The sequence below is a fragment of the Pseudomonas sp. 67(2021) genome, assembly GCF_017491835.1.
GTDB classification, from domain to species: Bacteria; Pseudomonadota; Gammaproteobacteria; order Pseudomonadales; family Pseudomonadaceae; genus Aquipseudomonas; species Aquipseudomonas atacamensis.
Map to the genome: position 1 here is coordinate 110825 of NZ_JAFGYL010000012.1, position 57671 is coordinate 168495.

A 57671-nucleotide genomic window follows, 5' to 3' on the forward strand; every position below is an offset into this window, starting at 1 on the left:
TAACCCTGTGGGAGCGAGCCTGCTCGCGAAGGCGGTGGGTCAGGCGAGGTTTGCGTATCAGATACACCGCTTTCGCGAGCAGGCTCGCTCCCACAGGGGGATTTGGATGCGCCAGGTTTAACCGCGTAAAAGCCCCTGCTCGGCCTCACACAACCCCACCACATAATCCCAGACCACTCGCAGCCGCACCGATTTATGCAGCTCCCGGCGGGTACTGATCCAGTAGCTGCGCTCGATGCTTTCATCCGGCAACAGTGCCACCAGATCCGGGTCGGACGCGGCCATGTAGCACGGCAGCACGGCGATGCCCAATCCCGAGCGCGCCGCTTCCTGTTGGGCAATGACGCTGGTGCTGTGAAACACCACGCGCGGGCTTCGGCAGAAGCCGTTGAGGAACATCAGTTCCTGACTGAACAGCAGGTCGTCAACGTAACCGATCCACGCATGTCGGCCCAGGTCTTCGCGGCTGTGCAGTGGCGGTGCGTTGTCGAGGTAGGTTTGGCTGGCATACAACGCGAGTCGATAGTCGGTGAGTTTGCGCGTGACCAGCATGTCGGCGGACGGCCGTTCGAGGTGGATGCTGATTTCCGCTTCGCGGTTGAGGATGCTGACAAAGCGCGGCACGGCGACCAGTTCCACTTCCAGCCCGGGGTAGCGCTCGAACAGACCGATCATGCGGCTGGCGAGGAACTTGATGCCGAGGCCTTCGGTGACGCCGACGCGGATCTTGCCCAGCGGCGCGGTGGACTGGGTGATTTCTTCCTGCGCCAGCAACGCGACGTTTTCCATCGCTTCGGCGTGCTTGAGCAGCGCCTCCCCCGCCGGGGTCATTTCGTAGCCTTGGGCGTGCTGGACGAACAGCGCCGTGCCAAGGCTTTTTTCGATCGACTCGATATGCCGCGCCACCGTCGCGTGGGTGGTATTGAGCCGACGCGCGGCGGTGAGCAGGCGGCCGCTGCGTTGCAGCTCGAGAAAAAAGCGCAGGTCGTTCCAGTCGAACATGGCAGGTCCTTGTCAGCTATCGTCACTTCGGGCTGTTTGAAAACGCACAGCGGCTGCGCAAAAACTAACATTCTTTTAACGAAAGCTAACAACTAGAGTGTCCGACAATAAAAACAAAAAGCGAGGTCAGGGCATGCACACGTCCCTGGATGAATTCGACTACATCGTGGTCGGCGCCGGCCCCGCCGGTTGCTTGCTGGCCAACCGGCTCTCAGCGGATCCACAGCAACGGGTGTTGCTGCTCGAAGCCGGCGGACGCGACAACTACGCCTGGATTCATATTCCTGTGGGTTACCTGTTCTGCATCGGTAACCCGCGCACCGACTGGTGCTTCAAAACCGAACAACAACCCGGCCTCAATGGCCGCGCGCTGAGTTATCCGCGGGGCAAGGTGCTGGGCGGCTGTTCGTCGATCAACGGCATGATCTACATGCGCGGCCAGGCCGGCGACTATGACGGCTGGGCGGCGGCGGGCAATCCGGGCTGGGCCTGGAAAGACGTGCTGCCGCTGTTCAAACAGAGCGAAAACCACTTTGCCGGCGGCGCTGAATTTCATGGCGATCAGGGTGAATGGCGGGTCGAACAGCAGCGCCTGTCGTGGCCGATTCTGGATGCCTTTCGCAGCGCCGCCGAGCAAAGCGGCATCGCCAGCATCAATGACTTCAACCAGGGCGACAACGAGGGCTGCGGCTACTTTCAGGTCAACCAGAAAGCCGGGGTGCGCTGGAACGCGGCCAAGGCCTTTTTGAAACCGCTGCGCAGCCGGGCGAACCTGACCGTGCTGACCGGCGTCGAGGTTGATCGTGTCTTGCTGGAGAATGGCCGCGCGGCGAAAGTCAGCGCGCAGCATGAAGGCCAGACCAGACAGTTCAAGGCGCGCAAGGAGATTGTCTTGTGCGCCGGCTCGGTCGGCTCGCCGAGCATTCTGCAGCGCTCCGGGATCGGTCCGCGGCCGCTGCTCGAACGCTTAGGGATAGGCGTGATTCATGAGCTGCCGGGGGTCGGCGGCAACCTGCAGGATCACCTGCAACTGCGCCTGATCTACAAGCTGGAAAACGCCCGTACCCTGAACCAGATCGCCGGCAGCGTGTGGGGCAAGATGGGCATGGGCCTGCGTTATCTGTACGATCGCAGCGGGCCGTTGTCGATGGCGCCGAGTCAGTTGGGCGCGTTTGCCCGCTCCGGCCCCGAGCAAACCTCGGCGAACCTGCAATATCACGTGCAGCCGCTGTCGCTGGAGCGCTTTGGCGAGCCGTTGCACAGCTTCCCGGCGTTCACCGCCTCGGTGTGCGACCTGCGCCCGCAGAGCCGTGGGCGCATCGAGATTCGCTCGGCCGATCCGCAAGCGGCGCCGCTGATCCAGCCCAATTATCTTAGCCATCCAGAAGATCTGCGCGTCGCCGCCGATGCGATTCGCCTGACTCGGCGCATCGTCAGCGCCCCTGCCCTGCAAGCGTTCAAACCGGTCGAATACCTGCCCGGCGACAGCTTGCAAAGCGAAGAACAATTGCATGAAGCGGCGGCGAAAATCGGCACGACGATTTTCCATCCGGTCGGCACCTGTCGCATGGGCAACGACGGTGACGCGGTGGTCGATGCGCAATTGCGCGTGCATGGCGTGCCGGGTCTGCGCGTTGCCGATGCGTCGATCATGCCAAGAATTACCTCGGGCAATACCTGTTCGCCTACGCTGATGATTGCCGAGAAGGCGGCACAACTGATTTTGTCCAGATCCGCAGATATATCCCCTGTGGGAGCGAGCCTGCTCGCGAATGCGGTAGCTCACTCAGCCTAGAAGTTGACTGACAAAAAGCTTTCGCGAGCAGGCTCGCTCCCACAGGAATCATCACCAGACTCAGGCATCGCGCATTACCGGACACGCAACACCAGTGGAACAACAAAAACAATCACTGTGAGGGATACCGATATGTCAGAACACGTTCAGCCGCTGGACGCTGCGGGCAGCGCCGAGACCAGCAACGCCACGCAGAAAGTCATCTTCGCTTCATCACTCGGGACGGTGTTCGAGTGGTATGACTTCTTCCTCTACGGCGCCCTCGCGGCGGTGATCAGCAAGCAGTTTTTTGCCGGGGTCAACGACACCACGGCATTCATCTTCGCGCTCATGGCGTTCGCCGCCGGCTTCATCGTACGGCCGTTCGGCGCGTTGGTGTTCGGCCGCCTGGGCGACATGATCGGGCGCAAATACACCTTTCTGGCGACGATCATTCTGATGGGCGTGGCGACGTTCTGCGTCGGCCTGCTGCCGACCTACGCCAGCATTGGCATCGCCGCGCCGATCATTCTGGTGGTGCTGCGCATGCTTCAGGGCCTGGCGCTCGGTGGCGAATACGGTGGTGCGGCGACCTACGTGGCCGAACATGCGCCGATCGGCAAACGCGGCTTCCACACCAGTTGGATTCAATCCACCGCGACCCTCGGCCTGCTGCTCTCGCTGCTGGTAGTGCTCGGTTGCCGCTACTTCACCGGCGACCAGTTTGAAGTCTGGGGCTGGCGCATTCCGTTCCTGCTGTCGATCGTGCTGCTGGGTATTTCCACCTGGATTCGCCTGAGCCTGCACGAGTCGCCGGCCTACCTGAAAATGAAGGAAGAAGGCAAAACCTCGAAGGCGCCGATCCGCGAATCCTTCGGCAAATGGGAAAACCTCAAAGTCGTGCTGATCGCGCTGTTCAGCATCAACGCCGGGCAAGCGGTGACCTTTTACGCCGCGCAGTTCTACGTGCTGTTCTTCCTCACCCAGTTCCTGAAAATGGACCCGGCGGTGGCCAACAGTCTGCTGATCATCAGCGTGGTGATCGGCGCGCCGTTCTTCATCTTTTTCGGCTGGCTCTCGGACAAGGTCGGACGCAAACCCGTGCTGATGCTCGGTCTGCTGCTGGCGACCGCACTGTACTTCCCGATCTTCAAGTCCTTGGCCCACTACGCCAACCCGGCGATCGATCAGGCCAGCCGTCAGGCGCCGATCACCGTCCTCGCCGACCCCGCCACTTGCACCTTCCAGTTCGATCCGGTGGGCAAGGCTAAATTCGACAGCCCCTGCGACAAGGTCAAGACCTTCCTGGTCAAACAAGGCCTGCCCTACTCCAGCGTCGCAGCACCTGCGGGCAGCGCCGTGCAAGTGAGTGTCGGCGACGTGAAGCTGGATGGTTTCGATGAGGCGGCACTGCGCGGCGCGATTACCCTCGCCGGCTACCCGCAACAAGCCGATATGCAGCAGATCAACAAACCGATGATCGTCGCCCTGATCGTCGCGCTGATCATCATCTCCGCCATGTGCTACGGCCCGCTGGCGGCGCTGATGGTCGAACTGTTCCCGACGCGCATTCGCTACACCTCGATGTCGCTGCCCTATCACATCGGCAACGGCTGGTTTGGCGGCTTCCTGCCCACCGTGTCGTTTGCGCTGGTGGTGTACACCGGGGATATTTTCTACGGGCTGTGGTATCCGGTGCTGATCACCGGGGTGAGCCTGGTGGTGGGGATGATCTGTCTGCGTGAGACGAAGAATATCGATCTCGACAAGAACTGAAAACCCGCTGACACAATGGCGAGGGAAGCGATTCTCTCGCCATTTTTTTGCTCAGGCGTCCGCCTTGATCACTTCGAATGTCACCTGGTCCGGATAAAAGGCCACGTAGTCGCGGATCGGTGCGACGGAGACCTTCGGGTTTTCGTACGTCCACACCGCGTTGGCACCCTCATGTCCGGGCACTTGCAGGCTGAAATAGTTGGCGTCGCCCTTGTACGGGCAATAGCTGGTGTGGTCGGTGCGGGCGAAGTATTTTTCGTCGATGTCTTCGCGCGGGATGTAGTACACCGGCGGATAGTTGGCTTCGTTGAGGATCAGCGCGTGGGAGGACGCGGCGACCTGGATGCCGTGGAATTTCACCAGCAGGCAGCCGCTGAGTTGTTCAACGCTGATCACGGGGCTGGGGCTTTTCATGGGGTTCTCCTGAAGACGGCGAAGAGACCGGTTCAGGTATAGCTGATGGGCTCGGGTCTGGTTGAGATTGCAGCCGAACGGCGAAAATCTTTGGCAATCGTTTTATCTGTATATCCATACAGATAAAAGTTGCTCGCGCCGCAGACTCCAGCCATCCTGTGCGCTCCCACAAACCAACCAGCGATGGTAGCTATGCGGCTGTACCTCTGTGAAAAACCTTCCCAGGCCAAAGACATTGCGGCCGTGCTCGGCGCCAGGCGTCGCGGCGACGGCTGCTGGTTGGGGACGGACGTCACAGTGACCTGGTGCATTGGCCACTTGCTCGAAACAGCGCCGCCGGATGCCTACGACGCGCGCTACAAGCGCTGGGTGCTGGCCGATCTGCCGATCATTCCCGACAAATGGAAAATGACCGTCAAGCCGCGCACCGCCAGCCAGTACAAAGCAGTGAAGCGTCTGCTTGGCGAGGCCAGCGAACTGATCATCGCCACCGACGCCGACCGTGAGGGCGAGATGATCGCCCGGGAACTGGTCGAGCACTGCCGCTATCGCGGGCCGATCCGCCGCTTGTGGCTGTCGGCGCTGGACGAGGCATCGATTCGCAAGGCCTTGGCCGCGCTGAAACCGGGAGCCGAAACCTTCAGCCTGTATCACTCGGCGCTGGGCCGTTCGCGGGCGGACTGGCTGATCGGCATGAACATGAGCCGGTTGTTCACCTTGCTGGGCCGTCAATCGGGTTATCAGGGCGTGTTGCCGGTAGGACGAGTACAGACGCCGACCCTGCGATTGGTGGTCGACCGCGACCGCAGCATCGCCGATTTCGTCCCCGTACCGTTCTGGGCAATCGACGTGGATTTGCTGCACAACGGCACGGCGTTTACCGCGCAATGGCGCGCACCAGCGGACGCTTGTGATGATCAGGATCGCTGCCTGAATCAGGCGTTGGCGCAACAAACAGCGGCGGCGATCAGCAGTGCAGACAGCGCACGGGTGATCAAGCTGAAAACCGAGCGCATGCGCGAAGTGGCGCCCCTGCCCTTTGATCTCGGCACCTTGCAGGAAGTCTGCTCGAAAAAGCTTGGCCTTGGCGCGCAGGAGACCCTCGACATCGCACAGGCCCTTTACGAAACCTACAAAGTCATCACCTATCCGCGCAGTGATTGCGGCTTTCTGCCGTTGAGCCAACACAGTGAGGCGCCATCGATCCTCACCGCATTGCGTCAGGCCGATCCGAGCCTTGAAGTGTTGCAGGGTTTTCTCGAACCGCAGCGGCGCTCGCGAGCCTGGAATGACGCCAAGGTCAGCGCTCACCACGGCATCATTCCCACCATCGCCGCGAAGAATCTTGAACGCCTGACCGGCAAACATCGCGCGGTGTACACGTTGATTCGCGCGCGCTACCTGGCGCAGTTCCTGCCCAATCACGAATATGATCGCACCCAGGCCGATTTCGATTGCAACGGGCAGGCGTTGCGCGCGGTCGGCAAGCAGATCATCGAAGCGGGCTGGAAGCGCGCATTGCCCGAAGCACTGGCACCGGCCAAGGGCCGCGAAGCCCCCGCGCCGCAAACCTTGCCGACCCTCAGCCAGGGCGTCGAATGCGCTGTGGCGAAGGTGAATCTCAAGGACCTTTGGACGCAGCCGCCAAAACCCTACACCGAAGGCGATCTGATCAAGGCGATGAAGAACGTCGCCAAACTGGTCGAGGATCCGCTGCTCAAACAGAAACTCAAGGACACCACCGGCATCGGCACGGAAGCTACCCGCGCATCGATCATCCAAGGGCTGCTGGATCGTGGTTATCTGGTGAAGAACGGCAAGGCGCTGGCGGCGACACCTGCGGCATTCAGCCTGATCGATGCAGTGCCGCGGGCGATCGCCGATCCTGGCACTACGGCGATCTGGGAACAGGCGCTGGACATGGTGCAGAGCGGCGAGATGAGTCTGGAAGAATTCGTCACCAAACAGGCTGCGTGGATGAGCAAGCAGGTCAGCCGCTGCTCAGCTCTCAGCCTGACCATCAGCGGCCCGCCGCCAGCCGGCAAAGCCGCAGCGCCGTGGAAGAAAAAGCGCAAGTCGACGGCCAGCAAAACCGCCGGTACACGCAAACGCACGGCGCGACCGGCGACTCGATGAATCCCTTGAGGTTCCCTTCTCTACGTTGCTGAAACGGATCTTTTCTCATTCCAAAACAGCTTTGTCCGACAATATGTAGTGCTTGAAAATAATCACTACAAAAACCGTTGACGGCATCGTTTTGCTTTTGCATGATGAAGACGTTCCCCGATCGGGAGCACTGGTAACACGCTTGAGCAAACTCGTCTGACCGCCGAGTTGTTTTTTCCGGATACACGCTGCCCACAAGGCAGATTGAAGAAGCTGACCTGGCCTGAACGTCCAGTACAAGGACGAGAAGCGCTGGCGAAAATTCTCAAGACGCTTGTGGCCGACACTGGATTGTCGTCAAGGAGCCTCCCGGTTTTCGCTGCTTCTCCTCGTTGTGACGCTATTGCGTAGCAGTTATTCAACACGACTACATGCAACAGATGCATGACCCCGTACTTCATACGGGCGAGTGCTGACGTCCTGGTTTCGGTGCCAGGGATCAACTAACCGATGGGCTACCTGTATTAGCGAATCAACTTTGAAAGATCACCAGACTGGTCAAGGGGCATAACAATGAATCTGAACAATCAACCCACCATCGAAGAACTGGCTCGTATGTTCGCGGCGCAGAAAGACAGCCACGACAGCCATATTCTCTGGATCAGCAAGTCGGGCCAGGTACACATCGACTGCCTGTCGCCCCATGCTGGCGAGGAAGAGTTCGACCGCAACCACCAGAACCTGCTGGCCCGCCTGAAGATGTACCGCCGCGGCCACGGTTATGTCGGCAAGAAGGCTGCGGCCGACAAGGACTTCATTAGAAGTGTGCTGCAGACGCTGAAACAGGCGTGGGATTCGATGCAGAATCAGAATGAAGTTCGGGTGATTGATCGGTTGTATTGAATAACGCTTCAAAAAAAAGGGCCTGCTTCGATAAGACGCAGGCCCTTTTTACATCCAGAACACACCCTGCAACTTTGTGAGAGCGAGCCTGCTTGCGAATGCAGTCTTCAGGCGCAAACATCAGTGTCTGACATGCCACATTCGCGAGCAGGCTCGCTCCCACAGGTCTTGTTCATGTCATATGCGTTTGCAGAACAAGATCAACAAACGCCAACGCCGCCGCACTGTGATAATTATTTCTGCGCCGCAACAACGCCGCGCCACGCTGTGGCGCCTCCCCTTCGACCCGCAAGCGGCGCAATGCGCGGTCTTCGCTGGCAATCGCCTCGGGCAGCATGGTCGCCAGCGGCGCATGCCGCACCACTTCCAGCAACGTACTCACCGAATTCACTTCAATCCGCACCTGCGGCGTAATCCCGTGCTCACGGAAATACTCATCCACCAATAACCGCGTAATGAAGCCCGGCGCCAGCAAGGCGAAATCCATTGAAGCCAATTCCGTCGGCGTCAACACCGAAGGGCTGTCATAGAGCGGATGCCCAGGCCCGACCATGATCCCCAGCGTCTCGGTAAACGCCGGTATGCATTCGATATCGGCATTGCGCACCGGCGTAAACGCGATCGCGACATCCAGCGAGTCATCCGCCAGCCCTGCCTCGATGTCGTCCATCGACAGTTCGAACACTTCCAGATGAATCCCGGGAAACAGTGCCCCATAGTCGCGCACCAGTGGCCCGACCAGATACGCCATGAACGTCGGCGTCATCGCCAGGCGCAGCGTGCCGCGGGACAAGTCCTTCACGTCGTGCAAGGCGCGCTGCCCGGCTTCCAGCTCCACCAGCACGCGCCGCGCGCACTCGATGTAAGCCACGCCGGCATCCGTCGGCTTCACCGTGCGTGAGGTGCGATCGAACAGGCTCACGCCGAGGGTCTCCTCCAGTTGCCGGATCTGTTGCGACAGGGTCGGCTGCGACACGTGCAGCGCTTCGGCGGCGCGGGTGAAGCCACCGTGATCGGCAACGGCGAGCAAATAACGCAAATGTCGCAACAGCATGAGGACACCATCTATAGGCAGGGCTTATGCGAAGCATTGTATATCGGTCTTGGACGCTATGAATCGACCGGCGCAACATTGCTTCCACACACAGCAAGCCAACCCCTGAAAGGAGTGACACCATGCAACAGTCCCACGCCTACAACGACAACAGCCTGGCCCTGACCACCCGAGTTCTCGACGCCAAGGCGAAAAAAGATCTGTCGTGGCAGGATCTTGCTGACGGCACCGGCCTCAGCCTGGCCTACGTCACCGCCGCCCTGCTCGGCCAGCATCCGCTGCCGGAAAACGCTGCTCGAGTGGTCGGCGACAAGCTTGACCTCAACGCCGATGACGTCGCCGCTCTGCAGATCATTCCTTTGCGTGGCAGCCTCAGCGGCGTGCCGACCGATCCGACCATCTACCGTTTTTACGAAATGATCCAGATCTACGGCACCACGCTGAAAGCGCTGGTTCACGAGCAGTTCGGTGACGGCATCATCAGTGCGATCAACTTCAAACTGGACATCAAAAAAGTCGAAGACCCGGAAGGCGGCTCCCGCGCGGTGGTGACGCTCGACGGCAAGTTCCTGCCGCTGCGCCCGTTCTAATGCGCCCGGCCCGCATCCTGCGTGCGGGCCATCTCATTACTGCCACGAGGACACGCCCATGAAAGCCCTGATCGACGGCTTCCTGAAATTCCAGAACGAAGCCTTCCCGCAACGCAGCGAACTGTTCAAACATCTGGCCACGACTCAGCAACCCGGCACGCTGTTCATCACCTGTTCCGACAGTCGCGTGGTGCCTGAGCTGCTGACCCAGCAAGAGCCCGGCGAACTGTTCGTGATCCGTAACGCCGGCAATATCGTGCCCTCCTACAGCCCTCATCCGGGCGGGGTCTCGGCGACGGTGGAGTATGCGGTGGCGGTATTGGGGGTGACCGATATCGTGATTTGCGGCCACTCCGATTGCGGCGCAATGACGGCGATTGCCCAGTGCAAATGCATGGATCACCTGCCCGCCGTCAGCGGCTGGCTGCAGCATGCCGAGTCGGCGAAGGTGATGAACGAAGCGCGCGTGCATGGCAGCGACGCGGCGAAATTGAGCTCGATGGTGCGCGAGAACGTGATTGCGCAACTGGCAAATATTCAAACTCATCCGAGTGTGCGCCTGGCGCAGGAGCAAGGGCGGCTGAATCTGCATGGCTGGGTGTATGACATCGAGACCGGCTCGATCGACGCGCTGCCGGCCGACCGCCGCACGTTTGTGCCGCTGGTCGAGCAACCTGAGACTTGCGCGATCAGCGCTAAGACTTCCAACGCAGCCTGACGCCCCGGCCGATGATCGTTCCCACGCTCCGCGTGGGAACGCAGCCCGTGACGCTCTGCGTCCCTAGAGGCATTCCCACGCGGAGCGTGGGAACGATCAGATCAAAAGATCGCAGCCTTCGGCAGCTCCTACACGGCGCGGTCCGGGTTTCAAGTCAGCGTTTCACCGTGAGATCAACCTGAGTCATCCGGCTACGCACGGTAAACACGCCATCGCCGGAAAGAATGGCACTGCGCGCAAACAGGCGCCCGCTCTCCCAATTCGAAAGGCCCAGTTCCGGCTTGTTCAACGCGTACTGGCCATCGACCCAACGGGTGATGCCGTTGCCCACGAACGGCGCATTCACCGCGTTGTAGAAGCGTTCCTGAACCGCCGCCGCCTCGCTGATCAACGACACGGTGAATTGCGGGCTGTAACGGTTGAAGAGCGCAATCGCCTGATCCAGATCGTCAACAATCATCAGGCTGACTTCCGGGGTTTCTTCCCATTCCCACTCGCGGCCCAGCTCCGACTCGGGCAAAGACTCGGCCAGCGCTTCGGTCTGGTAACCCTCGGCGCGATAAACCTCGACCGTTGCGTTCTGCCATTCGCTTGGCAGGCAACTTTCACTGCCCGCGACGATGTGCAATTTGCAGCCTTGGCCGCGCGCAGTACCGGCGTCTTTCAAGGCATCGAGGAACAGCGGCACCAGCTCATCGGCGCGTTCGCGCTGAATCAGGCAGACGTTCAGGGTATTGCAGACCTTGCGGTCCAGCGAGTTGCGCACCACTGCCGCGAAGCGAGTGGCGTCGGCGTCACGGTCGGCGATCAGCCACGCGCCGCCGGTACCGTGCAGGCTGACGGCAGTGCCGGCCTGTTGAGCAATGCTGCCCAACTGGCTGACCGCACGGCCCGAACCCCGCGCCACCGCCAGCGACAGACGCCGATCGGCGAACATCGCCCAGCCGGCGGCGTGATTGACGCTTTCGACCAACGACACCGCACCCACCGGCAAACCGGCTTCGGCCAGTGCTGGATTCAGCGCGTGAGTGACGATGGCTTGCGCAGTGCCCAACGCATCGCTGCCGATGCGCAGCACAGCCGTATTACCGGTGCGCAACACCCCGGCGGCGTCGGCAAATACGTTGGGTCGGCCTTCGAAGACAAAGGCTACGATGCCCAGCGGCGAGACCACTTGCTCTACCTTCCAGCCATCGTGCTCAACACTGCTGATCACTTTGCCCCGCGTCGGTGGCGCATCACGCCACGCGCGCAGCCCGGCGATCATGTCGCGGCGCATGCGTTCATCAGCGAGCAAGCGTGTGGTCGAGCGGCCGCGCGCCTTGGCCCGTTCGATGTCGGCGCGGTTGGCGGCTTCGATCTGCGTCCAGCATTCAGGACTTTCCAGGCGCTGAGCAAACAGATCGAAGAACCGGCTGATGGCTTCATCGGACACCGCCGACAACGCTGTGAATGCCGCAGCCGCACGCTCGATTGCCACCGAGGCGGCCTGTTGATCGGCCACGGGGATCAGCAACAACTCGCCACTGACCTGCTCGACCAGCAGATGGTCACCGGGCTGAAACCGCGCGGCCAGTTCGGGGCTGACCACGGTGACGCGGTTACCAGCGAAAGGGATCGGCGTGCCAGCGACTAGACGTTCGAGCGCAAGAGACATGAAGCGGATTCACCATGCAGAGGGCGGCCGGAAAATGTATAGAACACGATCCTGCAAAGCAACACTGCACCCGGTGGGAGCGAGCCTGCTCGCGAAAGCGGCCAGTCAGACGACATCGATGCTGAATGTACCGGCCTCTTCGCGAGCAGGCTCGCTCCCACACTGGAAATCGTGGTGTGTCTTCAGAAGACGGACCAGCCAATCCGCGAGCTCAGCAGTTCCAGCGCCGCCATCCCCGCCAGCGAGTTGCCGGCGGCATTCAACTCCGGCGACCACACGCACACGCTGAACTGCCCCGGCACCACCGCAACGATGCCGCCGCCGACCCCGCTCTTGCCCGGCAGGCCGACGCGATAAGCGAAGTTGCCCGCCTCGTCATACAGACCGCTGGTGGCCATGATCGAGTTGACCTGCTGGGTCTGGCGGCGCGTCAGGATCTGCTCGCCGCTGTGCTTGCAGAACCCGTCATTGGCCAGAAAGCAGAACGCCCGGGCAAGATCGATGCAATTCATCCGCAGCGCGCAATGGCTGAAATAGCTGCGCAACACCGCCTCGACATCGTTGTGAAAGTTGCCGAACGATTGCATCAGATAGGCCATCGCCGCATTGCGCGCGCGGTGCTGGTATTCGGAGTCGGCGACCTTGCCGTCGATCATGATCTGCGGATTGCCCGACAGACGCCGGACGAAGTCGCGCATCGACAGTGTCGGCGCGGCGAAGCGCGACTGGTTGATGTCGCAGATCACCAGCGCCCCGGCGTTGATGAACGGGTTACGCGGGCGGCCGCGCTCGAATTCCAGTTGCACCAGCGAGTTGAACGGCTGGCCAGAAGGCTCGTGGCCAAGCCGTTCCCAGATCGCTTCGCCGGAGTGATCGATGGCCTGCACCAGGCTGAACACCTTGGAAATACTCTGCACCGAGAACGGCGTTTCAGCGTCGCCGGCGCAATACATTTCGCCGTCGTTACTGTACACGGCGATGCCCAACTGGTTGGCCGGCACCGTGCCGAGGGCGGGAATATAGTCAGCAACTTTGCCCTGCCCGATCAGGGGCCGGACCGCGTCAAGGATCTCGTTCAACAGCGCTTGCATGCCGGGTTCCGAAAGTCTCGCCCCATGGGATCGCGGGGACACTGGGGCTAGACGCTGCGCCCGCCGGTCGCATCACACCGGCAAGCATCAGGCAGAATGTTCTAGGCTGAAGCGGACCATTAGACACGGGAGAGCACCATGCACCTCGAAGGCTCCTGCCATTGCGGCGAAGTCACGTTCAGCCTCGACAGCGCCCATCCTTATCCCTATCAACGCTGCTATTGCTCGATCTGCCGCAAGACCCAGGGCGGCGGCGGTTATGCGATCAACCTTGGCGGCGACGCGACCACTCTCAAGGTTCGCGGACGCAAAAACATCAGCATCTATCACGCGAAGATGAAAGCTGAAGGCGATAAACGCGCCCATCGCAGCAGCGCCGAGCGCCACTTCTGCTCACTGTGCGGCAGCGGCCTGTGGCTGTTCAGCCCGGAGTGGCCAGAGCTGATTCATCCATTCGCCTCGGCGATCGATACGCCGCTGCCGGTGCCGCCGGAACGCACGCACCTGATGCTTGGCCCGAAAGCGCCGTGGGTTGAGGTCGAGGCGAAGCCGAAGGATCAGCAGTTTGATGAATATCCCGAAGAATCAATCGCCCAGTGGCATGAGCGACTCGGTGTAACTCGCTGAACACCGCGCCCTTCGCGAGCAGGCTCGCTCCCACCTTTGGATTGCGATCACCTGTGGGAGCGAGCCTGCTCGCGAAGGGGCCGGGTCAGGCAATATCAATCAGTCCAGATGCGCCCAGGTCATCCTGAACAACGCCCCGCCCCACACCGATTCGCCAACCTCAACCTGCCCGCCATGGGACTGCGACACCCGCCGCACCAGCGCCAGGCCCAGTCCGAAACCACCGGTGCGCCGATCCCGGCTGGCATCCAGTCGGGAAAACGGTTCGAAGATTTTCTCCCGTCCCTCCAGCGGCACGCCCGGGCCGTCATCACTCACCCGCACTTCATAGTCATCGCCATTGCGCAGCAGCGACACCTCGACACGCTGTTCGGCATAGCGAATGGCATTGCGCAAAAGGTTGATCACCGCCCGCGCCATGAAGCGCGGTTCGATGCTTACCGTGTCGACCTGGCAACCGGCGATCGACAACTGCACCCCCACTGCTTCGGCTTCAAGCGCCACACTGCCGACGACGCTGTCGAGCCAATCGGCTGCGTGAATATTTTCCCGTTTGATCACCGTCGCGCCATGCTCCAGGCTGGCGTAGGTCAGCAATTCCGAGACCATCTCCTCCAGCTCACCAAGGTCGGCATACATGTCGGCGATCAGCTCGCGATTCTGGCTCGCGTCCGGTTGCTGCTTGAGCTGATCGAGCTCAAACGAAAGCCGCGCAATCGGTGTGCGCAATTCGTGGGACACCGCGTTGGTCAGTTCGCGCTGGTTGGCGATCAAGCCCTCGATGCGCGCCGCCATCAGATTGAAGTGCTCGGCCAGATCGCGGATGTTCGAGCGCCGCGACAACTGGATGCGCACCGACAGATCGTTGTCGCCGAAACGCTCGGCGGCCAGCCGCAGCTTTTCCAGGTCGCGCCAGTGTGGACGCACCCAAAAAAACAGAACGATGCCGATCAACACCGCGAGCATCATGTACGCCGCGGTGATGTAGAACGGCATCAGGCTCGGCTCTGGCGGCAGCTTGATGCTGAGCAACTGCGAGCCACCATCGATGTTGCTGATGAACTGCGTGTAATCGTCGCGGATCACCAACAGGTTTCGCGCGAGCTCGGCTTTTTCCTGCGGTGTCAGGGCCAGTTGATCGGCCTCGACCAGACCCAGCGACAGACCGTAGTGCGCACGCAATGAATCGAGTTTCTGTTCACGCTCGGCGCCCTGGCGGCCTTGCAGATGATCGACCAGCGACCACGCCTGACCACGCACGGCTTCACGGTTGTAATCCTGCGTCTGGCTGTCGAGCAACGCATTGAAGGTGTGCTCGACCGCCTGCAAGGCCAGCACCAGACCCACCGTCATCACCAGAAACAGGCCGAGGAACAAGCGCAGCATCTACAGCTCCCACGCGAACGGATTGAACAGATAGCCCTTGCCCCACACGGTCTTGATGCACACCGGCTCGCGAGGGTTGTCCTTGAGTTTGTTGCGCAATTTGCTGATGTAGACGTCGACGCTACGGTTGAGGCCGTCGAAGGCAATGCCGCGCATGCGATTGAGAATGTCATCGCGGGAAAGAATCTTGCCCGCCGCGCTGGCGAGCAACCAGAGCAATTCGAACTCCATGGTGGTCAGCTCGATCAGCTCACCCGTCAGGCGCACTTCACGGCAACTGCGGTCGATGCTCAATTGCCCGAACTCGAGAAAACTCACCACGCTGCTGTCCGGCGTCTGCCGCCGTTGCAACGCCCGCAGCCGCGCGAGCAATACCGGCGGTTTGATCGGTTTGATCACGTAATCGTCAGCGCCGGACTCCAGACCGAGAATGTGATCAAGATCGTCTTCCTTGGCCGTGAGGATCACGATCGGCGTGTCCGAGACACTGCGAATTTCCCGGCAGACCTGCAAACCGCTCTGCCCCGGCAACATCAGGTCGAGCACCAGCACTTTCGGCTTGAATTCCAGGAACGCAGCCATGGCCAGATCACCGCGATATACCGTGCGCACCTCGTAGCCGTGTTGTTCTAAAAAGTGTGCGATCAATGCGGCGAGACGCTCATCGTCTTCGACCAGCAGAACTTTGCCGAAACCCAGGTTATCCATAACAACCGTTGCCAAGCCAAACGTGGAAGGGCCGATATTATGCTGGCATTCATCGAACAGGCGATGACGGCAGACAGCAAAAACCGGCCACTCGGGCCGGTTTTCGGTGATGTTTCATACTCTTAAGAGTTTTTAACAAATTCAGGCGGGCACACCGCTGTGGAAGCGGAATTCCTCGTCCGGCGATTCGATCAGCTCCTGCTCGGCCGCACGGACGCGCTCGATCACCTGCGCGACATCCTTGGCATCACCATACTGATAGGCCAGTTTCAGATAACCCTGAAAGTGCCGCGCCTCGCTTTTCAGCAAACCGAAATAGAACTTGCCCAGTTCTTCATCCAGATGCGGCACCAATGCTTCAAAGCGTTCGCAACTGCGCGCTTCGATGAAAGCGCCAACCACCAGCGTATCCACCAGTTTCACCGGTTCGTGGCTGCGCACCACCTTGCGCAGGCCCGAGGCGTAGCGGCCGGCGTGCAGCTGACGCAGCTCGATCTTGCGCCGCTTCATGATGCGCATGACTTGCTCGTGGTGCACCAGTTCTTCCCGGGCCAGGCGCGACATCATGTTGATCAGGTCGACGTGGGCGTGGTACTTGGCAATCAGGCTCAGCGCCGTGCTGGCAGCCTTGAACTCGCAGTTCTTGTGGTCGATCAGCAGGGTTTCCTGGTCGGCCAGTGCCGCCTGGACCCAGGCGTCGGGCGTGCGGCAGCCAAGGAATTCGTGGATTTCGGGAAGGATCATGGGGCTCACGGTAAAAGGTGTTCGAGCGAAGGGCGCCGATTATACCGGCCTGCCCGCAGACCACCAGCGGCGGCTGTTGATATGCATCAAGTCGCAGACGTTCGGGTAGCAACTATAGTTGTGCAACGCCGTGCCATTTCTTTGCTGGAGACTCCGCTCATGCAAGCCATTCGCAGCATTCTGGTGGTCATCGAACCTGAACATGCAGAAAGCCTGGCGCTCAAGCGCGCCAAGCTGATCGCCGGTGTCACCCAGGCCCATCTGCATCTGCTGGTGTGTGACAAGAAGCATGACCACGCCGGCCTGCTCAGCGTGCTCAAGGCTGCATTGCTCGCCGAAGGATACAGCGTGACCACCGAACAGGCGTGGAACGAGAGCCTGCACGAAACCATCATCGATGTGCAGCAGGCCGAGGGATGCGGCCTGGTGATCAAACAGCATTTTCCCGACAGCTCGCTGAAAAAGGCCCTGCTGACCCCGGCCGACTGGAAGCTTCTGCGCCACTGCCCTACCCCGGTGCTGCTGGTAAAAACCGCCGGTTCGTGGAAGGACAAAGTGATCCTGGCTGCGGTCGATGTCGGCAATGCCGACGGTGAGCATCGGCATTTGCACAGCACCATCATCGATCACGGCTATGACATCGCCAGTCTGGCCAAAGCGCACCTGCATGTGATTACCGCACATCCGTCGCCGATGCTCTCGGCGGCAGACCCGACGTTTCAGCTGAAATCGACCATAGAAGCCAAATACCGCGAGCAGTGCCGGGCGTTTCAGGCGGAGTTCGATGTCGATGACGAGCACCTGCACGTCGAGGAAGGCCCGGCAGATGTGCTGATCCCGTTCATGGCGCACAAGCTGCAGGCAGCGGTAACGGTAATTGGCACGGTGGCGCGCAGCGGTCTGTCAGGCGCGTTGATCGGCAATACGGCTGAAGCGGTGCTGGATACGCTGGAAAGCGATGTGCTGGTGCTCAAGCCGCAAGAGGTTGAGGATCATCTGGTGGAACTGACGGCAAAACACTGAGGATTGCCATGCCTGACTGGCGCTTTCGCGAGCAGGCTCGCTCCCACATCTGGAATGCATTTCCCTGTGGGAGCGAGCCTGCTCGCGAAGCTTTTGCTGTTCAGGCGCCGAAGGCGTCTTTCAGAAAGCCCGGGGCGATGTAGCGCTGATAATGCGCTTCCGACAGCAGGAAGAATTCCCGATCAATGGCATCGCGCAGTTCCGGCAGGTTCCAGTCGCGGAACTCCGGCAGCAACACCATCCCGTACGCCTCAAGATTAATGATCACCCGCGCGCCCCGGGCAATCAGCTGATAGGCCCAGCAATATTCCGACTGATGCGGTACGAAGCGGATCTTGCGCTGTTCCAGCTGCTCGCGCAGGCGCGCCGGATCGAAGATCTCGACCTTGCTTGCCATCACTTGTGACAGCAATTGCTCCAGACGCAGCCAGACCGCACGCTTTTCCTCCTCGTTGTACCCGTTCCAATGGATCACTTCGTGGTGGAAACGCTTGCAGCCACGGCACACCAGGTCACCGTAAACGGTGGAGCAGAGGCCGACGCAGGGGGTCTTGATGGTCTGATTGGGCATAAATGGGCAGAACACTGAAACGCGGAACAGGCCGGCATGTTAGCCCTTTGTCGGGCATTGATCACCCCTCAAACAGCAAGGTCTCGCCGGCGTCGCAGGTTTGCTCCGGCCGCGCTGATTGCCACGAAAGTCCAATAGAGCGCGACTTACCTTTAAATTTTTTTTGCCGTAGAATCAGCCAGCCTTTTAAGGCGCCAATGTCCGTTAGAAGCTGTTTTCAAAGCGTCACGAGCACAGTCGTTCCTTCAGAGCGGTGTTGGCGAAGGGTTTTTCCAGCGGGGAAAAGCCCAACGCCAACCCTCATCAGCTCCCCGTTCTGCAGGCGTAAAACTTTGAAAGCAGCTTCTGTAAGGAATTGCCGGTAATTCTGGCCGAACGACCCACAACGTCGTGAGGCGCATGAGTACGGCAATTTCGGGATGAGCGTCCCGGACACCCATTTGGGACCACTGATGAGGGTAATAACTGTGCTTGAAGCCTACCGCAAACATATCGAAGAGCGTGCAGCCCTGGGTATCGTTCCCCAGCCGCTTAACGCCGAACAAACAGCAGGCCTGATCGAGCTGCTGAAGAACCCTCCGGCTGGCGAAGAAGCTTTCCTCGTTGACCTGATCACCAATCGCGTACCACCTGGAGTGGACGAAGCCGCTTACGTCAAGGCCGGTTTCCTGTCTGCCCTGGCCAAGGGCGAAGCCACCTCCCCTCTGCTGGACAAGAAACGCGCTGTCGAACTGCTCGGCACCATGCAGGGCGGCTACAACATCGTCACCCTCGTTGAACTGCTGGACGACGCCGAGCTCGCGCCAGTCGCCGCCGAAGAACTCAAGCACACCCTGCTGATGTTCGACGCCTTCCACGACGTCGCTGAAAAAGCCAAGAACGGCAACGTTCACGCCAAGGCCGTGCTGCAATCCTGGGCTGACGGCGAGTGGTTCAAGAAGCGCCCGGTCCTGGCCGACAAGATCAGCCTGCGCGTATTCAAGGTCACCGGCGAAACCAACACCGACGACCTCTCCCCTGCGCCAGACGCCTGGTCGCGTCCTGACATCCCGCTGCACGCCCTGGCCATGCTGAAAATGGCCCGTGACGGCATCGTTCCGGACGAGCAAGGCAAGACCGGCCCGATGAAGCAGATCGAAGAAATGCGCGGCCAGGGCTTCCCGATCGCCTACGTCGGTGACGTGGTCGGTACCGGTTCCTCGCGTAAATCGGCCACCAACTCGGTGCTGTGGTTCTTCGGCGACGACATCCCGTACGTGCCGAACAAGCGCGCTGGCGGTTTCTGCTTCGGCAGCAAGATCGCTCCGATCTTCTACAACACCATGGAAGATGCCGGCGCCCTGCCGATCGAGTTCGACGTGTCGAACATGAACATGGGCGACGTGATCGACCTGTACCCGCACGCTGGCAAAGTCTGCAAGCACGGTACCGACGAAGTCATCACCACTTTCGAAATGAAAACCCCGGTGCTGCTGGACGAAGTCCGTGCCGGCGGTCGTATTCCGCTGATCATCGGCCGTGGTCTGACCGAAAAGGCTCGCGCCGAACTGGGTCTGCCAGCGTTCGATCTGTTCAAGAAGCCGGAAGCTCCGGCTGAAAGCACCAAGGGTTTCACCCTGGCGCAGAAAATGGTCGGCAAGGCCTGCGGTCTGGCAGAAGGCCAGGGCGTGCGTCCTGGCACCTACTGCGAACCGAAGATGACCACCGTGGGTTCTCAGGACACCACCGGTCCAATGACCCGTGACGAACTGAAAGACCTGGCGTGCCTGGGCTTCTCCGCTGATCTGGTGATGCAGTCGTTCTGCCACACCGCGGCCTATCCAAAGCCGATCGACGTGACCACCCACCACACCCTGCCTGACTTCATCATGACCCGCGGCGGCGTCTCCCTGCGTCCGGGCGACGGCATCATCCACTCGTGGCTGAACCGCATGCTGTTGCCGGACACCGTCGGTACCGGTGGTGACTCGCACACCCGTTTCCCGATGGGCATCTCGTTCCCGGCCGGTTCCGGTCTGGTCGCGTTCGCTGCAGCCACTGGTGTAATGCCACTGGACATGCCGGAATCGATCCTGGTGCGCTTCAAGGGCAAGATGAAACCTGGCATCACCCTGCGTGACCTGGTTCATGCCATTCCGTACTTCGCTATCCAGAACGGTCTGCTGACCGTCGAGAAGAAAGGCAAGAAAAACGCCTTCTCCGGCCGCATCCTGGAAATCGAAGGCCTGGAAGGTCTGACCCTGGAGCAGGCGTTCGAACTGTCCGACGCCTCGGCCGAACGTTCGGCTGCCGGTTGCACCATCAAGCTGTCGAAAGAGTCGATCACCGAGTACCTGCAGTCCAACATCACCCTGCTGCGCTGGATGATCGCCGAAGGCTACGGCGATGCGCGTACCCTGGAACGTCGTGCTCAAGCGATGGAAGCCTGGATCGCCAATCCTGAGCTGATGGAAGCCGATGCCGACGCCGAATACGCCGAAGTCATCGAAATCGATCTGGCCGAGATCAACGAGCCTGTGCTCTGCGCGCCGAACGATCCGGACGACGCCCGTCTGCTGTCCAGCGTTGCTGGCGAGAAGATCGACGAAGTGTTCATCGGTTCGTGCATGACCAACATCGGTCACTTCCGCGCTGCCGGTAAACTGCTGGATCAGGTCAAGGGTCAGCTGCCAACCCGTCTGTGGCTGTCGCCGCCGACCAAGATGGACGCTCACCAACTGACCGAAGAAGGCTACTACGGCATCTACGGCAAGGCTGGCGCACGCATGGAAATGCCAGGCTGCTCGCTGTGCATGGGTAACCAGGCACGCGTTGAGCCGAACAGCACCGTGGTCTCCACGTCGACCCGTAACTTCCCGAACCGTCTGGGCGACGGCGCGAACGTCTACCTGGCCTCGGCCGAGCTGGCGTCCGTTGCTTCGATCCTGGGTCGCCTGCCGACCGTCGAGGAGTACATGGAATACGCTGGCAAGATCGACAGCATGGCGGCCGATGTCTACCGCTACCTGTCCTTCGACCAGATCGCCGAGTTCCGTGAAGCTGCTGCGAACGCCAAGATCCCGGTCGTTCAAGCCTAACGCTGCAAGGCAATAAAAAACGCCGCCCATCGTGAGATGAGCGGCGTTTTTTTTGATCGTTCCCACGCTCCGCGTGGGAATGCAGCCCCGGACGCTCTGCGTCCCCAAGCGTGACGCAGAGCGTCACAAGAGGCATTCCCACGCAGAGCGTGGGAACGATCAGTCATTACACAGCCAGCTTGTAAACCAGCGCCGAAATCGCCACCAGCCCGACTGCCGTAACAAATACGTTCGACGCCTGACCGCGATAGCGCGCCATCGCTGGCACTTTGCGAATCGCGTACATCGGCATCAGGAACAGAATCGCCGCAATCACCGGCCCACCGACGGTTTCGATCATGCCCAGGATGCTCGGATCAAGCGTTGCGACGATCCAGCAGATCACCAGCATGAACGCCGCCACGATGCGATCCAGCGCCTTGGCGCCCGGACGTCTGCCGCTCTTGACGATCAGGCCCTTGAGGCCTTCGCTGGCCCCGATGTAATGACCGAGGAACGACTTGGAGATCGCCACAAACGCAATCAACGGCGCCGCAAACTCGATGGTCGGGTTGCTGAAGTGGTTGGCCAGGTACGACAGGATCGAAAGATTCTGCTCTTTCGCCTCAGCCAGTTGCTCTGGCGACAGGGTCAGCACGCAACTGAATACGAAGAACAGCACCAAAATGACCATCAATGCATGAGCGCGCGCGAGGATCTGTGAGCTGCGCTCGTCGGCGTGCACACCGTAACGACGCTTCTGGTCCATCGCGAACGCCGAGATGATCGGCGAATGGTTGAACGAGAACACCATCACCGTAATCGCCAGCCACAGCGTGTGCAGCAGCGCTGACGGCGCCGGCACTTGCGACGCGGTGGCGAGGATGCCGCCATTCCAGTGCGGAATCAGGTACACGCCAAGGAACAGCAGCGCAACGATGAACGGATAGACCATCAGGCTCATGGCTTTGACGATCGCCTGCTCACCGCAACGCACCACGGCCAGCAGGCCGAGAATCAGCACGAACGACAGCAACGCGCGCGGCGGCGGCGTGATGTGCAGTTGGTGTTCGAGGAAACTGGCGACCGTGTTGGTCAGGCCGACGCTGTAGATCAACAGGATCGGGAAGATGGCAAAGAAGTACAGCAGCGTGATCAAGGCACCGGCCTTGATACCGAAATGCTGCTCGACCACTTCGGTAATATCGGCACCTTCGCGACCGGACAGCACAAAACGGGTCAGGCCACGGTGCGCGTAAAACGTCATCGGGAAGGCCAGCAGCGCGAGGATCACCAGCGGCCAGAAGCCCCCCAGCCCTGCGTTGATCGGCAAAAACAGGGTGCCGGCGCCAATGGCCGTCCCAAACAGTCCCAGCATCCAGGTGGTGTCCTGGCGATTCCAGCTCGAAAGTTCAGCGGGTGCTGCTGCGTCGAAGCGCTTTTCGAGGCTATTGGCCTGATCATTCATCCGGTCGGATCTCCGCATTCCGGTCACTTGCCACTCGGTCAGGACGCGTCGGAAAAAACCGACAGACATGCTCCGGCCGAAACAGGGGCGCGATTCTCCGTGATAAATCAATGCAAGCAAAGACTTAGCTGAGGAATGGTTGTGCGGAGCAGACCGATGGGGAGTCGTTTTCGGAATGCTTTTTGCCGTTTCCAGCTACGCTGCATGTCGTTTTCTGGCAGTTTTTCCGGCACCGTGCGCAGCCGGAACGATCAGATCAATCGAGCGACCAGAAAGCCAAACGACATGCAAAGCAAGGCAAGACTCAGCAATGCGAGGATCGGAACGATGTCGCCTCGCTGCTTGAGGCGTAACCTTTCTACGTACTCGTCGTGCTCTCGATCGGAACGGTCAATCATGGCTTGGCGGTCGAACGTACTCATGGTGATTTCCTTTTTCGCGGGTAACGGGTTGGATAGAGCGAAACGCGCACATTCATAACTTGAGCGAAAGGCCGATCAAGGCCGCTGTCGCGGTCAACATTCCGGCCACTACCGCAACCGGGTAGAAATAGGTTTCCCATTTCATCTTTTTTTCTTCCGCCACAAGTTTTTTCCTCTCGGCCACAAGCTTGCGTATTTCATTCATCAGCTTGTCCAGTTCGAGGTTTTCCCGGTCGTTTTGAAGCATTCGCCTTCCCTGGCTGGTGGCAGCTATCGCGCAAGCTGCTCTGAGGCGTGATGATTTCGCATCCATACGGATGCTGACCAGCAGACGCATCTGCCATTCCCGTAGGCAAAATCCGCGAGTCACGTAAGCCGCCTCATACACGGAATTTGCAATATTCCAGACCAATTACCTGCCAGAACCCTGACCTTGATCTAGCGTGTGAGAAGCCATAACCCAAGGAGCCCCCATGCCACTGGTCCGCGTCGACATCCAGCAAAATCCCGATCCCACTTTTGCCAGGCGCATCGGCGAACAGATCTACGCCGCCCTGCGCAGCTGTATCGATGTGCCCGAGCACGACAACTTCCAGATTCTCAACGAACATGACGCCCAGCATTTCGTTTATGACCCGCAATACCTCGGCATCCAGCGCAGCGACGGCGTGGTGTTCATCCAGATCACCATCAGCGAAGGGCGCAGCGTGGAAAAGAAACAATTGCTGTTCAAAACCATTGCCGAGAGCCTGCATGCGCAACTGGGTATTCGCCTGGAGGATGTGTTCATCAATCTGCTGGAGGTAAAGAAAGAGAACTGGTCGTTCGGTAATGGTGTTGCGCAATACGTCAGCTGATGGGTCGTGCGCCATGCCTGCGTACTTGCTTGTTCCACGAACCCGTCCAGAATCAAAGCACCACTGCGTGAATGCAACGATTGCCAAGCCGCTGCGGATTCAGCACTCTGACTCGACTTTCGCGACCCACCCGCCGCCAATCACAGGAGCCGCGCAATGCCCGCAACCGTTCTGGTACTGGTTGAAACGATCAATGACTATCTGCCGATTCTTGAGCATCAGGGATTCCACCTGATCCTTGCACCAACGCCAGCCGAACGCGCGCAAGCCATCGCCACCCATGGCAGTCGCGTCGACGCCGTGCTGACTCGTGGCCCGCTGGGCCTGACTGCGCAAGAGATCAGCGCCCTGCCCGCCCTGAAAATCATCACGGTGATCGGCGCCGGTTATGAACAGGTCGATCTGCAAGCAGCCAGTGACCGCGGGATCACCGTCACCAATGGCGCCGGAGTCAATGCCTCGTCAGTGGCCGATCATGCGATGGCATTGCTGCTGGCATTGGTCCGCGACATCCCGCGCTGCGATGCCGCCGTGCGCCGCGGTGAATGGCCGAAAATCATGCGCCCGTCGCTGGCCGGCAAGCGTCTGGGCATCCTCGGGCTGGGCGCCGTGGGCATGGCGATTGCCAAGCGTGCGGAGCTGGGTTTCGACATGCAGATCAGCTACCACAACCGCCAGGTGCGCAGCGACGTCGCTTATGCGTTCTGCTCGACACCGACCGATCTGGCGCGAGCTTCGGACTTTCTGGTCGTTGCCACGCCTGGTGGCATTGCTACTCAACATCTGGTGACGCGAGCCGTGCTCGATGCCCTCGGCCCCAAGGGATTTATCGTCAACATCGCCCGCGCCAGCGTTATCGCAACGGCAGACCTGATCACTGCACTCGAACAACGTCGTATCGCCGGCGCAGCGCTGGACGTGTTCGATCACGAACCGGAAGTGCCTGATGCCCTGAAACACCTCAGCAACGTTGTGCTGACCCCACACGTCGCCGGGCTTTCCCCTGAAGCCACGCAAGGCACTGTCGAACTGGTCGGCAAAAACCTGATGGCGTTTTTCTCCGGGCAACCGGTGCTGACGCCTGTCGCCCTGCCACCGAAACTGAGCAACCAGCGCGTGCATTAAGGCGCGCAGGATCCTCGGTCTGCGCCGCTGCTCGCCCCATTCTCAAAGTTGATTATCCAGCAACACGCTAACCTATAAGACCGACCCGCGCTTGTGAGCACCCGAGCGCGCCATTAGATTAGCCAATGATGTCTGGCCTCCAAAATAAGCAGAAGGGATAAGCATGGCGCTTACTGACCAGTCCACCCGGATCCGCGCGGGCGAAGAACTCGATGCCAGCCTGATCGATCCGTACCTCAAGGCGCACATTCCCGGCCTGACCGGCACGCCGCAGATCAGCCAGTTTCCCGGCGGCGCGTCGAACCTGACCTACCTGCTGGAATACCCGGAGCAGGAATTCGTTCTGCGCCGCCCGCCGTTCGGCCACAAGGCCAAATCCGCCCACGACATGGGCCGTGAGTTCCGCATTCTCAACCAACTGCGCGACGGCTTTCCGTATTGCCCGAAGGCCTACGTCCATTGCACTGACGAGGCCGTCATCGGCGCCGAGTTCTATGTGATGGAACGGGTCAAAGGCATCATCCTGCGCGCCGAACTGCCGCCGGAACTGGGCCTTGATTCGGCGAAAACCGAAGCGCTGTGCAAAAGCTTCATCGACCGCTTCGTCGAACTGCATCGGGTCGATTACAACGCCTGCGGCCTCGGCGATCTGGGCAAGCCCGAAGGCTACGTCGCGCGGCAGATCAGGGGCTGGAGCGAGCGCTACGAAAAAGCCCTGACCCCGGACGCGCCGCACTGGGAAGCAGTCAAAGCCTGGCTCAACGACAAGATGCCGGCCGACCACCCGACCTCAAGCATCGTCCACAACGACTACCGCTTCGACAACGTCATCCTCGACCCGGCCAATCCGATGCAGATCATCGGCGTGCTCGACTGGGAACTGACCACCCTCGGCGACCCGCTGATGGACCTGGGCAACACCCTCGCCTACTGGATCGAAGCCGGTGACCCGGCACCGGTGCAACTGATGCGCCGCCAGCCAAGCCACGCACCGGGCATGCTGACCCGCCGCGAATTCGTCGACTACTACGCCGAGCGCTCGGGCATCCGCATCGACAATTTCGACTTCTACTACACCTACGGCCTGTTCCGCCTGGCCGGCATCGTGCAGCAGATCTACTACCGCTTCTACCATGGCCAGACGCAGGACAAACGCTTCGCGCAGTTCATTCACATGAACAAACTGCTGGAGCAGATGAGCCTGCAGGTCATCCAGAAATCCAGCCTCTGATCCGGGCCAATAACAAGACTTCCAACAAGGGAAACCCATGTCCAAGACTCAGTTGTTCGACCTCGACGGCAAAATCGCTTTCGTCTCCGGTGCCAGCCGTGGCATCGGTGAAGCCATCGCCAAACTGCTGGCCCAGCAAGGCGCCCATGTGATCGTCTCGAGCCGCAAGCTCGAAGGCTGCCAACACGTCGCCGACGCCATCACCGCCGCCGGCGGCAAGGCAACAGCCGTGGCCTGCCACATCGGTGAGATGGAGCAGATCAGCCAGGTCTTCGCCGGGATCAAGGAACAATTCGGCCGCCTCGACATCCTCGTCAACAACGCCGCAACCAACCCGCAATTCTGCAACGTACTCGACACCGATCTGGGCGCGTTCCAGAAGACCGTCGATGTAAACATTCGCGGTTACTTCTTCATGTCGGTCGAAGCCGGCAAGCTGATGCGCGAAAACGGTGGCGGCAGCATCATCAACGTCGCCTCGATCAACGGCATCTCGCCGGGTATCTTCCAGGGCATTTACTCGGTGACCAAAGCGGCGGTCATCAACATGACCAAAGTCTTCGCCAAGGAATGCGCGCAATTCGGCATCCGCTGCAACGCCCTGCTCCCCGGCCTGACCGACACCAAATTCGCCTCGGCGCTGGTCAAGAACGATGCGATTCTGAAACAGGCACTGACCCAGATCCCGCTCAAACGCGTAGCCGACCCAAGCGAAATGGCCGGCGCGGTGTTGTACCTGGCCAGCGATGCGTCGAGCTACACCACTGGTGTGGCGCTGAATGTGGATGGCGGGTTCCTGTCCTGATTTCCAGGGCAAATTGCTAACCCGTGTGGGAGCGAGCCTGCTCGCGAAAGCGTTGGGTCAGTCAGCTGTGTTTTGACTGATACCACGCCTTCGCGAGCAGGCTCGCTCCCACAGGGTCACTGCTGGGTTCCAAGCCTCGTGCAATCGAGGAATCGCGAGTGTTATTGGGTTATGCAACGGGTAGTGGTGATGTGGCGAGTTACCTGCCCATCGACATACATATCTCCGGCAACCTCAGTATTCTCCAGCACCTCACACCGACGTTCCGGCGGTGGCGGCGGCGCGACAGGCGCAGGCGGTGGAGGACTGGAACAACCGGCCAACAGCACAGCAAGAAAAGCCAACGGCAATACGCGTTTCCCAGGATTATTCATAGGACGACCCGCGGTAAAGGGAGACAAACTCCCGCAACCCAACCGGCCGCGGAAGACCTGACCACTCATTCTTTATAGCTGAGCGCCTTGTTAGCGCCAGTGGATTGGGGAGATTGGCTGGGATTGGCTGTCGGTTTTGCGGGGATTTTCCGGCAGAGGGCTGGATTGAGATCATCGTTGTCGGCGAGGGCCTCATCGCGAGCAGGCTCGCTCCCACAGAAAAGCAAAATCAAATAAGCAAGCCACCCCACCACCCAACACGATGAGCGTTAGCTCGAGTACCGCTTTTGATCTTGATTCACAGGCGACGTCGGAAGGCTGAGTGGAGGGATTGATCCGGGCGTGGGAGTGCAGCGACCGTACGACGCAGTCGTACACAGCGGAAGGAGGTGCAGCGGAGCAAACCGTAGCCGCTGCGCCCGGATCAGTCCCGGAGCGAAGGAACCCGAGCCTGCGAGGGCCGAACGCAGGAGCAAGCCTTTTCGGTTACCTTTTCGGCGTTTGGAAAAGGTGACTCGCCGTAAGGGCGAAACCGCCAGCCGCAACACCCGCAGAAACGGATATACACCCACCCCCCCCAGAGCATGGCCGGCCCAAAGGTCGCCAAGACCAAAGCGCGCTTAAGCCAAATCCGGATCCCGCGAAGAACGCAAGGAATTGCTCTCAAGCTCATACCGCAACTCCCCCACCAACGCCTCGACCGCCCCAGGCGTACGCAGCGAAGCCAGATCCAGCCCGCTGATCACCAGATCCACCTGCCCCGAATCCCGGTGATACAACTTGACCGTCAGCGAATGATCACCATCCACCGAACACTCACAAGCTAGCGGCGCAAAACTGTGCTCGAGCCGAGCGCGCAACTGCGCAAGATTCATCATTGACGTTGTTCCTATGACTGTTTCAAAAGGGGCACGATCGCAAACCCGAAATGGTCTACACCGCACCCCACCAGCCTAAGAACACAACGCCTTGGCCAATACATGAATTTGCACCCTTGTAACTAGTGCATTTGCACCCCTCAGCGCTGGCCCTTGGTGCCCCACTCTCCCGAAAACAAACCGCGCTCCCGAGCCCAGACGATCGCCTCGCTGCGGCTATGCACATCGATTTTCGAGTACACAGTGGCAACATGATTGCGCACGGTATTGGGCGCCAGTTTCAACCGCGCGGCGATCTCCTTGTCCGCCAGTCCTTCACAGATCAAACCCAGCACATCGCGTTCACGGGCCGTCAGGTCAGTGAACGAGGCACTTGGCAGCTGCGGCGAGTTGATCTTCTTCACGTTGGCCAGCTTCTCGATCAGCGTTCGGCTGAACCACGACGCATCTTTCATCACTTCTTCGATCGCCGCGACCAGCTCAAGCTCAGTGCGCTTGCGCTCGGTCATGTCCATCAACACCAGCAAATAGCAGGACGTGTCGTGAATGTTCACGGTGTCGGCCGAGACCGCACACTCCAGCAACTCCTCGTCCTTCTTGCGCACCGGCACATCGACCCGATCGACCCGACCGTTCTTCGCCAGCGCCGACAGCAGTCGCGTGCGCGCGCCGTCATCGTGGATGAAGCTCAATTGCGTCACGGTTTTCCCGAGTACGTCATCGCTGTCATAGGCCAGGGTATCGAGAAATGCCTGGTTGACGTCGATGACCTCCTGCTTTTCAGCGGTGCAGATCAGAATCGGCACCGGAGTCAGACGAAAAGCCTTGGCAAATCGCTCCTCGCTCTGACGCAAGGCCACTTCGACCCGGCGCCGAGGCTCCATGTCGACGAAGGAGAACAGCATGCAATTCTCGTCATTGAGCAGCAACGGCTGACCGGCAACGATCACCTGTTTACTGCCACCGTCGGGGAGGCGCAGTTCTGCCTGCATCTGCGGAATGGTCGCGACATCGCGCAAGCGCTGAACGGCCAGATCGCGCTGATCGGCCTGCTCGAAGATATCGATTTCGTAAGCCGAGGTGCCGATCACCTGATCGCGGGTATAGCCGGTCATTTCCAGAAAGCCCGGGTTGACCTTGATGTAACGCAAATCGCTGAGACGACAGATCACTGCCGGCGCGGGGTTGGCGTTGAAGGTTTTTTCGAAGCGCAGCTCGGCGTTGGCCCAATCGGTGACGTCGCTCATGATCAGCACCAGCGACTCGGGCTGGCCGACGCGGTCGGTCAGCACCATGCTGCGCACGCTGTGCACCCAGACCCGCTCCGGGTCGTCCACGGACGAGACTTCGATCAGCACATCATTGAACGCCTCGCAACGGGCGACGCGGCTGATCGGGTAGTTGTCCGGCGGCAAGACATGATTGTTGCGATAGCGCAGCGTGAAGCGTTTGGCGTACTCGTCGGCGTTGCTGCCCAGATCACCGATGGTGCTGACACCGTGCATGGTCAGCGCCGCTTCGTTGGCCCAGAGAATGCTTTTGTCGAGTTCCAGCAGAATCACCCCGTCCGACAGCCCGGCGATGATCTGCTGCAACTGGCGACGGTTGGTTTCGGTGGTCAGGACTTCCTGGCTCATTGGATCTCCACACTGTAATGCGGCTAGGTGAAGAGTACGACCGCAGCGGCTCGGGATCGTGCCACAGCCTCAAAATCGCCAGAAACCCCTGTGGGAGCGAGCCTGCTCGCAAAAGCGCAGTGTCAGATAGGCCATTCGGTGACTGACCCGGCGCATTCGCGAGCAGGCTCGCTTCCACATGTTTGCTTGGTGTGTTTACCTTAGGCGGCACGCTCGCTGGCCGCCACCATCGCCGAAGCCGCGAGCATCGCCCTTAGCAACACCGCGCACCCCGCCGCCAGATCATCCGGCGCTGCATTTTCGATTTCGTTGTGGCTGATCCCACCCTCGCATGGCACAAAAATCATTCCCGCCGGGCCTAACTCGGCGAGGAAAATCGCGTCATGCCCGGCGCCACTGACGATGTCCATGTGCGACAGACCCAGCCCTTTCGCTGCGCCGCGCACCGCTTCCACGCAGCCCTTTTCGAAGTACAGCGGCGGGAAGTCGGCGGTCGGGGTCAATTCGTAAGAAAGGCCGTGCTCTTCGCAGGTCGCCTCGATCACTTGTTTCACTTCGGCAATCATCGAATCCAGCCGCGCCGGCTCCAGATGCCGGAAGTCGAGGGTCATGCGCACTTCGCCGGGGATCACGTTGCGCGAGCCGGGATAGGCTTGCAGGCAGCCGACCGTGCCGCAGGCGTGAGGCTGATGGCCGAGGGCGGCGCGGTTGACGGCGCCGACGATCACCGAGGCGCCGACCAGGGCATCCTTGCGCAGGTGCATCGGCGTCGGGCCGGCGTGGGCTTCGACGCCGCGCAATTTCAGGTCGAACCACTTCTGCCCTAGCGCGCCGAGTACCACGCCGATGGTTTTCTCTTCGTCCTCGAGGATCGGGCCTTGCTCGATGTGCGCTTCGAAGTACGCGCCGACTGGATGCCCGCTGACCTTGCGCGGGCCGGCGTAGCCGATGGCATTCAGTGCTTCGCCGACCGTGACGCCATCGGCATCGACCTTGGCGAGGGTTTCTTCGAGGGTGAATTTCTCGGCGAAGACTCCGGAGCCCATCATGCACGGGGCGAAGCGTGAGCCCTCTTCGTTGGTCCAGACCACCACTTCCAGCGGCGCTTCAGTTTCCACGCCGAGGTCGTTGAGGGTGCGCAGCACTTCGACGCCGGCGAGCACACCGAAGCAGCCGTCGAACTTGCCACCGGTGGGTTGAGTGTCGATGTGGCTGCCGGTCATCACCGGCGGCAGGTTCGGGTTGCGCCCGGCGCGCCGGGCGAAAATGTTGCCCACGGCATCGACCGTGACGCTGCAACCGGCGTCCTTGCACCACTGCACGAACAGGTCGCGCGCCTGGCGGTCGAGGTCGGTCAGGGCCAGGCGACAGACGCCGCCTTTGACCGTGGCGCCGAGTCTGGCCAGTTCCATGAGCGAGGCCCAGAGGCGATCGCGGTTGATGTGCTGATGGGTGGATTGCAGAACGTCTACGGCTGCGTTCATGGGGATCTCCTCAATGCTGATGCCGATAGTGCCCATGCTCTGCGTGGGCATTCATCCATGGACGCTCTGCGTCCGCTGTTGGGACGCGGAGCGTCCCGGGCTGCATTCCCACGCAGAGCGTGGGAACGATCATGTGTTACACCGCGGTTTTTACGGCAGAAGGCTGCGCCCGCATCACGCACAACCCGTAATAAATAATCCCGCCCAACGCCGAGCCGGTGAACCAGCCATAGCTGTAGAACCAGCTGAACGCGTCGCTGCCCAGCGACAGCAAGGTCAGCGCCACCGGCACGCCAAAGGCGAGAAAACCGGCCCAGTTCCACGCCGGATACACGTCATCGCGGTACAGCCCCGCGAGGTCCAGTCGCTGTTTCTTGATCAGGAAATAATCCACCACCATGATCCCGGCGATCGGCCCGAGCAGGCTCGAATAGCCCAGCAGCCAGTTCGAGTACACGGTTTCCAGGCTGATGTCGGAAACGATCAGGCCAAGCTTTTTCAGCAGTTCATGGCCCATCAGCACCAGCCCGACCAGACCGGTGAGCAACACCGCTTTGGTGCGGTTGATCACCTTCGGCGCGATGTTCTGGAAGTCATTGGTTGGCGAGACGATATTGGCGGCGGTGTTGGTCGACAGTGTGGCAACGATGATCAGCGCCATGGCCACAGCGACCCATACCGGGCTCTGGATATGGCCGATCAGCGTGACCGGGTCGGACACGGTGACGCCGACCAGTTTCACCGATGCGGCGGTCATCACCACGCCCAGCGCGGCGAAGAGGAACATGGTCAGCGGCAGGCCGAAAATCTGCCCGAGGATCTGATCCTTCTGGCTCTTGGCGTAGCGACTGAAGTCGGGAATGTTCAGCGACAGCGTGGCCCAGAACCCGACCATTGCCGTCAGCCCTGCCGCGAAGTAACTCACCACGCTGGCGCCTTCCGGACGCTTGGGCGGGATCGCCAGCAACTCAGTCATCGACACATTGGGCATCGCCCACACCAGCAGGCCTATGCCCACCGCCACCAGTAACGGCGCCGACAAGGTTTCCAGCCATTTGATCGACTCGGCACCGCGAATCACCACCCACAGATTCAGCGCCCAGAACACCATGAAACCGATCACCTCGCCGGTGCCGCCGAGGGATTTCCAGCCCTCGAACACCGAGCCAAGAAACAGGTGAATCGCCAGGCCGCCGAACATGGTCTGGATGCCGAACCAGCCACACGCCACCAACGCGCGGATCAGGCACGGCACGTTGGAACCGAGAATGCCGAACGACGAGCGCAGCAGCACCGGAAACGGAATGCCGTACTTGGTGCCGGGGAAAGCATTGAGGGTGAGCGGAATCAACACGATGACGTTGGCAAACAGAATCGCCAACAGCGCTTCGCCGACGCTCAAGCCGAAATAGGCGGTGAGCACGCCGCCGAGGGTGTAGGTCGGCACGCAAATCGACATGCCGACCCACAGCGCGGTGATGTGCCATTTGTTCCAGGTGCGTTCGCGCACCTTGGTCGGTGCCATGTCGTGGTTGTAGCGGGGACTGTCGAGGACATCACTGCCCGCTTCGAGCTCGTACAAGCCGTCGCGCTCGGTCACTTGTGATCTGGTCTGTTGCATGGCCGCTCCACTGTTCTTCTGATTATTTTTTGCTCATCAGGCGGCTGGCGCATACGACGCCAGCCGGACGATGGCCGGAGGAACTGACAACTTTCATGCACCGGCCATGGTGTCAGCGGCGGGATCAATAAACGTGCCGGGTCTGGCGCTTAACGCTTGGGCGGTGCACTGAACGCTTTGCAACTTTCTGATATTCATCAGTTTTAATTGAATATTCGATGAGTCCGGGAAAACTTGTCTGAACGCTCAGGCTAAACGTCGGGCAAGTTGTCCGAAGTGTCAGGACTCAAACTGGTGCACTGCATTTATTTTTGTCGGTGAACCCGCAACCGCAGTACAACTTCAAGCGGCTGATTTCACATAGGAAATCTTGCTCATATTTCCATCCTGTCAAGTGCGTCAAAATGGTGAGCAGCCTCACCATTTTGGTGATTTCCATTATTTATCCTTATTTATCAATAGCTTGAAATAGCTATAAGCTTATAAAAAATATTCTTGATCATTCTTGAAATCGCGACTAGTTTCTATTCCTGACAGCGATGACAGGAATACGAACTGCGCCGCTGTACTTCAATAAAACATCTAGAACCGGCACAAGTCGGTCATGCCTGCGAGGAATCCGGAATGTCTCTGTTGATCCGTGGCGCCACCGTTGTTACCCATGATGAAAGTTACCGCGCCGACGTCTATTGCGCTGACGGCGTGATCAAAGCCATTGGTGAAAACCTCGACATTCCCGCCGGCGCCGAAGTGCTCGACGGCAGTGGCCAGTACCTGATGCCCGGCGGCATCGATCCGCATACGCATATGCAACTGCCGTTCATGGGCACCGTTGCCAGCGAGGATTTCTACAGCGGCACCGCTGCCGGCCTGGCCGGCGGCACTACCTCGATCATCGATTTCGTCATTCCCAATCCGCAGCAATCGCTGATGGAAGCGTTTCATCAGTGGCGCGGCTGGGCGCAAAAGTCTGCGTCGGACTATGGCTTCCACGTCGCGATCACTTGGTGGAGCGAGCAGGTGCGCGAGGAAATGGCCGAGCTGGTCAGCCACCACGGCATCAACAGCTTCAAGCATTTCATGGCCTACAAGAACGCGATCATGGCCGCCGACGACACTCTGGTGGCGAGTTTCGAGCGCTGCCTGGAACTTGGTGCGGTGCCGACCGTGCACGCGGAAAATGGCGAGCTGGTCTATCACCTGCAACGCAAGCTGATGGCCCAGGGCATTACCGGGCCGGAGGCGCATCCGCTGTCGCGACCTTCGCAGGTCGAAGGTGAAGCCGCGAGCCGGGCGATCCGTATCGCCGAAACCATCGGAACGCCGTTGTACCTGGTGCACGTTTCCACCAAGGAAGCTCTGGACGAAATCACCTATGCCCGCAGCAAGGGCCAGCCGGTTTACGGCGAGGTGCTGGCCGGGCACTTGCTGCTTGACGACAGCGTCTATCAACACCCGGACTGGCAGACCGCCGCCGGCTACGTGATGAGCCCGCCGTTCCGTCCACGCGGCCATCAGGAGGCGCTGTGGCACGGGCTGCAGAACGGCAATCTGCACACCACCGCCACCGACCACTGCTGCTTCTGCGCCGAGCAGAAAGCCGCCGGCCGCGACGACTTCAGCAAGATTCCCAACGGCACCGCCGGTATCGAAGACCGTATGGCGGTGTTGTGGGATGAAGGCGTCAACTCCGGACGATTGTCGATGCAGGATTTCGTCGCGCTGACCTCCACCAACACAGCGAAGATTTTCAATCTCTATCCACGCAAAGGTGCGATCCGCGTGGGCGCCGACGCCGATCTGGTGCTGTGGGATCCGCAAGGCACACGGACCATTTCCGCCAAGACCCACCATCAGCAGGTGGACTTCAACATCTTCGAAGGCAAGACCGTGCGCGGCGTGCCGAGCCACACCGTCAGCCAGGGCCGCGTGGTCTGGGCCGACGGCGACCTGCGCGCCGAACGCGGCGCCGGACGCTACATCGAACGGCCGGCCTATCCGGCGGTGTTTGATTTGTTGAGCAAGCGGGCGGAGTTGCATAAGCCGACTGCCGTTAAACGCTGACCCCTAGTGATCGTTCCCATGCTCTGCGTGGGAATGCAGCCCGGGACGCTCTGCGTCCCATTGGAACGCAGAGCGTCCCTTGGGGCATTCCCACCCAGAGCGTGGGAACGATCAACCACTGCCCACCAGAGGCAGCACCTCAATTAGCCATGAGGCCATAAACCGTGATCGAGACCCTGAACCACCTCCCCCACCCGCAAGAAGGCGCGGCCGTCCTTGCCGGCCATTTCACTGATCTGGCGCCGCCGCTCAATGCCCGGCAGGCGCATCTGGAAGCCTCGCGCTGCCTGTATTGCTACGACGCGCCTTGCGTCAATGCATGCCCCAGCGAAATCGACATCCCGTCATTCATCCGCAACATCCATCAGGACAACGTCCAAGGCGCGGCGCAGAAAATCCTTTCGGCAAACATCCTCGGCGGCAGTTGCGCGCGGGTCTGTCCGACGGAAATCCTCTGCCAGCAAGCCTGCGTGCGCAACAACGCGCAGGAATGCGCGCCCGTGCTGATTGGTCTGCTGCAACGTTACGCCGTGGACAATGCGCATTTCGCTGAACACCCGTTCCAGCGCGCCCCGGCCACGGGCAAACGTATCGCCGTGGTCGGCGCCGGGCCGGCCGGGTTGTCTTGCGCCCATCGCAGCGCGATGCACGGGCATGACGTGGTGATTTTCGAAGCACGGGAAAAGGCCGGCGGGCTCAACGAGTACGGCATCGCCAAGTACAAACTGGTCGATGACTACGCGCAGAAGGAACTGGATTTTCTCCTGCAGATTGGCGGAATAGAAATCCGCCACGGCCAGAAACTCGGTGCAAACCTCACCCTCAGCGAACTGCATCAGCAGTTCGACGCGGTATTCCTCGGCCTCGGCCTGAATGCCAGCAAGCAACTCGGTCTGGCCCACGAAGACGCGCCGGGCCTGCTCGCCGCCACCGATTACATCCGCGAACTGCGCCAGGCCGATGACCTCACGCAACTGCCCTTGGCTGAACGCTGCATCGTTCTCGGCGCCGGCAACACCGCGATCGACATGGCCGTGCAGATGGCCCGCCTCGGCGCGCGCGACGTCAATCTGGTGTATCGCCGTGGTGCCGCAGACATGGGCGCCACCCACCATGAGCAGGACATCGCCAAAGCCAATCAGGTGCGATTGCTGACCTGGGCCCAGCCGCAGCAAGTGTTGCTCGATGATCAGGGCCGCGTGCGCGGCATGCGTTTCGCCCGCACCGATCTGGTTGAAGGCCGTCTGCAAACCACCGGAGAAACCTTCGAGCTGGCTGCCGATGCGATCTTCAAAGCCATCGGCCAGAGCTTCGATGACAGCGCTCTCAGCGATCCGTTGGCGCGCGAACTCAAGCGTCAGGGCGAACGCATCGAGGTCGATGAACACCTGCGCACCAGCGTCCCCGGTGTGTATGCCGGCGGCGACTGCACCAGCCTCGATCAGGACCTCACCGTGCAAGCAGTGCAGCACGGCAAACGCGCCGCCGAGGCGATCAACGCTCAACTGATGCTCAACGTGGAGGCTGCGTAAATGGCCGATCTCTCGATAGTCTTCGCCGGCATCAAAGCGCCCAACCCGTTCTGGCTGGCGTCCGCACCACCCACCGACAAGGCCTACAACGTGGTCCGCGCCTTCGAAGCGGGCTGGGGTGGCGTGGTCTGGAAAACCCTGGGTGAGGATCCGGCGGCGGTCAACGTTTCCTCGCGTTATTCGGCGCATTACGGTGCCAATCGCGAAGTGCTGGGCATCAACAACATCGAACTGATCACCGACCGCTCGCTGGAAATCAACCTGCGCGAAATCACCCAAGTGAAGAAGGATTGGCCGGATCGCGCGCTGATCGTGTCGCTGATGGTGCCGTGTGTCGAGGAGTCGTGGAAACACATCCTGCCGCTGGTCGAGGCCACTGGCGCCGACGGCATCGAACTGAACTTCGGTTGCCCCCACGGCATGCCCGAACGCGGCATGGGCGCGGCGGTCGGCCAAGTGCCGGAGTATGTCGAGCAGGTGACGCGCTGGTGCAAGAAGTACTGCTCGCTGCCGGTGATCGTCAAACTCACCCCGAACATCACCGATATCCGCGTCGCTGCCCGGGCGGCGCATCGTGGTGGCGCCGATGCGGTGTCGCTGATCAACACGATCAACTCGATCACCAGTGTCGACCTGGACCACATGGTCGCCCTGCCCACCGTCGGCAGCAAAAGCACTCACGGCGGTTATTGCGGTTCGGCGGTCAAGCCGATTGCGCTGAACATGGTCGCGGAAATTGCCCGTGATCCGCAGACCCAGGGTTTGCCGATCTGCGGCATTGGCGGCATCGGCAGCTGGCGCGACGCCGCTGAGTTCATGGCGCTGGGCAGCGGTGCGGTGCAGGTGTGCACGGCGGCGATGCTGCATGGTTTCCGCATTGTCGAAGAGATGAAGGATGGCCTGTCGCGGTGGATGGACAGCCAGGGTTACGCCAATATCGCCGAGTTTTCCGGGCGCGCCGTGGGTAACACCACGGATTGGAAGTACCTCGATATCAACTACCAAGTCATCGCAAAGATCGACCAGGAGGCGTGCATCGGTTGCGGGCGTTGCCACATCGCTTGTGAGGACACCTCACACCAGGCGATCGGCAGTCTGAAACAGGCCGACGGTACGCATAAATATGAAGTGATCGATGAGGAATGTGTGGGCTGCAACCTGTGCCAGATCACCTGCCCCGTGGCCGACTGCATCGAGATGGTGCCGATGGACACGGGCAAGCCGTTTCTGGACTGGAATCATGATCCGCGCAACCCCTACCACGTCGCGGTTTAATTGATCGTTCCCACGCTCCTGCGTGGGAATGCAGCCCGGGACGCTCTGCGTCCCATTGGAACGCGGAGCATGGGAACGATCAATTTCGCGAGGGAGCGCGCCTGCTCGCGAAGAGGCCAGCCCGGCCACCACAGGATTCAAGGCTCCAGCCCGATCCCGCGCAAAATCACACCCGTCACGGTCTGCACCGCCCGTTCGAACTGCATATCCGACAACGGCTGGTGATCATTGAGAATGTTCACCTGATGATCGAAGTCGGCGTAGTGCTGGGTCGACGCCCAGATCATGTACAGCAACCCCGACGGCTCCACCGGCAGAATCCGCTTGTCCTCGACCCACTGGCGAATCTTCGCTTCCTTCATCTTCGCCCAGTCATACAGGCTCGCATCCAGCGCCTCGCCCAGGGTCGGCGCGCCGTGGATGATCTCGTTGGCCCAGACTTTCGAGCCATAGGGCCGGCTGCGTGAGTGGTTCATCTTGGCGCGGATGTAGCTGCTCAGCACCACGCGCGGGTCGTCGAACATCTCGAAGCACAGCGCGTCCTGCTTCCACACTTCCAGCAGATCGAACAGCACTGCGCTGTACAGCTCGCTCTTGGTGCTGAAGTAGTAATGCAGATTGGAACGCGGCAACTGCACTTCGGCAGCGATGTCCGCCATGGCGGTGCTGCCGAAGCCTTTTTCGGCGAAAACCTTTTCCGCCGCCAGCAGGATTTTCTCGACGTTACTGCGGCGAATTTCGATCTTGTGATTGCCCATGTGGGCTCCCTGACAACAGCGTTGCGCAAGACTAGCATCCGCTCTGATCCGGGCGCGACCGCCGCCAACAAAACTTCGCAGGTACAAGCGCTATGGCACAGCGCTCACACCGATAGGCGTTGGTTTATTCACGCCCAAATTACCTTCGACCTGCCCGGCCATGTGCAACGTGCCAGCCATCACCCCCGTCGTCGGGTTCTGCAGCAGCTTCTGCCAGGCCTTGTCGAAGGTATTGCCGAGGCTGCTGCGGATCAGCGCTTCGCTGTCGGGGCGGTCGTTGGCCTGGATGATTGCGCGTATGCCGGCCACGCCGACCGAAATCATCGCCCCGGCGAGTTTACCCGCCGCTGCCGCCACCGCACTGGCGGCGCCGCGCGGGGCCATTTCTGCTTCGATGCGCTGGCTGGCGCGCTTGGCCACCGGAGCCATCGCCGCGTCGGTAGAGGAAATGCCCCTGGCGCCGCCGTCGGTGTGGATCTTGTCGATCAGCGCGGCGTACGCCGGGAGGGTGTTGAGCGGCTCGGTGCTGATGACTTTGAACAGCGAAGCATCCCGCGCGGGCGGCGGGCCGAGGGCGATGGCCGGGATCTTCTGCAAGCGCCCGTTGAGCTGCGCAATCGGCACACCATGACGCTGGGCGATGAGCGGCATCTGCTGCGCCATCAACTGCGCATAGAACGCCGTGGCCTGCGCCAGAATCGCATCCGGATCGATCTCCACGGCGACCGGCGCGAGGACTTTTTCCTGATATTGCTCAAGCAGATACGCCGCCAGCCGTTTCGCCGAAGCGTCCTGCTCACCGCCGGCGCTGATCGTGTACCAACTGACCTTCATCGACAGCCATTCCTGGGTCCAGTAGCTGCTGAACCAAGGGATGAAATTTTCTTCAGTTTGCTGATAGACCCGAGTGCGCCAATGTTCCATCGAGCCACGGGCGAACAGCTTGACCTGCTCGGTGGCCTGTTGCGAAGCGCTGAGGATCTCGCGGTCGATCTGCTGCCAGGTTTGCGCAGACACCACCACCGCTTGCGGCGCACTCACCGGCGCCCGAGCCGAGGTGGCGCAGCCGGCCAGCAAAAGCAGTGCGGCGACGACCAGCGCTCGTGGGTTCACGGTGGTGGTGTCCTTTGGCTTGGGGAGGTGCAGGTTTGAGTATAGGTGGGTCAGTCGATTTCGATGCTGAAGGTTCCGGCCTCTTCGCGAGCAGGCTCGCTCCCACATCTGAATGCCTTGCACCTGTGGGAGCGAGCCTGCTCGCGAAGGCGCCATCAGCCCCACTGCAAATGCTCAACCATCACCGACATCGATATCCACCATCGCCACGATTGCCTTCCGCCCTCCCATGATGAAAGGCACGATTGACTCATCCGAAACACAACGAGGCGTTCACACCATGATCCACACCCAAGTCACCCTCTCCGTGAGTTTCCCGGTGTTCGGCAGCAACTACTACCAACAGCACGTCGTGCCGCGCAAGGCGCAGACGCTGGTGTTCAACGAAGATTTCGACGATCTGCTGATGCCCGCCGCCAGCAACCATTTCAGCAATGAAGTGGTCGGCCTCAACGATCAGTTCCGTTTTCTGAGCGACATACTCGCCACCCATTTGCTCGATCACGAGGCCTCGCTGCCTGCGCGATCCCGCGTCCAGGCGAACGCTCGTTTTTTCAACTGAAGGCTGATGCACAGAGGGCGTTCCTTTGATGGGAACGCCCTCTTCACTCAATCAGTCATCATCGCGATCACGGTGATAACGACGGCCATCGCGGCGGTCGTCATCGCGGTCGTCCCAGCGCCGGTCATGGTCGTAATAGCGGCCGTGGTCGCGGTCGTAGTGCCGGCCATGGCGGTGGTCATCATCAAAATCCGCAATACAGCCGCTGAGCAATACGGCGGCGGTCACAGTGAGCAGCATGGTTGTCGCTTGCTTCATTCAACACTTCCCTAAAACCCAAGGTCTTGACGACGGAAATCGCCACGCTGCCCGCGTCTTCGGGACGCAGTGCGCGCAGCCGCAGATACGACCGGGCAAAAGCGCGTTGATTCAGTGGCCACTATCGACCGTTTGTCGGCTCGTCCGTCGCAGCCGAACAGCGGCGTAACGCCACCTATACTGCTTGCAACCTACCCCCATGCAATGGATCTGCGCCCTCAATAACAATAAGCAGAGGTGGATCATGGTCTGGCAGCAAATCTACGACCCGTTCGGCAACCCGGTACTCTCCACGCTGATGGCCGCAGTGCCGGTGGTGGTGATGCTCGCGGCGCTGGCGTTCTTTCACGTCAAGGCGCATCTGGCGGCGTTGTTGGCGCTGGCGTCGGCCCTGCTGATCTCGATTTTCGCCTTCGACATGCCGGCGGGCATGGCCGGTTCGGCGGCGTTGTTCGGCGCGGCGAATGGCTTGCTGCCGATCGGCTGGATCGTGCTCAACATCATTTTTCTGCATCGCCTGACCACCGAGAACGGTTCGTTCAAAGTGCTGCAGGACTCCCTCGCGCGCATCACCGATGATCGACGCTTGCAGTTGCTGCTGATCGCCTTCTGCTTTGGTGCATTCTTCGAAGGTGCGGCAGGCTTTGGCACGCCGGTGGCGGTGACCGGGGCGATTCTGATCGGCCTGGGTTTTTCGCCATTGGCCGCATCCGGCCTGGCACTGATCGCCAACACCGCACCCGTTGCTTTCGGTGCGCTGGGCACGCCGATCATCACCCTGGCCAAAGTCACCGGGCTGGATGAGATGGAGCTGTCGATGATGGTCGGTCGACAGCTGCCGTTCTTCTCGGTGCTGGTGCCGTTCTGGTTGATCTGGGCATTTGCCGGGTGGCGCAAGATGCTTGAGGTGTGGCCGGCGATTCTGGTGGCTGGAGTGAGTTTCGCCATCCCGCAATTTCTCGTCTCGAACTATCACGGGCCGATGCTGGTGGACGTCATCGCTGCGCTGATTTCCATGGCCTGCCTGACGCTGTTCCTCAAGGTGTGGAAACCGGCGACCATCCACACCTCGGCAGCGCTGTCCGGGCGCGTCGACAACTCCAAGGTCGACGAAGAAACAGTCACCGCCAGCGCCGCGTTCAGCGATCAGGCGCGCCCGGCAGTGATGCGTGCGTGGATGCCGTGGATCATTCTCACGGTGTTCGTGTTTGCCTGGGGCACGCAGGGCTTCAAGAACATGTTCGATACGCGCCCGGTGATCGACCCGGTCACGCAATCGGCCAAGCTCGACCCGCAAGGCAAACCGGTACGCGAGGCCAATCCGATATTCGCCCCGGCGGTGACCTTCACCGGTCTGCATCTGCAAATAGAAAAAGTGCCGCCTGTGGTCGCGGCGCCGAAAGCCGAGGAAGCGATTTACAAGTTCACCTGGCTGACCGCGACCGGCAGCGGGATTTTGCTGGCGGCGATTGTCGGCGGTCTGCTGATGGGGTATTCGATCCCGCAATTGATCAAGCAATACCTGCGCACGCTGTGGGTGGTGCGTTTTTCGCTGATCACGATTGCAGCGATGCTCGCGCTGGGCTTCCTCACCCGCTATTCGGGGCTGGATGCGACCATGGGCCTGGCGTTCGCGGCGACGGGGATTTTCTATCCGATGTTCGGCACGCTGCTCGGCTGGCTGGGGGTGGCGCTGACCGGCTCGGACACTGCTTCGAACGTGCTGTTTGGCGGCTTGCAACGGGTGACCTCGGAACAGCTGGGTATCAGTCCGGTGCTGATGGCGGCAGCGAACAGTTCCGGTGGGGTGATGGGCAAAATGGTCGACGCGCAGTCGATCGTCGTCGCCTCCACCGCGACCCGTTGGTACGGGCATGAGGGCGAGATCCTGCGTTACGTGTTCTTCCACTCCATCGTGCTGGCGATTCTGGTTGGCGGGCTGGTGACATTGCAGGCGTATGTTGCACCGTTTACCTCAATGGTGGTGGGTGGGCCATAACTGAAAAACACATCCCCACTGTAGGAGCGAGCCTGCTCGCGAAGAGGTCGGCACATCCAGCAGCGGCTGGGTCTGACCCGACGCTTTCGCGAGCAGGCTCGCTTCCACAGGTCAATTGATGAGCTCAGCGCATAACTCTTTAGCGCAAATCCGACAAAACCTTTTCCCTCCCGCTGCGGTCACTCCTTTTACGAGACTGGCATGCATGCCGGCGCGCCCGTTTGGGCCTTTTGCAATCCTGCCGCCCGATGAGAGAAAAGGAATCGAACCATGCCGATTTCCCGACGCAACTTCATGATCCTCGGCGCCGTAACCGCGACGGCGTTCGCCATGCCCCCCTTTATCAGCCTCAAGGCCTACGCGGCCAGTCTGGAGCAACCGGCCATGAGTCAAGTGACCCTGCAAGTCAACGGTAAACCGCAAACCCTCGAAGTAGACACCCGCACTACCCTGCTCGACGCACTGCGCGAACACCTGCACCTGACCGGCACCAAGAAAGGCTGCGACCACGGCCAGTGCGGCGCCTGCACGGTGATCGCCGATGGTCGGCGGATCAACTCCTGCCTGACCCTGGCAGTGATGCACGACGGCAGTGAGGTGACCACCATCGAAGGCCTCGGCATGCCGGACAAGCTGCACCCGATGCAGGCCGCGTTCATCAAGCACGACGGTTACCAGTGCGGCTATTGCACCCCTGGGCAGATCTGCTCGGCGGTCGCCGTGCTCAAGGAAATCCGCGACGGTATCCCCAGCCACGTCAGCCCGAGCCTGACCGAGCCGCCGAAACTGATTGCCGCCGAACTGCAGGAGCGCATGAGCGGCAATATCTGCCGCTGTGGCGCTTACTCGAACATCATCGAAGCCATCACTGAAGTCGCGGAGGTGCCGGCATGAGAGCCTTCAATTACAGCCGCGCCGACTCGCCTGCCGCAGCCGCTTCCCAGGCTGCGCAAGTCGAAGGCGCCAAGTTCATCGCCGGCGGCACCAACCTGCTCGACCTGATGAAACTCGACATCGAAACCCCGGTACACCTGATCGACATCAACCACCTCGGCCTGGACCAGATCGAAGCCACGCCCGAAGGCGGACTGCGCATCGGTGCGCTGGTACGCAACACCGATTTGGCCGCCGACGCGCGCGTGCGCAAGGACTACGCCCTGCTTTCCCGCGCCTTGCTCGCCGGGGCTTCCGGGCAGTTGCGCAACATGGCGACTACCGCCGGTAACCTGCTGCAACGCACCCGCTGCCCGTACTTCTACGACACCCACCAAGCCTGCAACAAACGCAACCCCGGCAGCGGCTGCGCGGCGATCGGTGGCGTGACCCGGCAACTCGGAATCATCGGCGTCAGCGACGCTTGCATCGCCACCCACCCGAGCGACATGGCCATCGCCATGCGCGCGCTGGATGCGCAGATCGAAACGGTCAAGCCTGACGGCAGCACGCGCAGCATTCCCATGGCGGATTTCCATCAATTGCCGGGCAACACGCCGCACATCGAAACCAGCCTCACACCCGGTGAATTCATCACCGCCGTGACCCTGCCTGCGCCGGTTGGCGGCACGCACATTTATCACAAGGTCCGCGATCGCTCGTCTTACGCGTTTGCCCTTGTTTCAGTCGGTCTGATCCTGCAAAAGGACGGCACCGGCCGTGTCGCCGTCGGCGGCGTTGCGCCGAAACCGTGGCGGGTCGAAGCCGCTGAAGCGCTGTTGCCCAAGGGCGCCAAAGCGGTCAGCGAACGCCTGCTCGAAGGCGCTACACCCACCGATGACAACCAATTCAAACTGACACTGGTCGAGCGCACGCTGGCTTCGGTGTTGGCGCAAGCGAGGGAAACCGCATGAAATTCGACACGCCCGCCACCACCAACCCCATCGACCGCCTGAAGGTCGTCGGCCAGCCCACCCAGCGCATCGAAGGCCCGTTGAAAACCAGCGGCCAGGCCACTTACGCCTACGAGCAACATGAAGCAGCGGCCAATCAGGCCTACGGCTTCATGGTTGACTCGGCGATTGCCAAAGGCCGAATCAAAGCCATTCATCTCGACGAAGCCAAAGCCGCGCCCGGCGTACTTGCAATCGTCACTGCCGAGAACGCCGGCAAGCTAGACAAAGGTGATTACAACGCCGCGCATCTGCTCGCCGGTCCCGAGGTACAGCACTACCAGCAAGCCGTTGCATTGGTGGTTGCCGAAACCTTCGAACAGGCCCGCGCCGCTGCGCAATTGGTCAGGGTCGATTACGAGACCAGCGAAGGCAAGTTCGATCTGGCCAGCGTCAAAGACCTCGGCGTCGAGCCAAAAGACGAGTTGCCAGACGTCAATCACGGCGACTTCGACAAGGCCTTCACCGCCGCGCCGGTGCAGTTCGATCAGACCTACACCACGCCGGACCAGTCCCACGCGATGATGGAACCGCACGCCACACTGGCCGCGTGGAAAGGCGATCAACTGACCGTGTGGACGTCGAACCAGATGGTCGCCTGGAGTGTCGGTGACATTGCAAAAACCCTCGGCCTGCCGAAGGAAAAAGTCCGATTGGTCTCGCCGTACATCGGCGGTGGTTTCGGCGGCAAACTGTTCATCCGCGCCGACGTGATTCTCGCCGCTCTCGGCGCGCGCATGGCGGGGCGGCCGGTGAAAGTCGCCCTCGCCCGCCCGCAAATGGCCAATAACACCACCCATCGCCCGGCTACGATTCAGCGCATCCGCATGGGCGCAACGGCGGACGGCAAGCTGACCGCCATTGCCCATGAAGGCTGGTCGGGCAACCTCGCCGACGGCAAGGTCGAACTGGCCGCGCAACCGAGCCAGTTGCTCTACGCCGCAGAAAACCGCCGCGTCAGCATGCGCCTCGCCCCGCTCGACCTGCCTGAAGGCAATGCCATGCGCGCGCCGGGTGAAGCGCCGGGGCTGATGGTGCTGGAAATCGCCATGGACGAAATGGCCGAACAACTGAAGATGGACCCGGTACTGTTCCGCATCGCTAACGACACTCAAGTCGACCCGGTGAAAACCGAGCGGCCGTTCTCCCAACGCCAACTGGTCAAATGCCTGCAGATCGGCGCGGAGAAATTCGGCTGGGAGCAGCGCAAGGCGCAACCGGGCACCCGTCGTGAAGGCCGCTGGCTGATCGGCATGGGCGTGGCGGCGGCGTTTCGCAACAACCTGCTGGTCAAGTCCGGCGCCCGCGTACGCCTGGAGCGTGACGGCAAGGTCGTTGTTGAAACGGATATGACCGATATCGGCACCGGCAGCTACACGATCATCGCGCAGACCGCTGCCGAGATGATGGGCGTTGGCCTCAATGATGTGGTGGTGCGTCTGGGCGATTCGGACTTCCCGGTATCGGCCGGTTCCGGTGGCCAGTTCGGCGGCAACTGCTCGACCGCCGGGGTCTACGCTGCGTGCGTGAAATTGCGCGAAGCGGTGGCGGCCAAGCTGGGGCTGGCGGCGGATCAAGCGGAGTTCGCCGATGGTCAGGTGCGCGTCGGCAGCAAGAGCCTGCCGCTACGCAATGCCGCTGAAGGCGGCGCACTGGTCGGCGAGGACAGCATCGAATTCGGTGATCTGGCCGAGAAGTATCAGCAATCGACCTTCGGCGCGCACTTCGTCGAAGTCGCCGTCGATGCCGCCACTGGCGAAGTTCGCGTACGGCGCATGTTGGCGGTGTGCGCTGCGGGGCGAATTCTCAACCCGACGTCGGCACGCAGTCAGGTCATCGGCGCGATGACCATGGGCGTCGGCGCGGCGTTGATGGAAGAGCTGGCGGTGGACAAGCGTCTGGGCTTTTTCGTCAACCATGACCTCGCCGGATACGAAGTGCCGGTGCACGCCGACATCCCGCATCAGGAAGTGATCTTCCTCGAAGAAACCGACCCGATTTCGTCGCCGATGAAGGCCAAGGGCGTAGGTGAATTGGGGATTTGCGGCGTGAGTGCGGCGGTGGCGAATGCGATCTACAACGCCACCGGCGCAAGGGTCCGCGAATATCCGATCACGCTGGACAAGATTCTTGATTCGTTGCCGGAGATGATCTGAAGAAAGTCGACGTAAAACACCCCTGTAGGAGCTGCCGCAGGCTGCGATCTTTGATCTCCAAAGCAAGATCAAAAGATCGCAGCCTCGTTGCATTCGACAGCTCCTGCAGGGTGCCTCGCTTAGCGCGGATATTGCTCATCACCGACCTGCTCCATCCAGTCCACCACCTTGCCATCCAGCACTTCGGCGATCGCGATATGACTCATCGCCGTCGTCGGTGCTGCCCCGTGCCAATGTTTGGCGCCTGGGGCAATCCACACGGTATCGCCCGAGCGGATTTCACGAACCGGCTGGCCCCACTCCTGCACGAAGCCTGCCCCCGAGGTGACGATCAATGTCTGCCCCAGCGGATGGGTATGCCATGCAGTGCGCGCGCCCGGCTCGAACGTCACGGTCGCGCCGCTGATCCGCGCCTCATCGGTGCCTTTGAACGGCGCATCCACCCGCACCGCGCCGGTAAACCAGTCAGCAGGGCCTTTGGCCGACGGTTGCGAGCCATTCGGTGTGACCGTGACACGCGGATTTTCAGTGGCCTGCACCTCACCAGCCAGCAGCGAGAGCGTCAGTGCGGAAGCAGCAATCGGGTTCATGGCATTTCCTCCAATAAATGATGCAACCACTGTAGCGATCCGCACTCTTTGGATAATCGACTAGAATCCGAAAAAACTTATGCAGGACAATCATCAATGCTTCGGGAAAACGCCACCGACCTGCTCGCCTTTCTCGCCGTCGCCCGTGAACGCAGTTTCACCAAGGCTGCGGCCAAACTCGGCGTGTCGCAATCGGCGCTCAGCCACACCATTCGCAGTCTCGAGGCGCGACTCGGCCTGCGCCTGCTGACCCGCACCACGCGCAGCGTTTCGCCGACCGAGGCCGGCGAACATTTGCTGCAAACCATCGGCCCGCGCTTCGAGGAAATCGAGGTGGAACTGGCCGCCCTGAGCAACCTGCGTGAAACCCCGGCGGGCAAGATCCGCATCAGCGCCACCGACCATTCGCTGAACTGGATCCTGCGTCCGGTGTTGCAGGATTTCCTGCCGCAGTACCCGGATGTGTCCGTCGAGGTTTGCTGTGACTATGGTTTCGTCGACATCGCCGGCCAGGGCTTCGATGCCGGTGTGCGCCTGGGCGAAGACGTCGCCCAAGGCATGATCGCCACCCGTATCGGTCCAGACATGCGCATGGCCGTAGTCGGCTCCCCCGCCTATTTCGCCCGGCGCGATCCGCCGCAAACCCCGCGCGACCTGACCGACCACGCCTGTAACAACCTGCGCCTGCCAACCAATGGCGGGCTGTATTCGTGGGAGTTCGAAAAGGACGGTGAAAGCCTGAAGGTGCGCGTCTCCGGCCAGGTCACCCTGAATGGTGTGTACCCATTGCTCGACGCCGCACTGGACGGTTTCGGGCTGAGCTACATCCCGGAAAACGTCGTCGCGCCCTTTCTGGCGGACGGTCGCCTGGTCCAGGTGCTGGGAGACTGGTGCCCGACATTTTCCGGTTATCACCTGTACTACCCGAGCCGGCGCCAGGCAGCGCCAGCGTTTGCGTTGTTGCTGGAGGCGTTGCGCTATCGCGGTTGACCCGGCTCAGCCCAGCAACGCAATCAACTGATGCCGCTGCGCATCGGTCAGCATCGGCCCAAAACCGGCTCCGGCGTTGTCAGCCATGTAGCGCGGATTGCTGGTCCCCGGAATCACACAGGTCACCGCCGGATGCGCCAGGAGAAATTTCAGTGCCAGTTGCGGCCAGCTGTTGACCTGTACATCCGAGACCCACGCCGGCAGCGGCTTGCCCTTGAGCCGGGCGAGCAGATCGCCGCCGCCAAACGGCCGATTGCAAATCACCGCCACCCCACGCTCGCGGCACAGCGGCAGGATGCGTTTCTCGACCGCGCGATCATCGAGGGCGTAGTTGATCTGCAGAAAATCCAGCTTTTCGGCTTTCAGCACCGCTTCGACCTCGTCATAGGCCGACGAGGCGTAATGGGTGATGCCGATGTAGCGAATCCGCCCCTGCTCCTGCCATTCGCGCAGCATCGGCAAGTGGGTTTGCCAGTCGAGCAGGTTGTGAATCTGCATCAGGTCGATGCGCTCGGTTTGCAGCAGTCTGAACGACTGCTCCATCTGCGCGATGCCCTCTTTGCGCCCGCGCGTCCATACCTTGGTGGCGAGAAACGCCGGCGAGCGCGGTTCGTGAATCGACAGCAGTTCACCGGTGGTTTGCTCGGCGCGGCCGTACATGGGTGAGCTGTCGATCAGCGTGCCGCCCTTCCTGAACAGCGCTTCGAGGACGGCGGGCAACTGACGGTAAACCGGATCGCCCGGGGCGACGTCGAAACCGCGATAGGTGCCCAACCCGACCATGGGCAGTGCCTCGGAGCTGGAAGGGATGGCGCGGGTCTGCATGGTCTGGTCTCCTGCCGTGGGCGGCGCAGTGGCGGTCGGCGCTACGCTGCCGGCCAATGCCCGATCAATGGTGAGCAGCGCCGCAGCTTGGGCAGCCAGCGTGAGCAAGCGGCGACGTGAGTAACCCTCAGTGTGGCGCATGCGAGTCCTCCTGCTGCGCGGATCTGTTGCACGGTGTGTGCGCCGGCTGTCAGGCGCAGTCGCTGAACTACACTGCCACAGCCAACCTTTCTCCCCGTTAAAAGTAGCCGAATGTCCCGAACCCTGATGTCACTCGTCGTTTTCATCATTGCCGTGTACCTGGTGCTGTGCGCCGCGCTGTTCGTGTTTCAGCGCTCGCTGATCTGGTTTCCCCAGCCTGCCGCCGTGGTTACAGCGGACTCGCGAATGAAACTGTCGATGCCGGATGCCGAGGTCTGGGTGGCAACTCGAGAGCGCAGCGGATCGCGCGCGCTGATCTATTTCGGCGGCAATGCCGAGGACGTCTCGCGCAATCTGCCGGAATTCACTGAGGCGTTTCCTGGCTACGCGCTGTATTTCCTGCATTACCGGGGTTTTGCTGGCAGCACCGGCTCGCCATCGGAAGCCGCGATTGCCGAAGATGCGCTGGCACTGTTCGATCAGGTCTATGCCAGCCACCCGCAGATTGCAGTCATCGGACGCAGCCTCGGTTCGGGGGTGGCGGTGCGCCTGGCCAGTCAGCGGCCGGTGCAGAATCTGATTCTGGTGACGCCGTTCAACAGCCTTGAGGAAATCGCCGCACGGCAATACCCGTGGGTGCCGGTGAAGTGGTTGCTCAAGGATCGTTTTGAATCGGGCAAGTACGCAGCGCATATCCGCACGCCGACATTGCTGTTGGCGGCCAGCGATGACGACGTGATTGGGCGCAGCAGCACGCAGCGCTTGTTCGAGAGCTTTCCTGCGGGCGTGGCGACACTGAAGGTGGTGCCGGACTCGGGGCATAACTCCATTTCCGAGCGGGGGGAGTATTGGCAGTGGATGGGGGATGTGCTGAATCGCTAGTGGTTGTTTGCCAGTGATAGAGGGGTTGACCGGGGCGGCGTCTTCGCGAGCAGGCTCGCTCCCACAGTTGTTCCGAGTACGCCGTAAGCGCGATGTGGGAGCGAGCCTGCTCGCGAAGGCAGCGGTTCGAACAACAGCAATTCAATTGCATTTGCCGCCACTGAACCAAGTCCAAAAAACCCAGTCCTATCCGCGCCGCCACACACGGCTCCCTCACTCTAGCGCTGTCCCCTTTCAGAGCTGTCCGTCCCATGCGCCACGCCGTTCGTTCGTCTTGCTTCGTTTCGCTGTGCCTGCTGAGCCTGTTCCCCTTTTTCACTGAATCCGCCCACGCCAGTGCAGAGCGCGAACTGGTGGCCGCCATCAATGATTACCGCGCCCATCCGCAACGCTGCGACCGCCGCCCTGCGCAGCGTCTGGCGCCTTTGGCTTTGAAATCGAATCTGGCCTTGCCGATCGGCTATCGCTACGGCGGCGGCATGCGCGAGGCGTTGAAGTCTTCCGGCTATTCAGCAATCACGGTGCGCAGCATCCGCATTATCGGAGCCGAAGACGCCGACGAGGCCTTCGATCAGTTGCAGAGCGATTATTGCGGCGCCTTGCTGGATGCGAACTACGCCGACATCGGCATCAGCCATTCGCGCAATCAATGGCAGGTGGTGCTGGCGCAACCGGTGCTCGACAGCCGCGTCGGTGACAACCGCAGCGTCGGCAAGGCGCTGCTCGCCGAGGTCAACGCTGCCCGCGCCCGGCCGCGTATGTGCGGCCGCCAGCGCTTTGCCGCCGCGCGGCCATTGAGCTGGAATGCCGCCCTCGGCGCAGCGGCTCAGGGCCACAGCAAAGCCATGGCTTACGGCAATTATTTCGCCCACCGCGATCCCGACGGTGACATGCCGGCCGACCGCGCCCGTGCTGCCGGTTATCGCGGCCGCCAGGTCGGGGAAAATATCGCTGCGGGACAAAGCTCACCAGGCAAAGCCATGGCCGGCTGGCTGGCCAGCCCGGGCCACTGCGCCAACCTGATGAACCCGATGTTCACTCAGGTCGGCGCCGGCTTCGCCAGCGAAGCGCGCAGCGACGACGGCGTTTACTGGACGATGCTGTTCGGCGCGCCGTAAATCACGGCTGACTCCGGGCATTCTCATCGCTTGGCGTGGCCGGGCGCGGCATGACGTGTTGATGGCCGGTCGGGTCGTTGAGCTGGATGACATTACCCTTCTGCCACGCATCAGCCCCCGTTGCGACAGGCGCCGGTTTGATCTCGGCTCGGGCCTTTTTCTTTTCGGCGCTATCAATGCCCAGACGCTGATCGCGCTGGCGGACCATTTGCGCATCGGCCTGACCGTCAGCGGTAAAGCCCATCATCAACTGCGGCACGCCCAGCGGCAGTTGCTTGTCCTGATCGGTGTGCCAGGTGTGCCAGGTCTTGCCGTAGGTATTGGCGAGTTTTTCCATCAAGCGCGTTTCCGCCACTTGCGGGATGCCCGGCGCGACCAGCTGGCCAGAACTGACTTCGTGAGCGTGGCTGTGCCACAGGGCTTTCTCTTTTGCCGGCAATTGCGTGAACAGGCGCTGGCTGATGATGTATTCGACGCCCATCAGTTTGGCTTCAGCGGTGTTGCCGTCGTAGATCACGCACTGGAACACTTCTTCGTTGAGCGCCGAGCAGTAGTGGTGCGCTTCCATCTGCGCGCCGGGATGACCGTTGTAAAAATGGAAACCATCGAGGTACATGTTCAACGCGCGAATTGGCGGCTTGTCCTGCAACCACTGCGCGCCGACTTCGAGCATTTCCGTGTCGGACGCCTTGGCCTGGCCGGGTGTCTGCACCGGCGAATCGGTGTTGCTCATGGCGCAACCGGTCAATGCGGCGACCATCAAACCGATAGGAACCCAACGTCCCTGTGAGGTTGTCGTACGCATGTTTCACTCCTCGAACTTTCAGTGACGGGCGCGTGCTGGCCCTGTTCTGCAACTGAAAGCAGGAGATCGGCAGAGTTCGAAAAAAAGCTGCGTGCGGATCAGACTGGAGAGATCGTCGCCAGCACGCCAATCAGAATGGTCAAGGTCAGAAAGCCGCCGAGAAAAATCGCCATCTTGTACATGTTGCGCTCCTTGAGGCTGGGTGTGCGGTGCACCGGACGCTGCGGGATGAGGTCGGAGGGTGATTGGCCGCACTGCCGGGGCATTCTGAGCCTGTGGCTGTACTGAATACAGAGGCAGATGAAACAGAAAAATACGGATCAGATGCGCATCTGATCCGCTTCGGGCATGAAGCGGTATTCAGGCTGAGATTTGAGGATCCACTTTCGGCGCGGTTGATCTACAGTCATGCCGACCGACAACAATAAAAAACCGGAGTGACCATGCCCGACCTCGCCTTGCAGCCCAACGTCGCCGCGTCCCTCGAGCGCTGGCACGGGATGATCCGCAGCGGCAATCTCAAAGCCCTGCCCGAACTGCTCGATCCGCAAGCTGTGTTCCGCTCGCCCATGGCCCACACGCCCTACCCCGGCGCGCCGGTGGTGGCGATGATCCTCAACACCGTGTTCGAAGTCTTTGAAGATTTCGCCTATCACCGCGAGTTGGCGACGGCGGATGGCCTGAATGTGATTCTCGAATTCAGCGCCAGGGTCGGCAGCAAGGAACTCAAGGGCATCGACATGATTCGCTTCGATGAACACGGCAAGATTGTCGAGTTCGAAGTGATGGTGCGGCCGCTGAGCGGGTTGCAGGCACTGGGCGAAGAAATGGGTCGGCGCCTCGGTGCCTATCTCGCGTCCGCAAAAGCCTGAATCCACCCTGCATAAAAAAACCCACTGACCGTCGCCGGTTCAGTGGGTTTTTGTGTGTCAGGGTTCTGCTTACAGAGCCATGTCACGTGCAGCGTTTTCCTTCGGCGCTACGGCTTTGTCAGCCGCAGGTGCCGCCGGAGCAGCTACCTGACCGATCGCTGGAGGCGTCGGCAGTTCGAGGATTTTCGCGGTGTAAGCCCACTCTGCAGCCACTTTGGCCGGATCGCTGTTCAGCTGGGTGCCGTAGCTCGGCACGATCTGGTGCAGCTTGGTCTGCCACTCAGGGGATGCGACTTTGTCTTTGAAGACTTTCTGCAGCACGCTCAGCATGATCGGTGCAGCGGTCGACGCGCCCGGCGATGCGCCCAGCAGGCCGGCGATCGAGCCGTCTTGCGAAGCAACGATCTCGGTGCCCAGCTTCAGCACGCCACCAGCGGCTTCATCACGCTTGATGATCTGCACGCGCTGGCCGGCTTGCCACAGACGCCAGTCTTCGGCTTTGGCGTTCGGGAAGTACTCCTTCAGCGCGTTCAGACGGTCTTCATCCGACAGCATCAACTGCCCGGCAAGGTACTCGACCAGCGGGTATTCCTTGATGCCGACCTTGGTCATTGGCCAGATGTTGTGGGTGGTGGTGCTGGTCAGCAGGTCGAAGTACGAACCTTCCTTGAGGAACTTGGTGCTGAAGGTCGCGAACGGGCCAAACAGAATGACGCGCTTGCCATCCAGAACACGGGTGTCCAGGTGCGGAACCGACATCGGTGGCGCGCCAACCGAAGCCTTGCCGTAGGCCTTGGCCAGGTGTTGCTCGGCAATCGTCGGGTTCTCGGTCACCAGGAACGAACCGCCAACCGGGAAGCCTGCGTATTCCTTGGCTTCCGGAATGCCCGACTTCTGCAGCAGGTGCAGGGCACCGCCGCCAGCGCCGATGAACACGAACTTGGCGTCGGTTTCGGTCTTGCTGCCGTCCTTGAGGTTTTTGTAGCTCACACGCCAGGTGCCGTCGGCGTTCTTGGTGATGTCTTCGACTTCGCTCGACAGCTTCAGATCGAAGTTGGGTTTGGTTTGCAGGTGAGCGGCGAACTGGCGGGTGATTTCGCCGAAGTTCATGTCCGTACCCAGCGGGCTCCAGGTGGCCGCGATTTTCTGGTTCGGGTCACGCCCTTCCATCATCAGCGGTACCCACTTCTTGATCACCGCCGGGTCTTCGGAGTACTGCATGCCGGCGAACAGCGGGCTCGCCTGCAGGGCTTCGTAGCGCTTTTTCAGGAACTTGATGTTGTCATCGCCCCACACGAAGCTCATGTGCGGTGTGGTGTTGATGAACGAGCGAGGGTTCTTCAGCACGCCCTGCTGAACCTGCCAGGCCCAGAATTGACGGGAAACCTGGAACGCTTCGTTGATCTCGACAGCTTTCGGGATCGTTACGTTGCCCTTGTCGTCTTCCGGGGTGTAGTTCAGCTCGGCAAGAGCCGAGTGACCGGTACCGGCGTTGTTCCAGCCGTTGGAGCTTTCCAGGGCGACGCCATCGAGGCGCTCGACCATTTCCATCGACCAGGTCGGTTCCAGCTCATTGATCCACACACCCAGGGTGGTGCTCATGATGCCGCCGCCGATCAGCAGGACGTCAACTTTCTTGGCTTCGGCAGCATTGGCAGACGACATCCCCATCGCCAAAGCCAGACCGAGCAAGGCTGTGTTCACTTTCTTAAACATCTGTTGCACCTATGATAAAACGCCTTCCGCCCGTCGTTGTTATCAGTCTGCGTTGCGCTGTGTTGACGCTCAGGCTGGCGTCGCGCAATCCGGCACACTTCAATATTGACGGGTGGGCACACAAGGCCGACATGTGGCATCGACCTCAGTTAATGTCCCTTCTGAACTGACTTCTTATCGTTATTGGCTTCAGCTGCTTGAGCGACAGGGATCCCGTCGGCCCGCCCGAAAGGCCAGCCAACCGAATTAAGTCAAAGCAAATTTGGCGCGGAGAATATCACGTCAGGGCGAACCCGCGCGTCTGTTCCCGACTTGAAAGTCTTTTTCCGCTCAGGGGCTTATCGGCCATCGGGCACCAAACATGATGGCGATCAGGCATCGGCCTGCAAACTTTTTTGCGCGATGTGCTTCGCAACTTGATAAATCAGTGCCAACCGCTCGTTGTTCATGCAGAAAATTACCTGCTAAGTTGTACGATGACTGACGAAATAAACCAGTCATCCAAACCCAATAACAACAAGGAACCAACATGACCAAATCCTGCCTCCTCATTGGCTTGTTCTGCGCGTTCAGCGCCTGTGCCATGGCCGCCCCTGCCCCAGCGGAAAAGGACGTTGCCCAAGCAGTTGAGCACCTGACTCAGGCGATGCTGCATAAAGACATCGCCGAGTTGAACGCTCTGACCGCGCCGAACCTGACCTACGGCCACTCCAGCGGCATGATTCAGGACAAGCAGGAATTCATCGCCGACATCGAAACCGGCCGCAGCGCATTCAAGACCCTGGAGATGCAAAAGCAGACCATCACGATGTCCGGCGATACCGCATTAGTGCGCCACCACTTCTCCGCACAGGCGTTGAAAGGGACCGAGGTGATTCCGACCGAGATCGAGAATTTCCAGATCTGGCAGAAACAGGGTGGGAAATGGTTGTTGGTTGGGCGGCAGGCGTTCAGGTTTTGATTGAGGGCAGATTGGCCTGATTCAGTGTTGCCCGAGCTGGCCTATTCGCGAGCAGGCTCGCTCCCACAAAGGACTCGACACTGGCGAACCTTGTGGGAGCGAGCCCGCTCGCGAAAGCGCTGGCTCAGGCAATGGAAAACCCGCTGGTCTACCTCAACATCACAACCGAAACCGATCCACCGACCGCGCCAACTGCCCCGCCAGATTCGACAACTCATCCGTAGTCGTCGCCGTCTGCCCGATCACCCGGCTATTGCCCTCGCTCATTCCCGCAATCATCTCCACCTGATGGGCGATCTCATTACTGGCCTGACTCTGTTCGCCAATCGTGCGGGTGATGTCATTGACCAGTTGCGTGGTGTTCAGCGTGGCGTCGAGGATCTCGCGAATCGCCCGCTCGACTTCCGCCGTCACCGCCATGCCCTTGTCGACCTGCGCCACACCGGCCTCCATGCTGCTGACCGCCTCGCGCGTGCTGCTCTGGATGCGCGCGACCATGGCGGCGATTTCCTGGGTCGAGGCGCTGGTGCGTGCGGCCAGACTGCGCACTTCATCAGCGACCACGGCAAAGCCACGGCCCTGTTCACCCGCCCGCGCTGCCTCGATCGCCGCATTGAGCGCCAGCAGGTTGGTCTGGTCGGCGATGCTCTTGATCACCTGAATGATGTTGAAGATTGCCTCGGATTCCTGATCCAGCGTGCGGATCACTTGCGCCGACTGCTGTGCCGAGCGGGCGATGCCATCCATGTCGCTGACCACTTGATGAATCACCCCGCCACCCTCCTTGGCCAGGTTTTCGGCCTGATTGGCCATGCTCAGGGCACGTTCGGCGTGGCGGGTGATTTCTTCGATACTGGCGGTCATCTGGCTGGCGGCGGCCGCCATGGTGCCGGCGGCAACGCTTTGCTGCTGGCTGCTGTCGGCGACCTGATGGCAGCCCTGGCTGAGCTGCTCGCTCATGCCACTGACGCCGTGAGCGTTGCGCCGGACCACGTCAATCATGTTGCGCAAATCGCGCTGCATGGTCGCCAATGTGCGTATCAAAACGCTGGCTTCGTCCTTGCCGGCGGGCTCGACAATTGGTTCGCTGAGATTGCCATGGGCAATGCTTTCAGCGATGCGGCTGGCGGATTTGAGCGGCCCCATGATACTCAGGATCACCCAGCGCCCCTGAATCAGCAGCAGCAACAGACTGACGACCAGCACCACTGCCAGCGCAAGATTGGCGTGGCGGATGGCCGCTTCGGTGCCTTCGCTGGTGTGCAGGGTGTTGTTTTCGATCAGTTCGCTGAGCGCGCCCATCTGCTCTTCGAGCTGAGTAAACGCGCTATTGAACGTGCCGAGCTGCTGTTGGGCGGCATCCGGCTTGTCCAGCGCCACGCCGACGATCTGCTCGGCGGATTTGATGTAGGTATCGAGGCTCGGCTTGATCTGCTCCAGCGCCGTGCGCAACTGCGGGTTGATCGGCAGCTTCAGGTTGTCATCCAGCACTTCACGAAAATGCCCGGCGTGCTCGGTGAGCGAATCGCGCACCTCGGTGGCGGTGGCGGTGCTTTTGCCCAGGCCGACCAACATCGCCGAATAGACATCGGCGCGCAGGGCGTCGTGCATCATGTCCGCTTCCATGTGATTGCGCAGCGCGCTCATGCTCACCGTGTTATCGCCGACCGCCGTGGCCATTCGCAGGTTGCCGACGTAGCTGACCAGACTCACGATCAGCGCCGTCAGCAGGCTGGTCGCAATCAGCAACACCAAACGCAGTTTGATCGACACCGTTGAATCTCCCGTGGGCACGCTGGATTGCGCTTGTCGGATTTCAGTTAAGCCTATGTGCAGGGAACTGCCGACACAGAGCGTATCGGCTGATGTCAGCGGCGACTTGAATCCGGCAAAACTTTTCAAGCGTGAACCCGGTCACACCTTGCAGCGCCGCTGGATACTGCCTTCATCGCCGGTTAACCCCGGCAGGCTATCAATCCAGCGCTTCGAACATTCATGCAGCTGAAGGAAACGCTTATGAAACGCGCACTGTGGTTTGGTCTGCTCGGCACGTTGGCAATCGGCAC

At 60.7% G+C, this 57671-nt stretch carries 52 protein-coding genes (1 of these 52 cut by a window edge); 27 read left to right on the forward strand and 25 right to left on the reverse strand.

The genetic code is table 11. The features are described 5' to 3' along the window. Positions 1–117 precede the first annotated feature (117 nt). The gene (locus J5M66_RS16360; protein ID WP_207808565.1) at positions 118–1002 is read right to left on the reverse strand and encodes a LysR family transcriptional regulator; all 885 of its coding nucleotides are present in this window, start codon (positions 1000–1002) and stop codon (positions 118–120) included. A 133-nt stretch (positions 1003–1135) separates the two neighbouring features. On the opposite strand from J5M66_RS16360, the gene J5M66_RS16365 reads away from it, so the two are divergent. Then, on the forward strand, positions 1136–2797 hold the full coding sequence (locus J5M66_RS16365) for a GMC family oxidoreductase N-terminal domain-containing protein (RefSeq protein ID WP_207808563.1): 1662 nt from the start codon (positions 1136–1138) through the stop codon (positions 2795–2797). A gap of 132 nt (positions 2798–2929) precedes the next feature. Continuing rightward, entirely contained in the window at positions 2930–4552 is a 1623-nt protein-coding gene (locus tag J5M66_RS16370) for an MFS transporter (RefSeq protein WP_024013261.1), read from the forward strand. A 51-nt stretch (positions 4553–4603) separates the two neighbouring features. Here the strand turns inward: J5M66_RS16370 and J5M66_RS16375 are convergent, their stop codons facing one another. After that, complete coding sequence (locus tag J5M66_RS16375) at positions 4604–4966, reverse strand: DUF427 domain-containing protein (protein WP_024013262.1); 363 nt, start codon at positions 4964–4966, stop codon at positions 4604–4606. Between the two features lie 192 nt (positions 4967–5158). On the opposite strand from J5M66_RS16375, the gene J5M66_RS16380 reads away from it, so the two are divergent. Beyond that, the gene (locus J5M66_RS16380; protein ID WP_207808560.1) at positions 5159–7102 is read left to right on the forward strand and encodes a DNA topoisomerase III; all 1944 of its coding nucleotides are present in this window, start codon (positions 5159–5161) and stop codon (positions 7100–7102) included. 543 nt (positions 7103–7645) lie between these two features. Beyond that, a complete protein-coding gene (locus J5M66_RS16385) occupies positions 7646–7975 on the forward strand; it encodes a hypothetical protein (protein WP_207808558.1) in 330 nt (109 codons plus the stop codon). Between the two features lie 172 nt (positions 7976–8147). On the opposite strand, the gene cynR is transcribed toward J5M66_RS16385, so the two are convergent. Beyond that, positions 8148–9029 carry a transcriptional regulator CynR gene (cynR, locus tag J5M66_RS16390; RefSeq protein ID WP_207808557.1) on the reverse strand — a complete coding sequence of 294 codons (882 nt, stop codon included), beginning with the start codon at positions 9027–9029 and terminating at the stop codon, positions 8148–8150. A 122-nt stretch (positions 9030–9151) separates the two neighbouring features. On the opposite strand from cynR, the gene cynS reads away from it, so the two are divergent. Both cynS and J5M66_RS16400 read left to right on the forward strand, forming a co-directional pair. Further along, on the forward strand, positions 9152–9619 hold the full coding sequence (gene cynS, locus J5M66_RS16395) for a cyanase (protein ID WP_024013266.1): 468 nt from the start codon (positions 9152–9154) through the stop codon (positions 9617–9619). Between the two features lie 58 nt (positions 9620–9677). Continuing rightward, complete coding sequence (locus J5M66_RS16400) at positions 9678–10337, forward strand: carbonic anhydrase (protein WP_207808556.1); 660 nt, start codon at positions 9678–9680, stop codon at positions 10335–10337. A 154-nt stretch (positions 10338–10491) separates the two neighbouring features. Here the strand turns inward: J5M66_RS16400 and J5M66_RS16405 are convergent, their stop codons facing one another. Then, a complete protein-coding gene (locus J5M66_RS16405; protein ID WP_123442229.1) occupies positions 10492–11994 on the reverse strand; it encodes an aldehyde dehydrogenase family protein in 1503 nt (500 codons plus the stop codon). Positions 11995–12176: 182 nt separating this feature from the next. After that, complete coding sequence (gene glsB, locus J5M66_RS16410; RefSeq protein WP_024013269.1) at positions 12177–13085, reverse strand: glutaminase B; 909 nt, start codon at positions 13083–13085, stop codon at positions 12177–12179. Positions 13086–13223: 138 nt separating this feature from the next. Here glsB and J5M66_RS16415 point away from each other — a divergent pair, with 138 nt between their 5' ends. After that, complete coding sequence (locus tag J5M66_RS16415; protein ID WP_207808554.1) at positions 13224–13712, forward strand: GFA family protein; 489 nt, start codon at positions 13224–13226, stop codon at positions 13710–13712. A 99-nt stretch (positions 13713–13811) separates the two neighbouring features. Here J5M66_RS16415 and J5M66_RS16420 read toward each other — a convergent pair whose 3' ends face one another. The 3 genes from J5M66_RS16420 to miaE all read right to left on the reverse strand — a co-directional run bounded on the left by J5M66_RS16420 (position 13812) and on the right by miaE (position 16550). Beyond that, positions 13812–15098, reverse strand: a complete 1287-nt coding sequence (locus J5M66_RS16420) for an ATP-binding protein (RefSeq protein ID WP_130927227.1) — start codon at positions 15096–15098, stop codon at positions 13812–13814. Next, entirely contained in the window at positions 15099–15806 is a 708-nt protein-coding gene (locus J5M66_RS16425; protein WP_207808552.1) for a response regulator, read from the reverse strand. It lies immediately after the preceding gene. A gap of 141 nt (positions 15807–15947) precedes the next feature. Further along, the gene (gene miaE / locus J5M66_RS16430) at positions 15948–16550 is read right to left on the reverse strand and encodes a tRNA isopentenyl-2-thiomethyl-A-37 hydroxylase MiaE (RefSeq protein ID WP_016775115.1); all 603 of its coding nucleotides are present in this window, start codon (positions 16548–16550) and stop codon (positions 15948–15950) included. A 159-nt stretch (positions 16551–16709) separates the two neighbouring features. Here miaE and J5M66_RS16435 point away from each other — a divergent pair, with 159 nt between their 5' ends. Continuing rightward, positions 16710–17573, forward strand: coding sequence for a universal stress protein (locus tag J5M66_RS16435; RefSeq protein WP_016775117.1), 864 nt, complete (start codon positions 16710–16712; stop codon positions 17571–17573). A 100-nt stretch (positions 17574–17673) separates the two neighbouring features. Here J5M66_RS16435 and J5M66_RS16440 read toward each other — a convergent pair whose 3' ends face one another. After that, on the reverse strand, positions 17674–18144 hold the full coding sequence (locus J5M66_RS16440; protein ID WP_024013275.1) for a DUF1289 domain-containing protein: 471 nt from the start codon (positions 18142–18144) through the stop codon (positions 17674–17676). Positions 18145–18611: 467 nt separating this feature from the next. Here J5M66_RS16440 and acnB point away from each other — a divergent pair, with 467 nt between their 5' ends. After that, a complete protein-coding gene (gene acnB / locus J5M66_RS16445; protein ID WP_207808674.1) occupies positions 18612–21221 on the forward strand; it encodes a bifunctional aconitate hydratase 2/2-methylisocitrate dehydratase in 2610 nt (869 codons plus the stop codon). Positions 21222–21387: 166 nt separating this feature from the next. On the opposite strand, the gene J5M66_RS16450 is transcribed toward acnB, so the two are convergent. The 3 genes from J5M66_RS16450 to J5M66_RS16460 form a co-directional block, all read right to left on the reverse strand. After that, positions 21388–22668, reverse strand: coding sequence for an HAAAP family serine/threonine permease (locus tag J5M66_RS16450; RefSeq protein ID WP_206421988.1), 1281 nt, complete (start codon positions 22666–22668; stop codon positions 21388–21390). A 251-nt stretch (positions 22669–22919) separates the two neighbouring features. After that, the gene (locus tag J5M66_RS16455) at positions 22920–23090 is read right to left on the reverse strand and encodes a hypothetical protein (protein ID WP_016775119.1); all 171 of its coding nucleotides are present in this window, start codon (positions 23088–23090) and stop codon (positions 22920–22922) included. Positions 23091–23142: 52 nt separating this feature from the next. Then, positions 23143–23337 (reverse strand): hypothetical protein, encoded by a 195-nt coding sequence (locus tag J5M66_RS16460; RefSeq protein WP_016775120.1) that lies wholly within the window; start codon positions 23335–23337, stop codon positions 23143–23145. Between the two features lie 226 nt (positions 23338–23563). Between J5M66_RS16460 and J5M66_RS16465 the strand changes: the two genes are divergently transcribed. The 4 genes from J5M66_RS16465 to J5M66_RS16480 all read left to right on the forward strand — a co-directional run bounded on the left by J5M66_RS16465 (position 23564) and on the right by J5M66_RS16480 (position 27108). Beyond that, positions 23564–23947, forward strand: a complete 384-nt coding sequence (locus tag J5M66_RS16465; RefSeq protein WP_123442224.1) for a tautomerase family protein — start codon at positions 23564–23566, stop codon at positions 23945–23947. Between the two features lie 156 nt (positions 23948–24103). Further along, entirely contained in the window at positions 24104–25072 is a 969-nt protein-coding gene (locus tag J5M66_RS16470) for a 2-hydroxyacid dehydrogenase (protein WP_125926941.1), read from the forward strand. Between the two features lie 163 nt (positions 25073–25235). Beyond that, positions 25236–26303, forward strand: a complete 1068-nt coding sequence (locus J5M66_RS16475; RefSeq protein WP_206421987.1) for a phosphotransferase family protein — start codon at positions 25236–25238, stop codon at positions 26301–26303. 37 nt (positions 26304–26340) lie between these two features. Next, positions 26341–27108 carry an SDR family oxidoreductase gene (locus J5M66_RS16480; RefSeq protein WP_024013283.1) on the forward strand — a complete coding sequence of 256 codons (768 nt, stop codon included), beginning with the start codon at positions 26341–26343 and terminating at the stop codon, positions 27106–27108. Between the two features lie 994 nt (positions 27109–28102). On the opposite strand, the gene J5M66_RS16485 is transcribed toward J5M66_RS16480, so the two are convergent. The 4 genes from J5M66_RS16485 to J5M66_RS16500 form a co-directional block, all read right to left on the reverse strand. Further along, positions 28103–28360 carry a DUF1652 domain-containing protein gene (locus tag J5M66_RS16485; protein ID WP_123442222.1) on the reverse strand — a complete coding sequence of 86 codons (258 nt, stop codon included), beginning with the start codon at positions 28358–28360 and terminating at the stop codon, positions 28103–28105. A 140-nt stretch (positions 28361–28500) separates the two neighbouring features. Further along, the gene (locus tag J5M66_RS16490; RefSeq protein ID WP_071172794.1) at positions 28501–29997 is read right to left on the reverse strand and encodes a helix-turn-helix transcriptional regulator; all 1497 of its coding nucleotides are present in this window, start codon (positions 29995–29997) and stop codon (positions 28501–28503) included. A 200-nt stretch (positions 29998–30197) separates the two neighbouring features. Then, positions 30198–31481: a Zn-dependent hydrolase gene (locus J5M66_RS16495; RefSeq protein WP_207808550.1), complete on the reverse strand. Its 1284-nt coding sequence runs from the start codon at positions 31479–31481 to the stop codon at positions 30198–30200. Between the two features lie 136 nt (positions 31482–31617). Next, positions 31618–33102, reverse strand: coding sequence for an NCS1 family nucleobase:cation symporter-1 (locus tag J5M66_RS16500; protein WP_024013288.1), 1485 nt, complete (start codon positions 33100–33102; stop codon positions 31618–31620). 624 nt (positions 33103–33726) lie between these two features. Between J5M66_RS16500 and hydA the strand changes: the two genes are divergently transcribed. The 3 genes from hydA (at position 33727) to preA (ending at position 37973) form a co-directional block, all read left to right on the forward strand. Then, a complete protein-coding gene (gene hydA / locus J5M66_RS16505) occupies positions 33727–35166 on the forward strand; it encodes a dihydropyrimidinase (protein WP_150741059.1) in 1440 nt (479 codons plus the stop codon). Between the two features lie 164 nt (positions 35167–35330). After that, positions 35331–36698 carry an NAD(P)-dependent oxidoreductase gene (locus J5M66_RS16510; RefSeq protein ID WP_207808548.1) on the forward strand — a complete coding sequence of 456 codons (1368 nt, stop codon included), beginning with the start codon at positions 35331–35333 and terminating at the stop codon, positions 36696–36698. Next, on the forward strand, positions 36699–37973 hold the full coding sequence (gene preA, locus J5M66_RS16515; protein WP_207808547.1) for an NAD-dependent dihydropyrimidine dehydrogenase subunit PreA: 1275 nt from the start codon (positions 36699–36701) through the stop codon (positions 37971–37973). A 137-nt stretch (positions 37974–38110) separates the two neighbouring features. Here preA and J5M66_RS16520 read toward each other — a convergent pair whose 3' ends face one another. Together J5M66_RS16520 and J5M66_RS16525 are read right to left on the reverse strand one after the other, a co-directional pair. Beyond that, a complete protein-coding gene (locus J5M66_RS16520; protein WP_024013291.1) occupies positions 38111–38731 on the reverse strand; it encodes a TetR/AcrR family transcriptional regulator in 621 nt (206 codons plus the stop codon). A gap of 90 nt (positions 38732–38821) precedes the next feature. Next, a complete protein-coding gene (locus tag J5M66_RS16525) occupies positions 38822–39844 on the reverse strand; it encodes a hypothetical protein (protein WP_207808546.1) in 1023 nt (340 codons plus the stop codon). 280 nt (positions 39845–40124) lie between these two features. Here J5M66_RS16525 and J5M66_RS16530 point away from each other — a divergent pair, with 280 nt between their 5' ends. Continuing rightward, complete coding sequence (locus J5M66_RS16530; RefSeq protein WP_016775134.1) at positions 40125–40406, forward strand: hypothetical protein; 282 nt, start codon at positions 40125–40127, stop codon at positions 40404–40406. 51 nt (positions 40407–40457) lie between these two features. On the opposite strand, the gene J5M66_RS16535 is transcribed toward J5M66_RS16530, so the two are convergent. Further along, positions 40458–40664, reverse strand: coding sequence for a hypothetical protein (locus J5M66_RS16535; protein WP_016775135.1), 207 nt, complete (start codon positions 40662–40664; stop codon positions 40458–40460). Between the two features lie 244 nt (positions 40665–40908). Between J5M66_RS16535 and J5M66_RS16540 the strand changes: the two genes are divergently transcribed. The 4 genes from J5M66_RS16540 (at position 40909) to paoC (ending at position 46705) form a co-directional block, all read left to right on the forward strand. Beyond that, positions 40909–42663 carry an L-lactate permease gene (locus tag J5M66_RS16540; protein ID WP_056789178.1) on the forward strand — a complete coding sequence of 585 codons (1755 nt, stop codon included), beginning with the start codon at positions 40909–40911 and terminating at the stop codon, positions 42661–42663. A gap of 270 nt (positions 42664–42933) precedes the next feature. Further along, positions 42934–43557 carry an aldehyde dehydrogenase iron-sulfur subunit PaoA gene (gene paoA / locus J5M66_RS16545; RefSeq protein ID WP_041480864.1) on the forward strand — a complete coding sequence of 208 codons (624 nt, stop codon included), beginning with the start codon at positions 42934–42936 and terminating at the stop codon, positions 43555–43557. Beyond that, the gene (locus J5M66_RS16550; protein ID WP_016775138.1) at positions 43554–44510 is read left to right on the forward strand and encodes a xanthine dehydrogenase family protein subunit M; all 957 of its coding nucleotides are present in this window, start codon (positions 43554–43556) and stop codon (positions 44508–44510) included. Before paoA ends, J5M66_RS16550 begins: the two co-directional genes overlap by 4 nt. Then, positions 44507–46705, forward strand: a complete 2199-nt coding sequence (gene paoC, locus J5M66_RS16555; protein ID WP_207808544.1) for an aldehyde oxidoreductase molybdenum-binding subunit PaoC — start codon at positions 44507–44509, stop codon at positions 46703–46705. The genes J5M66_RS16550 and paoC overlap by 4 nt, the downstream gene beginning before the upstream one ends. Before the next feature lie 119 nt (positions 46706–46824). On the opposite strand, the gene J5M66_RS16560 is transcribed toward paoC, so the two are convergent. Beyond that, complete coding sequence (locus J5M66_RS16560; protein WP_207808543.1) at positions 46825–47295, reverse strand: cupin domain-containing protein; 471 nt, start codon at positions 47293–47295, stop codon at positions 46825–46827. Positions 47296–47391: 96 nt separating this feature from the next. Between J5M66_RS16560 and J5M66_RS16565 the strand changes: the two genes are divergently transcribed. Further along, positions 47392–48285, forward strand: a complete 894-nt coding sequence (locus tag J5M66_RS16565) for a LysR family transcriptional regulator (protein WP_130927136.1) — start codon at positions 47392–47394, stop codon at positions 48283–48285. 6 nt (positions 48286–48291) lie between these two features. Here J5M66_RS16565 and J5M66_RS16570 read toward each other — a convergent pair whose 3' ends face one another. Beyond that, on the reverse strand, positions 48292–49251 hold the full coding sequence (locus tag J5M66_RS16570) for an aldo/keto reductase (protein ID WP_207808541.1): 960 nt from the start codon (positions 49249–49251) through the stop codon (positions 48292–48294). Between the two features lie 111 nt (positions 49252–49362). Between J5M66_RS16570 and J5M66_RS16575 the strand changes: the two genes are divergently transcribed. Together J5M66_RS16575 and J5M66_RS16580 are read left to right on the forward strand one after the other, a co-directional pair. Continuing rightward, positions 49363–50133 (forward strand): alpha/beta fold hydrolase, encoded by a 771-nt coding sequence (locus tag J5M66_RS16575; RefSeq protein WP_207808539.1) that lies wholly within the window; start codon positions 49363–49365, stop codon positions 50131–50133. A gap of 251 nt (positions 50134–50384) precedes the next feature. Further along, a complete protein-coding gene (locus J5M66_RS16580) occupies positions 50385–51251 on the forward strand; it encodes a CAP domain-containing protein (RefSeq protein WP_207808537.1) in 867 nt (288 codons plus the stop codon). A 1-nt stretch (position 51252) separates the two neighbouring features. Here J5M66_RS16580 and J5M66_RS16585 read toward each other — a convergent pair whose 3' ends face one another. Continuing rightward, positions 51253–52011: an OBAP family protein gene (locus J5M66_RS16585; RefSeq protein ID WP_223631044.1), complete on the reverse strand. Its 759-nt coding sequence runs from the start codon at positions 52009–52011 to the stop codon at positions 51253–51255. A 143-nt stretch (positions 52012–52154) separates the two neighbouring features. Then, entirely contained in the window at positions 52155–52322 is a 168-nt protein-coding gene (locus J5M66_RS16590; RefSeq protein WP_024013301.1) for a hypothetical protein, read from the reverse strand. Between the two features lie 177 nt (positions 52323–52499). Here J5M66_RS16590 and J5M66_RS16595 point away from each other — a divergent pair, with 177 nt between their 5' ends. Next, entirely contained in the window at positions 52500–52928 is a 429-nt protein-coding gene (locus J5M66_RS16595; RefSeq protein WP_024013302.1) for a nuclear transport factor 2 family protein, read from the forward strand. A gap of 69 nt (positions 52929–52997) precedes the next feature. Here the strand turns inward: J5M66_RS16595 and mqo are convergent, their stop codons facing one another. Then, positions 52998–54644 (reverse strand): malate dehydrogenase (quinone), encoded by a 1647-nt coding sequence (gene mqo / locus J5M66_RS16600; RefSeq protein ID WP_024013303.1) that lies wholly within the window; start codon positions 54642–54644, stop codon positions 52998–53000. Between the two features lie 529 nt (positions 54645–55173). On the opposite strand from mqo, the gene J5M66_RS16605 reads away from it, so the two are divergent. Next, on the forward strand, positions 55174–55605 hold the full coding sequence (locus J5M66_RS16605) for a nuclear transport factor 2 family protein (RefSeq protein WP_207808533.1): 432 nt from the start codon (positions 55174–55176) through the stop codon (positions 55603–55605). Positions 55606–55764: 159 nt separating this feature from the next. Here J5M66_RS16605 and J5M66_RS16610 read toward each other — a convergent pair whose 3' ends face one another. Continuing rightward, positions 55765–57378 carry a methyl-accepting chemotaxis protein gene (locus J5M66_RS16610; protein WP_123442207.1) on the reverse strand — a complete coding sequence of 538 codons (1614 nt, stop codon included), beginning with the start codon at positions 57376–57378 and terminating at the stop codon, positions 55765–55767. A 243-nt stretch (positions 57379–57621) separates the two neighbouring features. Between J5M66_RS16610 and sodC the strand changes: the two genes are divergently transcribed. Next, positions 57622–57671 carry the 5' end (the start) of a superoxide dismutase family protein gene (gene sodC / locus J5M66_RS16615; protein ID WP_016775149.1) on the forward strand. 472 nt of this gene lie beyond the right edge of the window, so only the first 50 of its 522 coding nucleotides appear in the window; it begins with the start codon at positions 57622–57624; its stop codon lies off the right edge, out of view.

Bases quoted from the DNA above. Each gene is read 5' to 3' on its own strand.
- J5M66_RS16360 (WP_207808565.1), bottom strand. From the start codon at position 1,002: ATGTTCGACTGGAACGACCTGCGCTTTTTTCTCGAGCTGCAACGCAGC.
- J5M66_RS16365 (WP_207808563.1), top strand. From the start codon at position 1,136: ATGCACACGTCCCTGGATGAATTCGACTACATCGTGGTCGGCGCCGGC.
- J5M66_RS16370 (WP_024013261.1), top strand. From the start codon at position 2,930: ATGTCAGAACACGTTCAGCCGCTGGACGCTGCGGGCAGCGCCGAGACC.
- J5M66_RS16375 (WP_024013262.1), bottom strand. From the start codon at position 4,966: ATGAAAAGCCCCAGCCCCGTGATCAGCGTTGAACAACTCAGCGGCTGC.
- J5M66_RS16380 (WP_207808560.1), top strand. From the start codon at position 5,159: ATGCGGCTGTACCTCTGTGAAAAACCTTCCCAGGCCAAAGACATTGCG.
- J5M66_RS16385 (WP_207808558.1), top strand. From the start codon at position 7,646: ATGAATCTGAACAATCAACCCACCATCGAAGAACTGGCTCGTATGTTC.
- cynR (WP_207808557.1), bottom strand. From the start codon at position 9,029: ATGCTGTTGCGACATTTGCGTTATTTGCTCGCCGTTGCCGATCACGGT.
- cynS (WP_024013266.1), top strand. From the start codon at position 9,152: ATGCAACAGTCCCACGCCTACAACGACAACAGCCTGGCCCTGACCACC.
- J5M66_RS16400 (WP_207808556.1), top strand. From the start codon at position 9,678: ATGAAAGCCCTGATCGACGGCTTCCTGAAATTCCAGAACGAAGCCTTC.
- J5M66_RS16405 (WP_123442229.1), bottom strand. From the start codon at position 11,994: ATGTCTCTTGCGCTCGAACGTCTAGTCGCTGGCACGCCGATCCCTTTC.
- glsB (WP_024013269.1), bottom strand. From the start codon at position 13,085: ATGCAAGCGCTGTTGAACGAGATCCTTGACGCGGTCCGGCCCCTGATC.
- J5M66_RS16415 (WP_207808554.1), top strand. From the start codon at position 13,224: ATGCACCTCGAAGGCTCCTGCCATTGCGGCGAAGTCACGTTCAGCCTC.
- J5M66_RS16420 (WP_130927227.1), bottom strand. From the start codon at position 15,098: ATGCTGCGCTTGTTCCTCGGCCTGTTTCTGGTGATGACGGTGGGTCTG.
- J5M66_RS16425 (WP_207808552.1), bottom strand. From the start codon at position 15,806: ATGGATAACCTGGGTTTCGGCAAAGTTCTGCTGGTCGAAGACGATGAG.
- miaE (WP_016775115.1), bottom strand. From the start codon at position 16,550: ATGATCCTTCCCGAAATCCACGAATTCCTTGGCTGCCGCACGCCCGAC.
- J5M66_RS16435 (WP_016775117.1), top strand. From the start codon at position 16,710: ATGCAAGCCATTCGCAGCATTCTGGTGGTCATCGAACCTGAACATGCA.
- J5M66_RS16440 (WP_024013275.1), bottom strand. From the start codon at position 18,144: ATGCCCAATCAGACCATCAAGACCCCCTGCGTCGGCCTCTGCTCCACC.
- J5M66_RS16450 (WP_206421988.1), bottom strand. From the start codon at position 22,668: ATGAATGATCAGGCCAATAGCCTCGAAAAGCGCTTCGACGCAGCAGCA.
- J5M66_RS16455 (WP_016775119.1), bottom strand. From the start codon at position 23,090: ATGAGTACGTTCGACCGCCAAGCCATGATTGACCGTTCCGATCGAGAG.
- J5M66_RS16460 (WP_016775120.1), bottom strand. From the start codon at position 23,337: ATGCTTCAAAACGACCGGGAAAACCTCGAACTGGACAAGCTGATGAAT.
- J5M66_RS16465 (WP_123442224.1), top strand. From the start codon at position 23,564: ATGCCACTGGTCCGCGTCGACATCCAGCAAAATCCCGATCCCACTTTT.
- J5M66_RS16470 (WP_125926941.1), top strand. From the start codon at position 24,104: ATGCCCGCAACCGTTCTGGTACTGGTTGAAACGATCAATGACTATCTG.
- J5M66_RS16475 (WP_206421987.1), top strand. From the start codon at position 25,236: ATGGCGCTTACTGACCAGTCCACCCGGATCCGCGCGGGCGAAGAACTC.
- J5M66_RS16480 (WP_024013283.1), top strand. From the start codon at position 26,341: ATGTCCAAGACTCAGTTGTTCGACCTCGACGGCAAAATCGCTTTCGTC.
- J5M66_RS16485 (WP_123442222.1), bottom strand. From the start codon at position 28,360: ATGATGAATCTTGCGCAGTTGCGCGCTCGGCTCGAGCACAGTTTTGCG.
- J5M66_RS16490 (WP_071172794.1), bottom strand. From the start codon at position 29,997: ATGAGCCAGGAAGTCCTGACCACCGAAACCAACCGTCGCCAGTTGCAG.
- J5M66_RS16495 (WP_207808550.1), bottom strand. From the start codon at position 31,481: ATGAACGCAGCCGTAGACGTTCTGCAATCCACCCATCAGCACATCAAC.
- J5M66_RS16500 (WP_024013288.1), bottom strand. From the start codon at position 33,102: ATGCAACAGACCAGATCACAAGTGACCGAGCGCGACGGCTTGTACGAG.
- hydA (WP_150741059.1), top strand. From the start codon at position 33,727: ATGTCTCTGTTGATCCGTGGCGCCACCGTTGTTACCCATGATGAAAGT.
- preA (WP_207808547.1), top strand. From the start codon at position 36,699: ATGGCCGATCTCTCGATAGTCTTCGCCGGCATCAAAGCGCCCAACCCG.
- J5M66_RS16520 (WP_024013291.1), bottom strand. From the start codon at position 38,731: ATGGGCAATCACAAGATCGAAATTCGCCGCAGTAACGTCGAGAAAATC.
- J5M66_RS16530 (WP_016775134.1), top strand. From the start codon at position 40,125: ATGATCCACACCCAAGTCACCCTCTCCGTGAGTTTCCCGGTGTTCGGC.
- J5M66_RS16535 (WP_016775135.1), bottom strand. From the start codon at position 40,664: ATGAAGCAAGCGACAACCATGCTGCTCACTGTGACCGCCGCCGTATTG.
- J5M66_RS16540 (WP_056789178.1), top strand. From the start codon at position 40,909: ATGGTCTGGCAGCAAATCTACGACCCGTTCGGCAACCCGGTACTCTCC.
- paoA (WP_041480864.1), top strand. From the start codon at position 42,934: ATGCCGATTTCCCGACGCAACTTCATGATCCTCGGCGCCGTAACCGCG.
- J5M66_RS16550 (WP_016775138.1), top strand. From the start codon at position 43,554: ATGAGAGCCTTCAATTACAGCCGCGCCGACTCGCCTGCCGCAGCCGCT.
- paoC (WP_207808544.1), top strand. From the start codon at position 44,507: ATGAAATTCGACACGCCCGCCACCACCAACCCCATCGACCGCCTGAAG.
- J5M66_RS16560 (WP_207808543.1), bottom strand. From the start codon at position 47,295: ATGAACCCGATTGCTGCTTCCGCACTGACGCTCTCGCTGCTGGCTGGT.
- J5M66_RS16565 (WP_130927136.1), top strand. From the start codon at position 47,392: ATGCTTCGGGAAAACGCCACCGACCTGCTCGCCTTTCTCGCCGTCGCC.
- J5M66_RS16570 (WP_207808541.1), bottom strand. From the start codon at position 49,251: ATGCGCCACACTGAGGGTTACTCACGTCGCCGCTTGCTCACGCTGGCT.
- J5M66_RS16575 (WP_207808539.1), top strand. From the start codon at position 49,363: ATGTCCCGAACCCTGATGTCACTCGTCGTTTTCATCATTGCCGTGTAC.
- J5M66_RS16580 (WP_207808537.1), top strand. From the start codon at position 50,385: ATGCGCCACGCCGTTCGTTCGTCTTGCTTCGTTTCGCTGTGCCTGCTG.
- J5M66_RS16585 (WP_223631044.1), bottom strand. From the start codon at position 52,011: ATGGTCGCCGCATTGACCGGTTGCGCCATGAGCAACACCGATTCGCCG.
- J5M66_RS16590 (WP_024013301.1), bottom strand. From the start codon at position 52,322: ATGCCCCGGCAGTGCGGCCAATCACCCTCCGACCTCATCCCGCAGCGT.
- J5M66_RS16595 (WP_024013302.1), top strand. From the start codon at position 52,500: ATGCCCGACCTCGCCTTGCAGCCCAACGTCGCCGCGTCCCTCGAGCGC.
- mqo (WP_024013303.1), bottom strand. From the start codon at position 54,644: ATGTTTAAGAAAGTGAACACAGCCTTGCTCGGTCTGGCTTTGGCGATG.
- J5M66_RS16605 (WP_207808533.1), top strand. From the start codon at position 55,174: ATGACCAAATCCTGCCTCCTCATTGGCTTGTTCTGCGCGTTCAGCGCC.